Below are 57,040 nucleotides of genomic sequence, written 5' to 3' on the forward strand. Positions count from 1 at the left end.
CTGTCGTATAAATTGACATCATCAGGATGCAATTCTATTCCCGCTTGAAGAATTGTTAACCCGGCCTCCGGCCCACTTGTTCCTTTTAGCTCGTAGGCAGCGTCATTGAGGCCCGCTGCACTCGCTTTCCCTTGAGGATTCAGATTGAGAGCGGTTTTTAGCGAGTTGATTCCTTTGCTTTTATTTCCTGTAAAAATTTCCAATACACCTGCAAGTGCGAGCGCAGCGTCGGATTTGGGATAAAGCTCTTTCGCCAACACCCCGATTTGCAGTGCATGGCTGGCATTGCCATTGCGAATCAGATCTTGCGTCAGCATCTTCAAATCGTCAAGGTAATCTGGCGCTACTGCCGCGCCCTGCAGCGCAGGTTCCATAGTTTGACCAAGTATCGCCAGTGCTTTTGACAATTCCTTATCACTGACAGTTGTAGGTGTACCTGGCTTTAGATATTTTTGTATATCAAAATCGTGCTTCGTCAATTTGATATGGCTTGTTTTTATCCAGTCTGCATACAATTGCGCGACTTGACGCTCAAACAGGGCATCAAAACGAAATGACGCAGAGATTGTGCTGTCTTTTTTGTAGAGGGCGATATAGTCATGGAAGAAAGCAATTGCCGTGCTATTTGAATATGCCGGTAATTTATGGTGGGCGTCATGTAACTTCTTCGCCATATACGAGCCAAGCTTGCGCAATTGCAATCCCCCTGCCGGGTGTTGTGCTTCACTGATGAACAGCTGTCTCTGCTTTGTATCGCTCTTCAAGGCCACGATCTTCAGATGGTGATTGAACATGCTGAATGCCGCACCCAGCATTTCGCGTTCATTGACTTCATCAAGGTAAGCTCGTTGCTTACGCTCAAAATAAGCATTGCCTTCGTTAAACACTGCTTTCATGGCATCGTAATAAACCCGGTCTTGAGCGTCATGGAAATACAGTGGCTTGTCCCAAGCCTCACCTGTGATAGCCTCAAATAACTGCTCGGCAAAAAGACTGGTATTAACTCTTTGCAGATTGGCGGCAACAGCTATCGTCAGATGGTGCGAAGGGAAGCAGAATAAATAGGTGGAAGTTTCTGGTTGCACACCATCGTGGGAAATGGAGAATCTACCATTGACTGGATTGGTGAGCCAGCCAGCACTGTAATTGGTAAATTTTCTTTTATCGGTCACCATGGATTCAAACATCAAATCCTGTGCGCCTTGGGATGCAATGTGGCCACGGATAATCCCCTCGCCAAACTTGAGCATGTCGACGATATTGGAACGCGTCCCGCCAGCAGAGAAGCGGCTGCTGATATCAATGAACTCAGCATGTTTTATCTGCTGGTTCTGCAACTGATAACCGCGCACCCTTTCAGGAATGATGTCGTAAGGATCATCCAGCCTGGTGGTGGTCATACCCAAAGGTTCCCATACATTTTTTGTCATGTAATCACTGTACGACATACCTGACGCGCCTTCGATCACAGCGCCCAGCAGGTTATAGCCATAGCTGGTGTAGCGAAACCGCGTACCGGGTTCAGCGATGAGGTCAAAATTTTCAAATACGGCGATAGACTCGCGGGTATTTTTATGCTCTTTAAAATGCTGTTCCAGTTGTGGATTCACATAGGCATTGACACCTGCCAGATGCCCCAATAACTGGCGTACTGTGACGGGATATGGTTTTTTAGGGAAGTAAGGAACATAGCTTTGCACCTCGGCATCAAGCGCGACCTTGCCGCTATCTACCAGTTGCAATATAGCAGCCGCTGTCATGGGTTTGGTGACCGAGGCCAGGCGGTAACTGGAAGTTGCTGTAGCAGGCACTTTGTTTTCCAGGTCAGCATAACCATAGCCACCTGCCCACATCACCTGGCCTTGCAAATAGCCTATGGATAAGCCGGGGATTTTTTCTCTGGCCATTTGGCTGGCGACGAATTGCTCAAATTTTTTCAGTCTGACTTGCGTATCGGCGTCGGGTTGCAAAGTTGCTCCCGATGTATTCGCATAAAAAAGCAATATGGACAAGGAGAACAGCAGGATTATGTTTCGCATGATGATGGTTATGATGATGCAGATAGTCGCAAAGAGAACTCGGGCCAGACATCTTAGCCATGCAGCAGCAATTAAAAAGCAAAAACCACATGAACTGCACTTGCGCTGCGTAATTTGCACTTGGCAGAAGAAAAACATGGATACAATCCATCCATGACCTCAACCTTTACCAAATACCTGATGTTTGCCCTTTTATTCTTTGTGCTCAGGCCCTGCCTCGCCCAAGTGGATTTAATGGGGCTGCGCTTCCAGCATCTACCAGGTGACTTTTCTCTTTGTGGTAAAACGGGGTTGATATCCCTGCCAGATCAGTTTTCCCAGACAGGTTTTTCTTTGCATGATGTCAAAGCAAAACAGCATCACTGTCTGACTGCGCACTTCTTGATGCCAGCGACACCACAGCAAAACCAGGTTTTGTCTATATCACTGCTCGCAACTACCGAGTTATTTCTTGATGGTGTCAAAGTCGGTCGCAATGGCAAGCCCGCCATCACCGCAGATGAAGAAGTACCAGGGTATATTGATTACAGCGTCAGCCTGAGGCCAGAACAATTACAGCAAGGCATGCACTTGCTGGTGTTAAAAATTTCCAGCTATCATGGCAGTGAGAGTGTGATGAATCCCTTCTACCGCTTATCCATCACTGCGCAACAAAACCTGCATCTAGAAAATAACAAGGGGATTATTCTTCCGCTGATATTGACGGGCGCATTGTTGCTGGTGGCGGTGCTGTTCTCCGGCCTGACTTTGTTTTATCAGCGACATGCGCACTGGATAATTTTTTTAATTCTGTGTCTGGTAGCGAGCTGCCTGCTCATTGTCGAAAGCTGGCGTGATCTGGTCGGCTACCTGTATCCACTCCACCTGAGCAGGTTGTATCTGGTGGCAGGGTTGACCTGGGTGTTCTCTGTATTATTGCCTTTGTATTTCCTTTTTCTATTCAGGTATGGACGCCTGTGGTTGGTCGGCTGTTTGCTGGGCTTGCTGACCGTTGCGGTGACTTTCATCAGTCCTTATTTTGACAACAAAAGTGTGATGATGTTTGGCGTCGCGCTTTTTTCCAGCCTGGCGATTAACTTCATCGCTTATAAGAAACAGAAAACCGCCAGCCAAATATGCCTGGTCGTTGTACTATGTTCTATCGTGCTGTTTTTGACCCCAGCTTTTCATTTTGAAGAAACTGGTTTTGCCCTGAGTGTCTGTTTTTTATTATTCACTCTTTTACTACAGCTACTACAGCAGCTCGCCCGGGACAGGAAAAAAGCAGCGTTAGCTACACAGTTGGAAAATCAATTGCTGCGGCGCAGTTTGCAACCGCATTTCCTCATGAATTCTTTAAGCCTGGTGACAGAATTACTGCATCAATCGCCACAGCAGGCAGAAGAATTTATCCAGGCACTGGGGCGAGAATTCAGGATGTTGAATGAATATGCCAATCACACCAGTATCGCTTTGTCGCAGGAACTGGAGCTGTGTCAGAATTATCTGGAGATTATGAGTACCCGCCTGCAAAAGAAATGCTCCTTGCTGATGCAGGGCAATCCATCTGCCATTAATATCCCGCCAGCCATTTTATTGACAGTATTGGAAAATGCATTTTCACATAATAAATACAGGCAGGAAATTCAGTTTGAACTGCATATACGTCGCGATCAGAAATCAGTAGAAATCCTCATAAAAATACCGTTAATCGGTCCTAGATTACATGCTGGAACAGGTACTGGAAATCAATATATTACCCAAAGCCTGCAAGAATTTTTTAATGGTCGTGCCAGCTATGCGGGGGAACGACTGGGTGACGTCTGGCATGCACGATTTCAATTGCCGCTCATTCATGTCTGAACGAATGATCAATACAGCGCAAAGAAAGTATCATGAAATTATTGATCGTTGAGGATGAGCCTTTGATCGCCCAGCGTCTATTGCGCGAGGCACGACTTTATTTTGGAGCAAAGCTGACTCAAGTAAGTCATTGTGATGATATTGATGATGCCCGGGCCTTGTTGGAAGCAACAAAGTTTGATTTGCTGTTGCTGGATTTGAATTTGTCCGGTGACGATGGCTTTAAAATTTTACAGTTGAGCCATATGGCAAGTAAAGATAGTGCCACCAGCTTCCAGGCAATAATAATATCTGCACATATTGAGCGGGCAGTGACTGCCTTTGGTTTTGGTGTCATCGATTTTGTCCCCAAACCTTTTAGCCAGGAACGTTTATTTCTGGCCTTTAAACGATATGAGCAACGTCAGCCAACGGACAATAAAAGTGACAGCCTGATAGTAAAGAAAATGGGGAATATAGAATTACTGGCGATTGCCGATATAGATTTCTTGCAGGCTGACGGGCATTACAGCAAGATCATCTGTTGTGATGGCCAACAACATTTCCATGAAAAATCTTTAGAGAATATGCTGCAAATTCTACCTGGGAATTTTGTACGTATACATCGCTCTTACGCAGTGAATATGCAGCACTTCCAGCGTTTGGCGATCAATGCAGGCGGAAGATATTCGATAGATACAAAATTTTCAAGAGAAATCCCGGTTTCACGCTCCATGTATCCAAAAATCAAAGAACTACTAGGTGCTTCCTGATTTTTCTTCTGGGATACAAAGCTTTTGCACCCCAGATTTTTGTACTTAATTCATGAATTCGCGACGATAGCAAGCCTTGCATTTTGCGGATACATTGCCGCCAAGGTTTCTGCATCTATCGCTGTCTTGAAAGCATGCGCATCCTTTACATTCTCTGCACGCCCAGCTGCTGGCCTGGCATTGATTTCATCAAACAGCCTTTTAACATTCGGTAACTTGTCCCAGGCATCATCACCAAGGATAAACGGTATGGCACGCGCCCAGCCCCAAAAAGCTATATCGACAATACTGTAGTCCTTGCCGACCAGATATTGGCGCCGCGCCAGGCGAGCATCGAGTATGCGCCAATGACGCCAGGCTTCAAAATCATAGCGGTTCAGTGCGTAGGTTTTTGGTTCCGGCGCAAAGTGCCTGAAGTGTACCGCCTGTCCAGAAAATGGCCCTATGCCGGTGGCGATAAACATCAGCCATGACAGCACTTCTGCACGAAGCAGTGAATCAGGTGCAGGCAAGAATTGCCCGGCTTTTTCTGCGAGATAAAGCAGGATGGCATTGCTGTCAAACACCACCGCACCAGTATCTTCATCAACGATAGCGGGTGTCTTGCCATTGGGATTAATGGCAAGATAAGCTGCGCTATGCTGCTCACCCTTTTGGGTATCGATGGGCACCAGCTCATAGGGCAAGCCTGATTCTTCAAGAAACAAGGCGATCTTGGCTGGATTGGGTGAAGGGTGATAATAGAATTTAATCATTTTATTCCCTTTGAGAGTATGGCGAGCATGAACTGACGCAGGCCCGCAATTGCTTAAGGCATCAAGGTGAAATTGACTGGCACCCATTGATAGCCATTACCCGTTTTTTTCAGCCGTCCCATGCCCGGGAACTGTATATGTGAGGCGGCAACGATGACACCATCTTTTGCTGCCTGGGCAAATACTTTTTGGCGCATGGCAGAAGCTGTTTTGGCGTAGCTATCAAAAGTCACCGTCACTTCAGGCTTGTCGAATTGTACGGAGGCGACGTGGATCAGGTCACCGACTACCAGCAGTTTTTCACCATTGCTTTCTAGCAGATAAGAGGTGTGGCCAACGGTGTGGCCATGCGTGGAATACGCAGTAAGGCCAGGTAATAACTCACCGTCAGCGCTAAAGGTTTGCAGCTTGTTAGCTGTTTTATAGGGATGAAGCGAAGCCATCGCGCCTTCAAAAAAAGACTTGGCATCTGCCGGTGCCTGCTCCATGTTTTTTGGGCTCAGCCAGTAATCTGCCTCGGCCTGACGTACATGAATAATCGCATTGCCAAAAGCCATGGCACCATTGACCATCAAACCACCGACATGGTCAGGGTGTAAATGAGTGAGGTAGATGTCATCTATCTGTGATGGCTCATAGCCTGAGGCCTTGAGGTTGGCAATCAGCTTGCCGAGGCTGGGGCCAAACAAGTTGCTGGTACCGGCATCAATCAAGATCAGCTTGCTGCCGGTATTAATCAAGTAGGCATTGACTGAGGTTTCCAGCGGTGCCTGCAAAAATGATTTTGCCATTGCATCCTTGGTTTTTTGCTCTGGTTCCATCAATATCTTTTCTACTGGCAGTTTGACGGTGCCGTCGCTGAGCGCTGTCACTTCAAATGCGCCCAGCATGGTGCGGTAGTATGCCGGGGCAGATGTTTTGACCATCGGTGCAGCAGAATAAGCAGCGCTACTGCTCATGCCAAAAGCACCAGCGATGGACAGATATAATGCTGCACGGGCCAGTGTGTGTAAAGTGTTCTTGATCATGCTCTCTTCCTCCAGGCTATTCGCCATTTGTTGTTAATACCTTGTTGGTGGAAGAGATTCTATTTCTTTGCATAAATCGATACAATCACCATAATCGCAAACCGTCTTTGCGATTTACGCAAATATTCCATGACATACAGAACAGTAAGCAATCATTTGCAGAGCAAGGAGGGGGCAGGACCGGGCATGATAATATTCCTGCTACTTGTTCTTCACGGAGTTGGCATGCGTCTCATCAAACGGTATATTTTTCCTGCGCTACTGTTGGCTGGTATCGGCACCCTGATGACAGGGTGCATGCATGTCGATATCACCGACAAGCAGTACATACGGCCCGATAGTTCAACGGGTTACAAGTTCAAACAAAAATTGACGCAGGACGATATACAGAAAATCAATCCGGCGGCACAGCTCAGGGATGAAACCGTGATTGCTGCTGACCAGACCAGGCTGGAAGGTGCTGCGTTCCGGCAAGATGGCAGTAAAGTCACGGTGCTGTATTTTGGTGGCAATCTCTCGCATGTAGAGGACTCGTTGCCTTTCATGTTGAAAACCGTGGGAGCCTGCAATGTCAATCTGGTGAGCTTTGATTATCGCGGTTATGGCCGTACGTCAGGTGTGCCCGACATAAAAAACCTGCAGGAAGATGCCTTGAAAATCTACGATGCCATGCGTGCCAAAACCACAGGCAAGCTGGTGGTGCATGGGCATTCGATGGGGAGTTTTGCGACTGGTTTTATTGCTGAACAACGTCAACCCGATGGCATCATCCTGGAAACCACGGCCAGTAACGTCAAGGATATGGTGTCATTGTCCACGCCCTGGTATGCCAAGCCTTTTGTCAGCATCAATATCCAGGACAGTTTGCAGCAGGTGGATAACATTCGTGCGATGTCGCACTACCAGGGGCCAACGCTGGTGCTGACGGCAGAAAAAGACAAGCAGACCCCGGCGGAGCTTGGGCAAAAGGTGTATGAATCAATTCCATCCAAAGCCAAGCGCCAGTTGTACATCAAGGATGCGGGACATACTGGTTTGTTACGCCGCACCGAGGTACAAAAAGCGTATTGCGAATATATACAGCAAGTCAGCTTGTAAAATGTAAGGGTCATGGTTTTACGCGTGCAGCATTCATGTGCTGCGCTTTTGTTTTGTTCGTCACCAAGTTTTTAAATCCAGGCTTGATAAGCTACTATAATTGGCATTAGCTTATGAACAGGATTCATGAATGCACCGCGAAAATTTTAATGACTTGCTGGCGTTTATCATCGTCGCGCGCGAGGGTAGTTTTACCAAGGCAGCAGCGCAACTGGGTGTCTCGCAGTCGGCACTCAGCCACACCATACGTGGGCTGGAAACCAGACTGGGTATACGGCTGCTGACCCGCACCACGCGCAGTGTGTCGCCTACGGATGCCGGGCAACGCCTGCTGGAAACCATAGGCCCGCGCTTTGAAGAGATAGAGGCCGAACTCAGCGCCCTGAGTGAATTCAAGGATAAACTCGCTGGCAATATACGCATCACGACAGCAGAACATGCGGCCAATTACGTACTCTGGCCCAAGCTGGAAAAATTCTTGCCAGACTACCCCGACATCAGGGTGGAGATCAATGTTGACTATGGCATGACCAATATTGTCGCGCAACGCTATGATGCTGGTGTGCGCCTGGGTGACCAGATAGAAAAGGACATGATTGCCGTGCGCATCAGCCCCGACATGCCGATCGCCGTGGTCGCTTCACCCGCTTATTTCAAGAAAAATCCCAAGCCACAAACACCACACGATTTGCAGGAACATAATTGCATCAATTTGCGCCTGCCTACCTATGGCAGCATGCTGGTCTGGGAATTTGAAAAAGCAGGTGAAAAACTCCATGTCCGGGTTGACGGCCAGATCATTTTCAACAGTACCAGCCCCCGCTTGCGCTCAGTGCTGGCTGGCATAGGCATGACATATCTGCCGCTGGATATGGTGGAGCAGCATGTTGCTGAAGGCCGCCTGATACAAGTGCTGCAGGACTGGTGCCCGGTTTTCCCTGGTTATCATTTGTACTACCCCAGCCGCAGACATTCTTCGCCTGCCTTTAACCTTGTAGTGGAAGCATTGCGGCATCGCTGATTGCAGTGTCTATGATGAAAGCGGACGGTACAACTGCTACTAAGCCAGTATAAATGAGAGCATGATTGCCCAGATCAGGCAGGAGCCATTCAAATATCTTATCTGTCAGTGTGTGTTGAAATTACAAACACATGTGAAATTGATTTGCATCAATGACAGGGAAATGTGGTTTACGGAGCAATTTGCCAACAAAAAGACCGGCTTTTCTCAATTTCACTCGCGATTTATCGACAAATCACTGGGGAAGCAGGGTATTCAGGGTATAATCCTGTGGCAAGAAAAGTATTATCTGCTGATAAATCACTGTTCTTTTGAAGTTGTAATTTTTGACGCATTACTTTTGAAACAAGCGCTGAAACGCGCCTTCCAGTAACAAGCTGCTGCAGACTTGGTCCTGGTATGAGCTTACTGGCCTTTAGCGCATTCTTCTGGTTGGTATTCAAGCACTGTGTTGATGTGATGGCAAAGCCATCGGTGCACAGCCTCTTTTCAACACTCACACTCTTTTCGCCTTACAGCATCAGGCGATCAACCGTGAGTTCACCGTAATCCCTTGCAGATGATATTTTGATCGTCTGCCGTATGTGATGCTGTCTGTGTACAGGCGTCGCGCTCCCTACTATAAAGATGATAAAACCATGGCAAAAGAAGAACTGTTGGAAATGAATGGTCAAGTTGAAGAAGTGCTGCCCGATTCACGTTTCCGTGTGAACCTGGAAAACGGCCACAAACTGATCGCTTACACGTCCGGCAAAATGCGTCAGCATCACATACGCATATTGGCCGGTGACAAGGTGACGCTGGAATTGTCCCCTTATGATTTGAGCAAGGGCAGGATCACGTTCCGCCATATTGAAACACGCGGACCATCAGGTGGTGGTCAGCAGCGTCGTCGTTATTGATCTCGGCTATAGTAGCTGCAGCAAATATATTGATGTAAAAAAATGGGGCATTGGCCCCATTTTTTCGTCCTTTTACATGGCATTCAAGCGCTTTTGATTTACTCAGGAAAGCGCACCAGCTTCTTGCCATCCTTGGGCACCTGATATTGCGCCACATTCATCTGCATGGCCAGCAAAGTGTAATAAGCATTGATGCCTGTCAGATCCACGATCCCCTTCTTACCAAACCGCTTTTCTGCACGTTCATACGTGCGGTCGGAAACGCGCTTGTTCTTGTGTAATTCCATCGAAAAGTCATAGACGATTTCTTCATCATCTGTCATACCAGCAGGGCGTCTGCCGTCAGCGATTGCGGCTGTCACTTCTGTTTTGATACCGGCCTTGAGAGCGATGGGATGATGTACATACCATTCATAATCCTGCGACCATTCACGCGCGGTGATGAGTATCACCAGTTCACTGAGTGTCGTGCCTAGCGCAGACTGGTAACGCAGATAATCACCCATGGCACGCGCCTGGCTCATGACTTGTGGGCTGTGCATCAAGGGCTCGAACGGGCCGAACACCGGAACCTTGCGCGTAGCCAGGAATTCTTCAGCCGCTTTCTTCTGCTCTTCTGTGTATTGAGATGGAGGTATCGTAGGAAGGCGTTCGGCAGCCTGGGCCAGGGTGTTGATGGTCATGGTGAGTATGAAAGGAATGAGAATATTGCTCAGTGTAATACGTTTCATGATGCCTCCTGTATGTGTTACTTTGTGCTAGTGAAAATCAATTCTCGTTCTGGCGATGCACCCAATGGACTACACCTTCCAGGCTGCGGAAATCTGCGATGGAGCGGCAAGCTATTTGTGGATGACGGGTCTGCAGCATTTTGGATAAGGCCGAGCCTGGGCCCAGTTCCAGCGCATGGCTGATGCCATTTTCAGCCAGTGCATCCATACAGGTGTGCCAATGTATGGTCTGGGTCAGTTGTGCCAGGAGGCTGCTGCGTATGGTCGCTGGTTCCGTGACTTTTTCGGCGTTGATACCTGCCAGTACAGGAATCTCAGTTTCATGCACGGGAGTACCATTCAACGCTTGCGCAAAGCCAGGTACCGCACCCAGCATCAGTGGCGTATGCGAAGCGATCTGCACAGCTATTTCTGTGTATGTAATATCGTGTCCAGGCAGCTTGGCAATTTCTGGAATTACCGCGCTGATCTGGTCTGCCAGACCAGCAATGATAGCCTTGTTGTCAGCCGTGATGATGGCGACGTGCAGCTCATGGCTGGTAGCGAATTGCTGTATATCGGTGATGGCGGCGCCAGATATTGCCAACATGCGTTGCGGTGCATGCACGCAAGCCTGCATCAAAGCAGCGCGGGTGGTGGCGAGATGCAGTACAGCTTGCATATCCATGCTGCCACTAACGGCATGTGCAGTCATTTCGCCGATGCTGTATCCGGCGATCAAATCCGGTGCGGGTAAATGATCCCGCAAAGCCTGCCAGTGAGCCAATGAGGTTGCGACGATCAAAGGCTGGGCATAGCGATTATTGAACAGAAGCCTGGACGAAGATAGTGCATCTGCGAGTGTATGTTGATCTATCTGATGACTCAAGACCGTTTGCACAAAACTGGCAGCCTGCTTGTGTTGCCGAACCAGCGCAAACATATCCGCAGACTGCGCACCCTGCCCGGGACATAGCAGGGCGAACTTATTCATGTACCCTCATCGCAGAAAATTCTTCCAGGCAGTAATGTATAAAACAGGTTGCGGCCAGCATGTCTGCTGCGCCACCCGGTGACAATCTGCGCGAGATAAATTCTTGATGATATTTTTCTGCCATGATCAACCATTCAGGATGAGCTGTACCGCCTTGCTCCAGAAAATTTTGTGCTGCATCTCTCGCGTGCGCTATGCCTGCTGTGCCACCGCGATGATAAAGATTTGTGTCGCTAATATGCGCCATCAGAGTAAAGAAGCAATCTACTTGTGCCAGATACAGACTGCGGCCCTCATGCAGGCTTTGTTGCAGGCGTGGCAGGGATAGTTCAAAGATGGAGGGAAACCCCAAGGCTGCCTCTTCCCTGGCACCGCTGGCGGCATATCGCTTTGCGGCCTGCAAGCCATGGCTCAAATCCTGTGCGTCTTCAGGAACGCTGTGGTCAGCCAAGGCCTGCCCCCATTGCAGGATAAGGGCTTGTCGTAAAATGACAGGCGTCAATACATCATGATGCGACAAGCAATATCCTGCCGTTGCGCTAAGCATGCCCAAGGCAAAAATGGCCCCTCGATGCGTATTGATGCCTTTGGTCGCCTTGAACATGCACTGTTCTGCTGCTATCCCCAGTTGCTTTAGTACCTTGAAGTCAGCACCATCTGCACCCGCGAGCGCAATGTCTCTGAAATAATGACGTAGTGAAAACAGGCTACGCATGAAGCAGGTAGCATCCATGTCTGCATGACTGCCATTGTCACGCAGGGATACCAGGCCGGGTTTGGGATATAAAACCAGCTCGGCATGCAGGCTGCGTACCGCGATTCTGGCAACCTGCTGCACCGCAAATTTTTTTTTGCTCTCGCAGTTTGTTGTGAAGGCCATTGGTATGTAGCGACAGTCATGAGCAAGTTTTAGCATGGCAATTCGCCCTCACCTAAAAGCGCGCATAAGCTTTGCCGCGTACGCAGACTGACACCATGCATGTCTTTGACCATGACCCGCTGTTGATTAAAATCCTGACCTGGATGGGCGGGTTGTATCCACTCTTTCCACGCCACTGCGGCTTCGCCGGGAAAAATAATCTCACCATCAATGGGCAATGTTTGTAGCTCTTGCAGCAAAGCCAGGCCGGCACGTAGTTGGGCCTGATGATAAGGACGAAAAAGGAGATCGATATCTGAAGTCGCACTCAGATAATCTTGACCGGTCAAAAATTGCATAGCGACAGAACCATAGACGCGCAGTTTGATACCCGCCATCAAAGCCTGCTGGTGCAGGTGTTGCACACCAGCCTGCCATGTGGAAGGTGCGATGGCAACGACTGTATGCAAGGACAAGGCCGATTGATGGATGGCGATATGCTCAGCCTTTACCCTGGCGGCAAAACGCGGCTTGTTACCATTGACAGGTGGCAGCGGGAAACCTATGCAGACTTCATCTTCTGCGGCATCAGGATGACGGCGTGTGACTACTGCTGGCCATTCTTCTTGCTGCCATTGCCTGAGCAAATCTGGCGCGCCAAAAGACTGCAAGACAGCCAGCCAGGCTTCGTCAGCAAGCCAGACCAGATCATGTCTTTGATATTGCGCGATACTATCCATACCTTATTTTACTAGTGCCGCTTGAGATAGAACAGCTTCTACCACCTGCTGCGACTTGCGACGGCCACCACGTTGCTGTCCAAGTTCACTGCGCCTGTCACTGGTATCTGCCTGCAACAGGGCGTCACGCAAGCACTGAACCAGATCACCCTGCCATATCGCTTGCACACCTCCCATGCGTTCATAATTTTTAGGTCCGGGTGCAAATACGGGATTGTGCAATGCCAGTGCGGTCAGCTTTTCTTCTGCCACCTTGGTAATGCGCGCCATCGCTGGCAAGCCCATGACGCGTATGGTGGCTTCTGGCAAGGCATAGCAGGCATCGGCCATCATGCCGCTGGTGATAAAGCCGCCTGACAAGGCCTGGTCATAGACCAAGGCAATGATCTTGTGGCCAGATTGTCTTGCCAGTTCCAGACATTTACCCAGATGTGCCATATAGCTGTTGATGCCCAGCATTTCATCCCTGTGGCGCAAGCGCTGGCCCTGGGTATCCACCAGCAGCAAGATTGGCCTGTGCGGATAATCTCGCACTGTTGCCAGCACCGCCCTGGCTTGTGCCAAGGCGATCTCCACGCCTATCGGTGTGTGCCCACTGGTACCAATGACGCTGATACTCTGTCCATCAATAGTCGCTGTGCCAGAAATGAAATCATCAACGATAGCGACCTCATGGCCTTGCGGGAATAATTGCACAAGCAATTGCATGCTATCCATGTTGGCGCTCCGTCTGCCTGATGCTGGCGCTCAGTTGCAGGAAAGCCTGGGTATCAAGCATCGCAATACCCTCAGGATGTTCTACACCCATAGCCCCCCAGATATCCATGGGTTCAGTCTTGCCACCAAAATCTTGCAGGCGAACTGTCAGCATTTGCTGTTCTTCTTCCAGTGCTGCCAGGCTGAGAGCGACTTCATTTTGTGAGCTATCCTGCATGGCTCGCCCTATTGCCCTCTGGAACGCGGCATCATCGTCTGCCACCAGCATCTGGCAATCACCGAGCAAGTAACGGTGCTTGCCGCCGGTGGTGCGCCACACCAGCGCGCGATCGCGTGAATCAAATTCTTCTACGCCGTTCGCAGTTTCTATGACTTCAGGGCCAGACATGGCCAACCTCGCTTCTTCCGACATGATGATGACATTCGCACAGCGCGAGACTATGCCCATGCCACCAAAGCAGCCATTGCTTCCACCGATGACGACAATGACGGGGATGCCCGCCGCACGCACGGCCAGCAAGGCGCGCATGACTTCTGACACTGCTATCAGACCCGCATTGGCTTCATGCAGGCGCACGCCACCTGACTCTGCCAGCAGGACAAGTGCCTGCGGTTTGTGGATGACAGCAGCACGCATGAGGCCCACCAACTTGGCACCATGTACTTCGCCAACTGCACCGCCCATGAAGCCGCCTTCCTGTGCAGCCACATAAATCTGCTTGCCATCGATATTGCCTCGACCGATGACGACGCCATCATCGAATGACACAGGTGCATTCAGTTGTGGCAGATGCGGGCTGGTCCATTCTTTTGCGGGTGGCAGAAATTCTTTGAAATCGCTGATCAATGCGGCCACTCTTTGCCTGGCCGTTGCTTCTAGGTAGCTACTCATTTGATTTGCTCCAGGCAGGCTTCTATCGCCTGGTCCATACGCAGGCTGACAACAGCAGGAGTGGCGCCCATGTCATTGATGGCAATGCGGCAATCGGCCAATTGCCAGCGCTGATTAAAGTCATTCATGACTGCCTGCCAGATCGCACCAAAACCAGTGGCAGCCGTGCTGATTTCTATCTCGCAGGCTGACTGCAAATCCAGCGACTGTACCAGCACTTCGAGATTGCCTGAACTGACCACGCCGACCAGTTGCGCCGTTGCCCCCAGCCTACGACGCCCTTGTTCAAAGCGGTATACCAAAGTTTCCATGACGAAGATCCTTACCAGTTCCTGAAGCGCTTGGGTGGTTGATACAAACCGCCAGATGCGCGTACCAGGTCTTTCATATTTTTTGCGGCCAGCAAATCACGCGTAGCCATGCGTTTGTCTATGCCCATGTCTTCTGCGCGTTTGATAATGCCGCGGTCACGCAGGTTTTCTACCATGCGTTTATCGCGTGCCAGCCCGACTGGTGTATAACCTGCGACACCCCGTATAGCTTGTTCGCGTTCTTCTTCACTGCGGCACAAGAGCAGGTTGGCGATGCCTTCTTCAGTCAGGATATGGGTCACGTCATCACCATAAATCATCACTGGTGGTATAGCCATATTGGCTTGCTCTGCCAGTTGCCATGCATCGAGTTTTTCTACAAAGGCGGGTTGCATGTGCTCGCGGAAAGTCTCTACCATTTGCACCACCAGCTTTTGTCCGCGTGGTATTTGATTACTGCCTGCGCGTGCTTCGCGGCCAGCTTTTAGCCATGCGGGGCTGGCGTGGCGGCGGCCACGGGCATCTGCCCCCATGTTAGGCGCGCCGCCAAAACCGGCGATGCGACCCAGGGTAGCTGTTGATGAGTTGCCCTGCAAATCGATTTGCAAAGTAGAACCGATGAACATGTCGCAAGCATAATGGCCTGCAGCCTGCGACAAAGCACGGTTGCTGCGCATGGAGCCGTCAGCACCAACAAAGAAGACATCGGGGCGCGCGCGGATATAGTCTTCCATGCCCAACTCAGAACCAAAGGAATGTACCGATTCAACAAAGCCCGCTTCTATCGCAGGTATCAATGCCGGGTGTGGGTTTAACGCCCAGTGGCTGGCGATCTTGCCTTTCAAACCCAGCGAATCTGCATAGGTGGGCAAGAGCAATTCTATCGCGGCGGTATCAAAGCCTATGCCATGGTTGAGGCGCTTGACTTCATATTCGGCATAGATACCTTTGATGGCCATCATCGCCATCAAGACCTGTATCTCGGAGATCAAGGCCGGATCACGGGTGAACAAGGGCTCTATGTAATGCGGTGTTGGTGCCTGCACCACGAAATCTACCCAGCTTGCGGGGATATCGACACGCGGCAAGACATCAACGATCTCATTGACCTGGGCGATCACGATGCCGGATTTGAAAGCAGTGGCTTCGACTATCGTCGGTGTGTCTTCAGTATTGGGGCCAGTATATAAATTGCCTGCGCGGTCAGCCGATTGTGCAGCCACCAGGGCCACGCGTGGTGTCAGGTCAACGAAATAACGTGCATACAATTCCAGATAGGTGTGGATGGCGCCGATATTCAATTTACCTGCCGAGGCCAACTTGGCCAGGCGCGCAGCCTGCGGGCCGGAAAAAGAAAAATCCAGCTTGCTGGCGATACCTTTATCAAATACATCCAGATGTTCAGGCAAGGCCAGAACGGACAGCAGCATGTGCAAATCATGAACCCGTGTCGCGTCCAATTTAGTCAGTGCCTTGGCCAGAAAATCTGCCTGCTTCTGGTTATTCCCTTCCAGGCAAACCCGGTCGCCTGTTTCCAGTACCGCATACAGGCAGTCGCCTATGCGTTGCTGCGGAAATAGTTTGCCCTGCAAATCATTACCCAGCACGTCAGCAGCCCTTTGCAGGCGCTGCTGCCGGTTGATTTGCAGGGTGTTCCAGCGACCGGTTGCGGTCATTATTTTGCTCCCATCAAGGCATCAGGAAATGCGGTCGCGATATGTGGAAATACGCATAATAAAATCACGGCCACCAGCATTAACAATAGAAAAGGCAAGACACCCCAGACGATATCCTTCAAAGGTATATCTGGCGCGATATTCTTGATGACAAAAATATTCAAGCCCACGGGCGGATGTATGAGCCCCATCTCCATGACGATGGTCATGACCACGCCAAACCAGATCAGATCAAAGCCTGCTACCTTCAATGGCGGCAGAATGATGGGGCACATCATCAGGATAATCGATACCGGTGGCAAGAAGAAACCAAACACCACTACCATCAGCAATATCACCGTCAGCAACATCCATTTACTGAGATGCAAATCCACCACCCATTGTGCTGCTGACTGACTGATGTGCAGATAACTCATGACATAAGAATAGAGCAGCGACATGCCTATGATAAACAGCAGCATCGTCGATTCTTTGATGGTCGAGGTGATGAAGGGTGAAATGTCTTTTGGCCGCCATACACCATATACGATGGCAATCAATACCATCGCCAGCAAGGCACCCAGGCCTGCAGTTTCTGAAGGCGTGGCATAGCCGCCATACAAGGCTACCATGACACCGATAAGGAGGATAACGAAAGGCAGAACACGAGGCAACATCTCGACTTTTTGAGAGAGAGTGAAGTGTTTTTCTTCCAGATAAGCGGATTTGATACCACCCTGCTCATACGCCTTGTACGCAACCGCATATTCACGACGCGCCCTATACACAGCATAGCCAGAAAACAAAATCACCAGCAAGACACCCGGACCTATGCCAGCCAAAAACAAGCGCCCAAGTGATTGTTCAGCAGCAACTGCATACAGGATCATGGTAATCGATGGCGGCAACAAAATACCCAGCGTACCACCGGCAGCGATGATGCCTGCGGCAAAGCCTGGAGAATAACCACGCCTGCGCATTTCTGGTATGCCAGCAGAGCCGATGGCGGAACAGGTCGCAGGTGAGGAACCAGCCATGGCTGCAAACATGGCACAGGCAAAGACGTTGGCGATACCCAAGCCACCCGGTACTTTGTGCAACCACGCGTGGATGGCAGAATACAAGTCACGGCCGGCGGGTGATTTGCCAATGGCCGCACCTTTTAAAATGAACAGCGGTATCGACAACAAGGTGATCGATGCCATTTCTTCATAGACGTTCTGGGTAATCGTATCGAGTGATGCAGCAGGCATGAAAAAATACATGAAGCCGGTTGCCACCACGCCCAAAGCAAAGGCAATCGGCATGCCGGAGAACATCACGACCAGGGTGACGATGCCGTATAGAACACCTAGGGTGAGCGGACTCATGCCGGCCTCCTTTTATTGGTGGCGGCTGCCAGTATCTGTACCAGGATTTGCAACGACAACAAAGTCATGCCAGTTGCCATCATGGCATAGGGTATCCATAAGGGTGGTGCAAATGTCGATGAAGTCGTTTGGCCATCCACCCAGGCTTCATGAAACAGCGTCCAGGATTTCCAGGAAAAAAACAGGCAAAACGTCGCACTGATCATATCCACCAGCAACAGACGAAAGCGGTTGACTGCTGGCGGCAGGATGGATGACAAGACTTCTATACCTATATGACCGCGATAAGACTGCACGTACGCCGCAGAAAAGAAAGTCACGCCTATCAGCATGAAGACAGAGGCTTCATCTTGCCAGTCTGTCGGTATCTTGAACAGATAACGCGTGACGACAGAATAAGTGAGAATGAAAGCCGTCAGCAACATAGCAAACATGGAAATGCGCACGATGGCTGAGTTGACCCACTCCAGCACTTTCGCTATTTTTGCCACAAAGGGATCGTCAGGGACTGGGGGTCCGGAAGGCCCTCCCTTGCTCTCCATTTCAAAGCCATGACTCATAGCAATTTCTCCGCCAGTTTAAGCAATTTGGCGCAGTTTTCATTTTTATCAGCATAGTCTTTCCATGCCGTGGTGCGGGCGATTGCCTGCCATTTCTTGACTGTCGCAGCATTCAGATCAACGACCTTGGCACCTTTCTTTTCATAGACAGTAGCGACGGCGATATCATCCTGTTTCGCTGCCTTGATGGCAAAGGCTTCCAGTTCTGCACCTACCGTCATGATGGTGTTTTGCTGGTCTTTGCTCAGCTTGTCAAAAATCACTTTCGACATCATCAGCGGTTCAAACATATACCAGTAACTTTGGCCGCGGCCACTGGTCAGGAATTTGGATACTTCTTCCAGACGGAAAGAAATCAGTGAAGTCGATGAAGTCATCGCTGCTTCCATCGCACCTGTCTGCATGGCGGCATAAATTTCATTCGATGGCAGCGAGACCACGGCAGCTCCAGCGGCTTTCAATACCAGATCGACCTCGCGTGAACCGCCGCGTATTTTCATGCCCTTGACATCATCCGGGTCAACTACTGCCTTGGTGCGTGATGCCACGCCGCCAGCCTGCCAGATCCAGCTGACGACCACGATGCCCTTGTCGAGCAAGAGTTTGTTAAGTTCCTTGCCGACTTCCGCATTCTTCCATGCCGCGCCAACTTCATACGATGGCACCAGGCCCGGCATGAGACCAATATTCACTTCTGGCACTTCACCACCGGCGTACGACAAAGGCACCAGCGACAAATCCAGCGCACCTTTGCGCATGGATGAGAATTGCGCATTGGTCTTCATCAGAGAAGAGCCGGGATAAATTTCAAACTTCAGGCTGCCATTGCTGCGTTTTTGTACTTCTGCGGCAAACATGCGACAGAGGCGGTCACGAAAGTCGCCTTCTTCCAGCGTGCCACCAGGGAATTGGTGGGAAATTTTCAGCGCCGTGCTTTGCGCCCATGCCGTAAGTGGCGACCATGCAGCCGCCAATGGGGCAAGGCTTAGCGCTTGCAAGACGGTTCTTCTCTTCAGTTGCGACATGATTGCTCCTAAGGTTTTATCGATGAGACATCTCTTTTTGACAAGGTTTTGCCTGGTCATTGATTATTTGCATATCCCGCTAACAATGATGCTTTGTATGCTTTATTAAAATTCTTGTATACAAGATCGACTATTTTGCATTCAAAGTCAACTTGAATATATACTAGGCTGATAAATTAATTCGATATACAAAAAAATGAAAAACCGTTCAACCAGCTTGCGAGAAGAAATAGAAGAATTGATCGCAACAGGGCAACTACAGCCTGGCCATCATCTCGATGAAACCGAGCTTGCCGAGCGCTTTGGTGTATCCCGCACACCTATTCGTGAGGCATTAATACAACTGGCATCGATGGGCATCATAGAAATGCGGCCACGGCGCGGCGCCCAAGTCGCTACGGTCAGCCCACAGCAATTGGTGGAAATGTTTGAAGTCATGGCAGAGTTTGAAGCCATGTGTGGACGCATGGCTGCGCGCCGCATGTCCAAGCAGGAACAGGCAGATTTAAAAACGGCCCATGAAGCCTGTAAAGAAGCGCGTGATGCCGAAGACCCGGACGAGTATTTTTACAAGAATGAAGTGTTTCACTACCTGATTTATCGCGGCAGCCATAATGATTTTCTGGAAACTCAAGCAATGAATTTACACCGCCGCCTGCGCCCTTACCGCCGCCTGCAACTGCGTGTGCGTGACCGTGTTGCGAATTCTTATAATGAGCACGACCAGGTAGTACAAGCGATCTTGCAGGGTGAGGCAGAACTGACCGCCAATTTATTGCGCGGCCATATCATGATACAAGGGCAGCGTTTTGCCGATTTGATTGCATCGCTGCCTAGACAAGTTGCCTGAGTAACAGATGCAGGCACAGAAGTATACATAGAAGCAACTATGGCCGCTTCTGGTTCTCTGCTTTTTGTGTATCAAAGAAATAAGTCATTCGCTTGCGCGGGCTCAGGTAATCATACACGTCTGGTGCCAACTGGCCAGGCTTGAGACTGGCGGTGATGTCGAGTATGGGTTCGTGTATCAGGTCGAGGATGATGGCCTCGGACTTGGGAACGCTAGGGTCGTAGATCAACACGCTGGGGCGTAGCGGCTTGCTGGAATTGACTGCCACCACCATACCCAGGGTGCCGTCACTGAGTTTGACGATCGTGCCTGGTGGATAAACGCCCATGCAGCGTATGAACAGATTCAGGGCGGGTGCATCAAATTGCTTGCGCTGGTTGGCAAACATATAGGACATGGCTTCATAAGGGCTCAGGGAATCCGCCGGATTCGGTTTATTGCACAGGTTGTCATAGGTATTGGTGATGGCAACGATACGTGCCAGCGGCGAAATGCGTTCTGCCTTCAGTTGTTGCGGATAACCGCTGCCATCGGCCATCTCATGATGCTGCGCGATGATGTCGATGACGCCTTTTGGCAAGTTCAGTTTCTCGCCTATCTGCTGGCCATAATGGCTGTGCATCTGCAAGAGGTTTTGCTCAGCCTTGGTCAGCGCAAAACTCTTGTTGACAATACGGTCAGGAATTTCTACCTTGCCTATGTCATGGAACATGCACCCCATGCCGAGTTGCCGGATATCGTCTGCTGGAAAAGCCAGTTCCTTTGCCAGCATCATGGTCAGCACGGCGACATTCAGAGAATGATAATAAGCTTCTTCGCCAACTATCTTGTCGTTCATGAGATGAATGGCAATGTCTTTATCGACCAGCAAAGAGTCCAGCATTTGTTGCACCAGTTGCTCAGCTTCGCGCACCGATTCCTGCGGGCGTGAAAACAGATTACGGGTAATATTCTTGAGGGTGTTGGCTGCTTTGAGCAATTGCTTTTCGCATTGGGCAATGGCATTGCGTTCCCTGATCAGTCTTTCTATGCGGGATTTTTTCTCCGCTATCATAGCCAGCTCTTCAGGGCTCAGTGTCATGACTGGCTCAGGCTCGACAGATTCCGCTGTTTTTACTGGCGGCGGCAAGGGACGGTTATCTGATTTGGCCGGGCTGACCCGGATGGTTTTCAAACCCAGGTGCCTGATCGCCGTGATTTCGTCCTGGCTCTTGATCTTGAAACTATTGAGCGCAAACGAGTGCTCCAGCCAGGACATATCAAGATGTACATATAAACCTATGCATAACTGTTCTACGGGGACATCAACGGTAATTGGGGCTGCGCACATGGAAACACTTTAAAACTGAGATAGATGCATTGTAGCAAATGCCGATTTGCAAAACGCAGCAAAAGCGCTGAACATTGTTGCAGATCTTTTCATGCACGAGTCTGTGCAAATCAAAGTTTTTTTCACCAAAAATCTGATTCAAGGTTGACAAGCTTGCCCCGGATGTCGAATATGCCTGATGCCCATGCCATGCTTGCGGGCAGAAAACTCTAGCGATATTCCAGGATCAATCACATGACACGACCACTTGGCAGTTATAAATATTACGATTTTGTGATGGCAGCCTTTGTCACGGTTTTATTATGTTCCAACCTGATAGGCGCGGCTAAGGCTGCACAGGTGACCTTGCCTGTCCTGGGGACGGTGACGTTCGGCGCTGGCGTCTTGTTTTTCCCTATCTCGTATATTTTTGGCGATGTGCTCACCGAAGTATATGGTTATGGACGCGACCGCCGCGTGATCTGGGCAGGCTTTGGTGCCGTACTGTTTGCGGCCATCATGTCAGTAGTTGTGCTGGCGCTGACACCGGCAGCGGACCCATTCAATACCGAATACCAGACCCATCTGGCGGCGGTATTTGGGAATACTCCAAGAATTATCCTGGGCTCGGTCACGGCATTCTGGTGTGGCAGCTTTGTGAACAGCTATGTACTGGCCAAGATGAAAGTCGCGATGGAAGGACGGCATTTGTGGATGCGCACGATAGGTTCGACGATATGCGGCGAGTTTGTTGATTCCAGCCTGTTTTATGTGATTGCCTTTTACGGCATCTGGTCAGACAGCCAGTTGATCACCGTCATGGTCGCCCAATATATATTGAAAACCAGTTGGGAAGTCGTCATGACACCTGTGACTTATAAGGTAGTCGCCTTCCTGAAGCGCAAGGAAAATGAAGATTACTATGACAAGGATACTAATTTCACGCCTTTCCAGTTAAAGGTGTGAACCAAGTGCGGGCAGCAACAAACATTTCCCATCTAAAATTATCTTCCAGTTTGGCAAGCCTGCAAAAACAGGCTTGCTAAAGTTTTAGGCAATTTTACCGTTCTAAGTGCGAACAGCCTTACTTTCAGCACTCATGACATGTTCCCCTTAAAAGTATTCCGCATCTTTGAGCAAGCCGCAGAAATGCCGCATGCCAGCAGCCAGCACCGCAGCCTCGGTGCTCAGGGGCAACCACCTAATGGTAAAGCCAGCGGTGAAGAAACCACCTGGCCAGAAATTGAACGCCGTCAGACCGACAACAGGCGAAATGCCGATCGCCGCGAAAAACAGCAGGCCATTTTACTGAATACCCGCAAATTGCAAGGCAGACGCAAAGATCCGGGAAGACGCTTAAGCGACAAGCTGGCAGCCCCCAATTCGCGTATTCATTTCTCTATCAAGGGTTGAGTGCTGGTTTTCAGTGACCTGCACTGATACCCAGATTACGCAATATGCGCTCAATCAGGCACCTCTTGGCAAGGCAGCCCTGCATACCTGCTGCGAATTAAGGGAAAACAGGTTCCAGGTAGTTATGGAAAGGTATATTTTTTATATGTTTTAGCAGGGTTTTTGCAGAAGTTTTTTGGTATGCAACGAAAAAGCAATATCCTTATTTGCGCAATTACGCAAATAGTAAATTGAGTGTGCGCAACTTTCGAGACTCAGGGTATGATAGGGATATTCCCACTACCACATTGACTTTCATGGACGGATTATCTGATCAGGCTTTGATACAGATTGCCCATTATTTTTCGGCGCTGGCTGAGCCTACCCGCTTGCGCATCTTGAATTGCCTGCGCGAAAAAGAACACAATGTAGGTGACCTGGCCGAGCGTTGCCGCTGCTCGCAGGCGAACATCTCACGCCACCTGTCCACGCTGGCCAAGCACGGCCTGGTGGCACGCGAAGGGCGTGGGACTTCGGTGTATTACCATATTGCTGATGAATCGATTTATGCGCTGTGTGACTTGGTGTGTGGCAATGTCGCACGACAACTGGAATCACAGGCTGCAGTCCTGAACAGTGTCAGCAATCGTAGCAGCATCAATTAAGCCATCGCACGATAGACCAGGCTGGCTGCAACACACAAGAGCAAACCCACAAAAATCATCTGCACTTTTTTTGCCGGCAATTGCAAGGCGATGCGTCTTGCCAGCAACATGCCACCTACCGTAGTGGCAACAAACAGGCCTGATAGCAAAGCGGGCAGTTGCGCGCCACTCAGCAAGGCAGAGCCAACGCCCATCGTACCCACGATGCTGACGACCAGCAATGAAGTCGCCACCGCCACATGCATGCTGGCATTGGTGTAATGCCTGAGCATGGGAACAATGACAAAGCCACCGCCTACACCCAGCAAGCCCGTCATGAAACCGGACACGGCGCCTATGCCGGCAATCACCGCTCCCGTCTTGATTGACCATTCAAAGCGGCCAGTAGTGGCATTGATACGTGCCATGGCAGCACGCTGGCCATCATCACAGACAAGCGAGCGCAATTGCACTATCAGCCTTACCGCCACCACACCCAGTATCAGGGCGAATACCAGCATCAGCCACTGCTGAGACATGCGATGAGCGACTTGCACGCCCAACAGGGTCGGCAAGCTGCCAGCGACAGCCATCAGAATGGCGGCACGATAACGCACCAGCTTGCGCATGAGGCCTTCTATTGCACCTATCAAGGCTGCGCTGCTGACGGCCAGCAAGGCTACCGGCATGGCTTGCTGCATGCTGAAGCCCTGGGTGTACACCAGCGCTGGCACTGCCAGTATGCCACCACCGGCCCCGGTCAGGCCCATGACGAGACCGACCATGGCACCGATGAGTGCCACCACAAGTTCTGCTACAGAGATGAACATATCAGGTGTCTGGATTAAAAAATATGCGAGTAGACTATTGTAGTTAACACAGAAGTGAAAGACGCTTACCCGGCGATTAGGGCAGGATGCAAAGCACAGCGATAGTGGTGCTATCGTGAGCATTTGCAACGCAGCGATCATCGTCGCGCAAGCGGAAGGCACGCTGTATTAACTACAAAAGTTCACTATAGTATTCCTGTCATGTTCCTGCGTCGAGTCTTGAACCTGGTTTGATCCCGCACAAGCATGCTAAATGTCAAAATCAGCAACATTTTTGTTATTATTCGAGAACTCATTTCATCGCCATGCGCGAGTTCATCATGAATCCAGACACCAAGCCACACGTACACAGTTTTTTCGATACGCAAACCTGCACCGCCACCCATATCGTATTTGATGCGCCTGGCGGCCATGCGGCGGTGATAGACCCGGTACTGAATTACGAACCCAAATCAGGGCATACCACCAACAAATCTGCCGACCAGGTGCTGGAATTTCTTGCGACAAACAAACTGAGCTTGCAATGGCTGCTGGAAACCCATGCCCATGCCGATCATTTATCAGGGGCGCAATACCTCAAAAAAAAAGCCGGTGGCAAAATTGCCATAGGCAAGAATATCAGCGCGGTGCAAAAAGTATTCAAGGTCATGTTTAATCTGGGGTCGGACTTCCCGGTAAATGGAGAACAGTTTGACGTGCTGTTTGTGGATCAGGAAGAATTCTCCATTGGTCAATTGCGGGCCAAGGCGATCAATGTTCCTGGGCATACACCGGCGGACCTGGCATATATCATTGGTGACTGTATTTTTGTCGGCGACACCTTGTTCATGCCTGATGTTGGTACTGCGCGTTGCGACTTTCCTGGCGGGGATGCGGCTCAGTTATACCACTCGATACAAAAACTCTTGTCCTTCCCGCCCGATACACGGCTATTTCTGTGCCACGACTATCCGCCTGCGGGGCGTGAAGTCTGCACACATACCAGCGTAGCCAGACAAAAGGCAGACAATATCCATGTGCGTGATGGTGTCAGTGAAACTGAATTTGTCGCCTTGCGCCAGAAGCGTGACAGCGGGCTGGAAATGCCTTATCTGTTGATACCGGCAATACAAATCAACATCCGCGCAGGCGCCTTGCCGAATGCTGAAAACAACGGCATACGCTATTTGAAAATACCATTGAACAGTCTTTAAAACAGCAGCCAGCCGAGATAAGCAAATACTTACCAACCCAATAATAATAATAATAATAATAATAATGGAATGCTAAAATTTTTCACTTGAGGACTTTTTTCTATCCCGGTATTTCAATTTGAGCTTCACCTCCACTTCCAGAGAAATTCATGGCGAGCATCAAAATCAACGGCAAGGGTCTGTTCTTTCGTGCCCAGAATGCGGCTGTTACCTCCAGCGCACAAACTCTGACATCGGTCTTTTTCATGACCAATCAGATGCAAGCCAGCTAGGCGGGTAGAGGACTGAGTTACACAACAGGAGTGAGCATGCCAACGGCAGGCAACATTACTTCCGTCACTGTTTTGGCGCTTTATGCAGACTGATGCTGACTGGTGCTGACTGGTGCTGACTGGAGCGGTTAGCACCAGTCAGCACTAATTCAAACTATCCCTGAAAAATTCTGCAAACTGGTCTGGCGGCAAAGGCCGTGAATAATGATAGCCCTGCACTTCATCACATTGCTGCTGCCGCAAAAATTCCAGTTGCTCTGCGGTTTCCACACCTTCGGCTATGGTCATCAAGCCCAGGCTCTTGGCCATGCTGATAACGGCACTGACGATGGCACGGTCTTCCGGGTCGCTGGTGATATCGCGCACAAAGCTTTGGTCTATCTTCAACTTATAGACTTTGAATTTCTTCAGGTAACTGAGTGAAGAATAACCGGTGCCAAAATCATCGATGGACATGCGTATGCCACGTTCATGCAGATTGTTCATGACAGCGATGGCGCCTTGCGGATCATGCATGGCCACGCCTTCTGTCAACTCCAGTTCCAGACATGCTGCCGGCATATCCGCCTCTTGCAATATGCGTGTGACCAGCGCAGGCAGATCATGATGGCGAAACTGGACGGCGGACAGGTTCACCGCAATCAATAAATCTGGCAAGCCACTGGCCTGCCATTGCTTCCATTGTTTTGCTGCCGCGCGCAAGACCCATTCACCTATGGGTAAAATCAAACCGCTGTCTTCTGCTACGGGGATGAATTCTGCGGGTGAGACATTTCCCAGCACGGGATGGTGCCAGCGCAAAAGTGCTTCTGCGCCGAGTACATGGCCAGTTTGCATGGACAGTTGCGGCTGGAAATGCAACCGGAATTGCTGCTTCTCCAGCGCCTGGCGCAAAGCATTCACCAGCTCCAGGTGACGGGTGGAGCGTTCCTGCATTTCCTGGGTGAAGAAGCGGTAAGAATTACGTCCTTCACGCTTGGCCCTGTACATGGCGGCGTCAGCATTGCGCGACAATGTTTCGAGGTCTTTGCCATCATTCGGGTAAATCGCAATACCCATGGAGGCAGTCACGTTCAAATCATATTCACCGAGGTGGAATGAAGTGTTCACAACCTGCATGAGCTTTTGCACAACTTGTTCGACCTTGTGTTCATCGACACCGGTTAACAACAAAATGAATTCATCGCCACCGAGGCGCGAAATCGTATCGTTCTCGCGCATGGCAGCAACCAAGCGTTTGGCCAGCTCTACCAGCAGGATGTCACCTAGGCTGTGACCAAGGGTGTCGTTGATGTCCTTGAAATGGTCGAGATCAAAAAAGATGACCGCCAGCGCATCCTGATTACGTTCTGCTAGGCTCAGTGCATAACGCGCCAGTTCATCCAGCAGGGTGCGGTTCGGTAAACCTGTCAGCGCATCATAATGCGCGAGATATTTGATACGCTCTTCGGTACGTTTTTTATCGCTGATATCTTCCTGTATCGACAGGAAATGCGTGACCACACCCTCGCTGTTCCTGATAGGCGAGATATGGGCAAGATCAGTATGATCAAGTCCATCGGCATAACGGTTGATCAACTCGCCCTTCCAGTTTTCGCCCTGGCCCAGTTGTTGCCACATGTCGGCATATACTTCTGGCGAGGTCTTGCGCGAACGCATGATACTGGGTTTGCGGCCGATGACTTGCCGGAGTTCCTTGCCTGCATTCTTCAGGTAAGCCGCATTCGCATATTCTATGTTGACCGCCATATCAGTAATCACAATGGCATTCGAACTTTGTTCGACAGCCTGCGACAGCTTGTGCAAACTTTCTTCAGACTGTTTGCGCTCCATGCCTATGGCAATGAGGTTGGCGGCCATCTCCAGCAAGTTCAGCGAGAAGGTATCTGGCACTGAAGGCCGGTGGTGATAGATGGCAAATGCGCCTATCACCTTGCGCTCGGCAGAGCGTATCGGTTCTGACCAGCAGGAACGCAAATCACATTGCTCTGCCAACTCCCGGTAATCGCGCCAATAGGCATGGGTAGAAATATCCGTGACTATCGTGCGCTCACCGGTGAACAGCGCGTTACCACATGAACCTACACCCAGACCTATGGGCTCGCCTTCTATGGCGCGGGTAAAAACCTCAGGCAGGCTCGGGGCTGCACCGGTACGCAAATGTATGCCATCCTTGTCCAGCAACATGATGGTGCACAGACAATCGGGCAACAAGGATTCAACCTTGAGGACGACATCATGGAACAATTCTTTCTGGGTGGTATTGGCAGTGATCCGCTCCAGCATGTAGCTGCGCAATTCTTCCATCTGCAAGGCGTGCAGACGTTCATCTTCAAGCTCAAAGCGGTTCAGGACATGACTGATATCGGTGGCAAACTCCATCAACAAATCCCGCACTGCCTCGTCAAAGGCATTTTCGTTTTCTGCATACAGATTGAAAGTGCCCACCACTTTGCCACTCTTAAGCAAAGGCAAGGCAGCAAAAGCGCGCCAACCTTGTGCCGCACCACGCTCATGCCATGCCGCCATCAATTCATCACGCAGGAAATCCTGGCACCAATATGGCCGGTTATGCAGATAGGCCACGGCACTAGGGCCATGCTTGTCTGCCTGCTCAGGGTGTACAGTAAGCTGCAGGCCTTCAAGATATCCAGCTCCGGCGCCATAGAAGGCAACCGGGTTAAGTACTTGCCGGGCTTCATCCACCAGACCTATCCAGGCCATTTTCAAACCGCCTATGGTCACGGCATTTTCACAGATGCGCGGCAGTAGATCTTCCTTGTCGTCCAGACGGAGAATGGACTGATTACACTGGTTAAGTGCATTGTACAGCCGGCTAAGCCGCTCGCTTTTGCGTGCTGCCAGTTTGCGCGCCTCATCTGTCTCGGCCAGTCTGGCCTGGGTCAGCGCCAGCCAACCCATGATGCTTTCTTCCATGCCCGGTTTGACGACAACAGGTGTCGTGAAGTTGCCCTTTCCCAGGTTGATGAGGCTGGCAGATACTTCATGTATGGTGCCACCCAGGCTCCTGTTAAGAGAGCGGTAGGAGCGCCACAACAGGCCCACCAGCAGGATGCCAAGAAAAATAAACAGCATGCGCAGCCGCAGTGCAAACTGTGCTGCCTCTTCGACCAGGTCCACGCCGCGCTTTTCCATCAAGTCACTGGCCTCGGCAATAGGACGTAGTATCGCCAGTTTGGCCAGACGGTATCGTTCATCATAGAGTAAGCCGCTGGCCTGATCCCTGGTTTCATTCACATTCAGACCAGGGTGCTCGATCAGATACATGGCCCGGTACTCTATTGCTGTCAGGGCATCAGAATTTTGCTTGGCCTGTTCCAGCAGTGCGAATTCTTTTTGCGTGATACCTGTTTTGCGAATCAGGTCCATCAGCGGGATGCGTAAATTCGCTTGGGCAGTTTTTTCAGGGGCGGCAGGATAACTGGCTGGCACCAGATCCCAAAACAAGTTTTGTCCTAGCGAAGCTGGCCGGTCAGCCTTGCCATTGCGCACGTCGAGAATGTGCTGGTAATAACGTTTGTAGTCAGGGTTGCCAGTGACCACATAGCTGCGCACCATGCGCGTCAGGTCTTCTGAACTTTGCTGTAATTCCTGCGACAGTGCATGGGACTCAAAGCGCAAGTCATTGAGACGATCGACAGTTTTTTCTGAATACACATACCAGCCAAACACTGCAGTGAACACAGCAAATACCATCAGTGTCAGCCAAAAGCTGCGCGCATAGGTGGATAAGCTGTTTTGAATGGCCATTGCTTCAGTGCTTTCATGAACCGGGCAACAAAAGTCAGCAGGACATGCTGACCACGGTAAGCGACTATTCTAAAACAAGTTTCTTTTGAGGCAAGCTCTAATTACCCAGGTGTCTCGCCTAAGCCTCGGATTTGGGATGTATCCTGACCAGAATGATACGCGGGCCATTCATTTTCTTGACGACGGCATCAAAGCGTTCAAATTCGACTTTCTGGCCTTCCACCGGCAAATCACCTAGTTTGTGCATGATCAATCCACCTATGGATTCGACTTCATCACTATCGACATCAAAGCCAAGCGCACTGCCCAGCGTGAACAACGGCAGGCTGCCTTTGCCTATCAGGGTACCATCGTCCAGTGTCGTCCAGTCATTTTCATTCTGGCGAAATTCATCACGTATCTGGCCCACCAGGGCACTCAGCAAATTATCCAGCGTCAAAAACCCGACAGGCTTGCTACCGCGAACTCCAACAATGGCGAAATGTGGCGCGCCCTTGCGAAAGCGACGGAACAACTCCAGCGCAGGCATGGTCGGTGGCACAAATTCAACCTGGCGCAAATGCTTGCTCAAGTCATCCAGCGGCTTGCCAGCCTGTTGCGCGAGGAACAGGTCTTTCAGATGCAACATGCCGAGCACGGTTTCTTCATCTTCATCAAAGTAAGGGTAACGGCTGAAGCGGTTACGCGTTGCGGTCTGCATGTTTTCTTCAAGGCTGGCGCCTTTGTGCATGGCCACGACTTCATTGATGGGGCGCATCAGGTCAGAAATTTCGAGGCCACCAAAGTCCAGCACCTGGGCCATGATGCTCCATTCATCACGGGTTTCTTTCTTGCCACCATGGCTGCCGCGCAGGATGAGCTTGAGTTCTTCAGGCGAATAATGGGCGTCACCACCATGTTCTGCACTCAGGCCTATCCATTTCAAGACCTTGTTGGAACTGAAGTTCAATGTCCAGATGGCTGGATACATGCTCCAGTAAAACGCATACAGAGCAGGCGCGGTCCACAAAGAGACGCGTTCAGGCATACGTATCGCCATCGATTTGGGCGCCAACTCACCGACCACGATATGCAGAAAGGAAATAACAAAGAAAGCGAAAAAGAATGAAATGCCGTGTATCAACTCTTCAGAGTCTATCCCGACCAGGGAAAATACTGGATGCAACAGGCGGGCAAAGGCGGGCTCACCTATCCAGCCCAAGCCCAGGGAGGCCAGGGTGATGCCCAGTTGACAGGCGGATAAATAGGTATCCAGGTGTTGATGCACCGTGAATAAAAGGCGGCCTCGCAAACCGGAAGTCTTCGCAATACTGCGCACCCTGGTCTGACGCAATTTCACCAGACCGAATTCTGCCGCCACGAAAAAGCCATTCAACAAGACCAGTAACAGGGCAGCCAGCACCAACAATAAATTATCCAACGCTCAACCTTTTTTATGAACACCCCGATACTTTAGACTAAATTGCCTCTTTTTGCATGCAAATGCAATGGCTTACCTCGCGCTGCTCTTGAAAAAACAGCAATTCGCCACATCTGTTTAAGTTCTATGCATGCTACTGGAAGGCACACTATATTCCTACTAGTAGCATGACAAAACCCATGAATTGCGTTAAAAGCTTATGTTCATGGCATTTTGAGGAGAAAGGTTTGAGCTTGGACAGTGTTTTAGCGGAAATTGAAATCCGCCTTGGCGAATATCCTGCACTCAATGATATCCAGCACTTGCGTGATCTGATTGCAGAAATTCGCCCCCCCCGCCCGCAAGATACAACCAGGGCCACCGATAACCTGCGTGCCCTGTGCTTTGTACTGCAAAGCAATCCGGCGTGGCGCAAGGCCTTGCGCTGTTACCTGATACAGGTATTGACCACGCGCAAGCTGGTGCATTTGTTCACCGATGTAGGTATCACCCAGAATACCGGCTTCTGGTCGGTGGCCAGGCAAAGATTGATGAATAAGTTCTTGCCGCCATTGGTCAATGACGCCTATATCAAAGACGTGTTTGGTCAGTTGTTTTATAAAAAAACCGACCATATCTGGATCAATGCAGTCGCAGACCAGGCCTGGATGGATTTGCTCAGGGCCATAGGTTTTCGCGCCCGCGCTCCTCGCAACACCTATGCCACACTGACCAGTGAAATCCTGAGTGCCGTCCAGGTGCTGTCTTACCGCATCACGAATATAGGCCTGGAAGCCGAACTGGTGCGTAATTACCCTGACATAGAAAAATTCGAGTCGCCTTTCCTGCGCCAGAATGACGCCATCAATGACTATGTGATTTGCTATACCAAATGGCTGGCAGACAAATCGCATGAACGGGAAGACGGCAAACATATCGAAGTCTTGCTGACGCAGTGCGAAGACATCGCCAACCGCATACGCCGCACCGCCGCCTTGCAAGGTGTCTCAATCAGCCTGACACGCCTGCTGCTACAGTTAATGCAAAGCATAGCACGCTTGCGCCAGTTGCTTGATATGCTGGACAGCCGCAGCACAGACCATGCCGCCGCCATAGGCACGAGCCTGTTCAAGGAATTGTCTATCGCAGAAAACCACAGCCATAGCCTGCGCAATCTGATGCAAAGCAATACTGAACTCTTGTCGCTGCAAGTGACCGAAAGAGCCGGGAAAAGCGGTGAGCACTATGTGACCAATAATCGCGCAGAATGGCTGGAGATGTTGCGCTCTGCCTTGGGAGCTGGCTTCATCGTCGGCTTCATGGCGCTGATCAAGATTTTGTTTGGCACCCTGGCGATGGCCCCCTTTGGTTACGCAGTGCTATACAGCCTGAATTATTCAGGTGGTTTCATGCTGGTGCACGTACTGCATTTCACCATCGCCACCAAACAACCTGCCATGACCGCTGCCCTGCTGGCACGCGCCATTGATGGCGGCAAACAAAAGCTCGATGAACTCGCTGAACTCATCGTGCGCGTGTTGCGCTCACAATTCATTGCCATTATCGGCAATATTGGTCTGGCCATGCCTACTGCGTATGCCATTGCCTGGGCGTGGGTGTCCATCACTGGCAAGCATCTGGTGTCACCAGAAAAAGCCCAGCATTTGCTGCATGACATAGACCCCTTTGGTAGCATGGCCTTGCCACATGCGGCCATCGCCGGGGTCTGCCTGTTTTTGTCTGGCTTGATTTCAGGCTATTACGACAACAAGGCCAGCTATGGCAACATCCCCGAGCGTTTGCGCCAGTTGGGTTGGCTAAAGCGTCTTTTGGGTGAAGCACGATTGCTGCGTGTCACCACTTACATAGGCAACAATCTTGGCGCGTTGGCAGGAAATTTTTTCTTTGGCATCATGCTTGGCACCATAGGTCAATTAGGTAGTTTCTTTGGCTTGCCGATAGATATACGCCACATCACTTTTGCCAGCGCGAACTTTGCCTTTGCGCTGGTCGGTCTTGACAATATCATGAGCTGGCAAGTGGCGGCCTACTCCCTGTTTGGCATCATGTGCATAGGCATGGTGAACCTGGGTGTCAGCTTCAGCCTGGCGATGCTGGTGGCCTTGCGTTCACGTCGTATCAGTTTTGGGCGGGGTGGCTTGCTGACGGTTTTGCTGTGGGCACGCTTCAAGGAAAATCCCCGTGCTTATTTCTTCCCCTCCAAAGAGGGTGCAACAGAAAATGGCGAGCAAAAAGAAACTGAAGTGGAAAAGGAAAAGAAAGAGTGAGCTAAAAGGCTGGATCATTTTTCATCCTGAGCTCTGACACATCGCTGCGCCCGTCAACCAAATGACCGGCGCAGCGTTAACATGAGGTCAACTCTTTTCCAAGGTATCCCATGAAAATATTGCCTGTCCTGCTTGCCAGCTCTATCGCCCTGCTCATGACACAACCTGCCAGCGCTCATGAATATGACGGACTGATCAAGGCCAAGAAATATGCTGAAGCAGAAAAAGCAGCGAATGCAAAATTGACTACTGATGCCAATAATGCTGACGCCTTATTGGTGAAAGCAGAATTGATACTGGCAGAAGGCAAGCTCGATAAACTCGATGAGGCGGCGAAATATGCAGAACAATGTGTCAGCGCACACCCGCAACTGTCTGAATGTCATGAAATGCTGGGCAATGTATTAGGCACCAAAGCAACTTCGGGCAGCATGTTTGCTGCCATGTCTTACGCTGGCAAGATACGTGATGCCTTTATCAAGGCGATAGAACTTGACCCAAAAAATTACAGCGCACGCGGATCATTGCTGCAATATTATTTGCAAGCACCAGCAATTGCCGGTGGTGGTAAAAGCAAGGCACAGAATCTGGTCATAGAAACTGCCAAGGTAAACAGCGCTGCGGGTAATTTATTGCAGGCCAATATGGATCTGGCAGACGACAAATTTGCCAGTGCAGAAACAGCGGCGCTGACAGCCATCCCTGGCAACGTCGAATCCCTGAGTAAAATGCAGCGCAGCGCCTTATATAATCTGGGTGCTTATTATGTTCAGCAAAAGAAATTCAGTGATGCCGAGCGTATTTTTAGCGATATTCAACAGCGCTACCCTGACAAATACCAGGGTGCTTTTGGCATGGGCCGCTCCATGCAGGAACAGGGCAAGTACAAGGAAGCGATAAGCTGGTTTGAAAAAGCCCAGACACTCGACACCAATGCAGGCGTCTATTACCGCCTGGGACAATGTCTGCAGGCCACGAATGACAAACCCAAGGCGATTTCCTATTTTGAAAAAGCATTGGCGTACAAACCTGGTCTAAGCAAAAAATTTCGCGCAGATGCAGAAGATCAGTTAAAGGTCTTGAAAGCCTGAACGGATAGTAAGCACTCCATCAGCCATCTTCGCAATGAAAAACGGCCATGACTTACTAATGGTAGTAAGTCATGCTTTTTTAACCTCCTCCAACTCGTCAAACACGATGATTGTGAAACCGGATCATCATGTTTGACGCAGGTCAATGAATACAAGAATGCTGGCCCTCTCATGATTTAAGCTCAGGAGAAGCAGCTTACAATTCTGCTTCATCCCCCTTCCCGGCTCCATCATGAAAACCGCCACTGCATCTAAACGATTCATTCCGCATAGTTTGCTGGAAGATGTGCTGGCGATTATCACAGGCACTTTGCTGGTTTCTCTCGGTATCGCTTTATTCAATCAGGCAGGTTTGCTAACAGGTGGTACAGCCGGTCTAGCCTTCTTGCTGCATTACACTACCGGCTGGTCATTTGGCACGTTGTTCTTTTTGATCAACCTGCCATTTTACTGGCTGGCGTGGCGGCGCATGGGCTGGCATTTTACGCTCAAGACTTTTTGCGCAGTGGCGCTGGTCTCGGTATTTTCCAGTCTGCATCCCAAGCTTTTTCACCTGACTGCGATGACTGCTCTGACACCCTTCTATGTGGCCTTGACAGGTGGCCTGATGATGGGGGTCGGGTTCATCGTTTTATTCCGCCACCAGGCCAGTCTGGGTGGGATCAATATCCTGGCACTGTATCTGCAAGAGAAACGTGGCATACGTGCGGGAAAATTGCAAATGGGTCTCGATTTCATCATCGTTCTGGCATCACTGGCAGTGGTCACACCGATGGCTTTGCTGGCATCTTTACTGGGTGCTTTCGCCTTGAACCTGGCGGTCAGCCTGAACCACAGGCCAGGGCGCTATATGGCAATGTGAAGTTTGGCGATGTAATGCATAGAAAATCAGTCCAGCGCAGCACGGTATTGCGTCGGCGACATCTGCAAGCGTTTTTGAAATACCCTGCGCAACTGGTCATCACTACCAAAACCACAGCGTGCCGCGATCGTCTTCACCGGCAAGGTCTGTTCAGACATATCTGCCAGCAATTGCCGGGCAAATTCAATGCGTGCAGTCTCAATAAACTCTGTCGTGCTGACACCTACTTCATGCTGGAACAAGCGGGTAAAATTGCGCAAGCTCATGCCTGCCATTTTTGCCAGTTGCGATACTGGCAGGCGCTGGTGCAAGTTGGACAATATCCATTGCTGCAGTTCACGGATATTGGTTTGCGCCGTTTTCTGGCTCATCAGGTGCGTGCTGAATTGTGATTGTCCACCAGGACGTTTTAGGTAGACCACCATGTCACTGGCAACTTCCAGCGCCAGTTCATGACCGCAATCATCTTCCACAAAGGCCAGTGCCAGGTCAATGCCGGCAGTGACGCCAGCAGAAGTCCACAGGTTGCCGCTGCGGATAAATATCGCATCGGCATCGACCTGCACGGCAGCAAAGTCATCTTGCAGTTGTTGGGCCACACTCCAGTGGGTGGCCGCATGTTTGCCATCCAGCAAACCCGTGCGGGCCAGAAAAAAAGCGCCTGAACATAGTGCCGCCAGGCGTTTGATCCTAGTCGCAACTTCAGCGACCCAATCGATGATGGCCTGATTGTCTGCCAGCGCCTGCTGTATATGCCTTGAACCGACGATGATGACATCATCTGGCAACACCAGGGTATTGATGAGCTTGCTGGCTTCGAGGCACATCAGGGTATCTGAACGCACAGAGCCCAGATGCGCCGCCGCAATCTTTACATCATAGGCAGCAGGCTTGCCCTGGCGCTGTAAATGGATATTGGCATATTCAAATACCGACATGGGGCCTATCGCTTCCAGTGCCTTGAAGCCGGGGTAGATCACAATATCGACAGTGCGCGCTAAAGTGGATCGCTTGACCACGCCTGACTTGGTTGCTTTAATCGACTTCATTATCAGCTCTGGCTCAATAAACTTAAATAAAGCGTTCATCATAATCGAAACAATGTAACCCGTCTTTTTAAGCCATTCTTAACGCAAAATCGGCCAGACATGCAAAAAGATGACAGAGTCACTGCGCTTTAAAGCACAATCAGCAAACTCATTTTAGCGTCAGATCAAGACCCTCATTTAAAGGACAGCCATGAAAACCAAAGCCGCCATCGCCTGGAAAGCCGGAGCACCACTGACGATAGAAGAAGTTGACTTGCAAGGACCGCAAGCTGGCGAGGTGCTGATCGAAGTCAAAGCCACTGGCATTTGCCATACTGACTATTACACTCTGTCCGGTGCCGACCCTGAAGGCCTGTTCCCGGCCATACTCGGTCATGAAGGCGCAGGCGTCATCGTCGATACCGGCCCGGGCGTCACCAGTGTGCGCAAGGGTGATCATGTAATCCCCTTGTACACGCCAGAATGCCGCCAGTGCAAATTCTGCCTGTCACGCAAAACCAATCTGTGCCAGGCCATACGCTCTACCCAGGGTCGTGGCCTGATGCCGGATGCTACATCACGCTTCTCACTCGATGGCAAGCCGCTGTTCCATTACATGGGTACATCGACTTTTTCCAACTACATCGTGGTACCTGAAATCGCCGTCGCCAAGGTGCGCGAAGATGCGCCCTTCGACAAGATTTGCTATATCGGTTGCGGCGTTACTACTGGCGTTGGTGCGGTGGTTTTCACAGCCAAGGTTGAAGCCGGTGCGAATGTCGTGGTGTTTGGCCTCGGTGGTATAGGCCTCAATGTCATCCAGGCCGCCAAGATGGTCGGTGCTGACAAGATCATCGGTGTGGACCTGAACCCAGCGCGTGAAAGCATGGCGCGCCAGTTTGGCGTGACCCATTTCATCAACCCGAACGAAGTAGAAAACGTGGTTGACCACATCATCCAGCTGACAGATGGTGGAGCAGATTATTCCTTTGAGTGCATAGGCAATACCAAAGTCATGCGCCAGGCGCTGGAATGCTGCCACAAGGGCTGGGGTAAATCCATCATCATTGGCGTGGCAGAGGCAGGTGCAGAAATCTCCACCCGCCCCTTCCAGCTCGTCACTGGCCGCGAATGGAAAGGCTCAGCTTTTGGTGGCGCCCGTGGCCGCACAGACGTACCAAAAATCGTTGACTGGTATATGGAAGGCAAACTGAATATCGATGATCTTATCACCCACCGCCTCCCGCTGGAACGCATCAATGAAGGCTTTGACCTTATGAAGAGTGGCGAGTCAATACGTTCTGTGGTGTTGTTCTGATGATGCAGCGCGAATCCAGCAATAATGCAACAAACGGCGCAGCAGATGATGCAGAAGAAGTGACTTTGCTGAGCCAGCACGCCTGCCATGGCGGCGTGCAGCGCTTTTATCAGCATGAATCTGCCGAAATAGGCTTGCCCATGCGGTTTTCCGTCTACCTGCCACCACAGGCCATGGCGGGTGCAACCTGCCCTGCAGTCTTTTATCTGGCTGGCCTGACTTGTACAGAAGAAACCTTCATGATCAAGGCGGGTGCGCAAGCCATTGCTGCACGCGAAGGCATCATCCTCATCACGCCGGATACCAGCCCGCGCAATGCCAACATCCCTGGCGACAGCGATGCCTGGGATTTTGGTGTGGCTGCCGGTTTTTACCTGGATGCAACGCAAGCGCCCTGGAACAAGCACTACCGCATGCACAGCTACATCGTCGCCGAACTGCTGCCCATGCTGCTGGCCAGCCTGCCCATGGACACATCGCGCGTCGGCATCATGGGACACTCCATGGGTGGCCATGGGGCCCTGGTACTGGCCTTGCGCCATCCAGACTTGTTCAGCAGCGTATCTGCCTTCGCCCCTATCGCCGCACCCAGCCAATGCCCGTGGGGACAAAAAGCCTTCACCGGCTACCTGGGAACTGATGAAAGTGCCTGGGCCGATTATGACGCCACAGCGCTGATGCAAAAGCAAAACCAGCCACCCTTCCCCAAAGGCATTTTGATCGACCAGGGATTTGCCGATAAATTTTTAGCAGAGCAACTGCATCCTGAAAAATTTGCCACGGCCTGCACCGCAGTCGGCCAAGCACTGACGCTGCGCTACCAGCCTGAGTACGATCATGGTTACTATTTCATCAATACCTTCATTGAAGACCATTTGCTGCACCACAAACAGCAATTGACTGCCTGATACTTCTCATTAGCGAGTTAACAATAGCTTGTTCCAGATGCACCAAACTGGAACAAGCACTCTATTTCTGTGCGTTTCTCGTTTAACCGTCATCTTTATTGTGTAAAATCGAGCGACTTCGTCGCGCATTTTTGCGCATACTTCAGAACGACATAACCAGAAAGCAAGAGATGAGTAAAGTAGTCATCAGCGGCACCGGCCTGTACACGCCTTCCCAGTCCATTTCCAATGAAGAACTGATCGCCAGTTTCAATGCTTATGTCCAGCAACACAATGCGCAAAACGCCGCCGCCATCGCCAGTGGTGAAGTAGCCGCACTGGAAGAATCCAGCGTCGCCTTCATCGAAAAAGCCTCAGGCATCAAATCCCGCTTTGTCATGAACAAAGAAGGCGTGCTCGACATCAATCGCATGGTGCCGCATATCCCGGAACGCAGCGATGAAGAGCCATCCATCATGTGTGAAATGGCCGTAGCAGCTGCCAACCAGGCGCTGGAACGTGCAGGCCGTAGCGCTGCCGATATCGACGCTGTCATTTGCGCCGCCAGCAATATGCAACGTGGCTACCCTGCCATGGCTGTGGAAATCCAGAATGCCCTGGGCATAGATGGCTATGGCTATGACATCAATGTCGCCTGCTCATCTGCTACTTTTGGCATACAGGCTGCTGTCACCGCCATACAAAGCGGCCAGGCACGCGCAGTATTGGTCGTCGATCCAGAGATCACCAGCGGCCACCTGAACTGGCGCGACCGTGACAGCCACTTTATTTTTGGTGATGCCTGCACTGCCATCATCGTAGAACGTGCTGACCTGGCGACATCCAGACACCAGTTTGAAATCGTCGGTCTGAAACTCAAGACCCAATTTTCCAACAATATCCGCAACAACTTCGGTTTCTTGAACCGCGCTGATGAAAGCGGCATAGGCAAGCCAGACAAACTGTTCCGCCAGCAAGGCCGCAAGGTATTCAAGGATGTCTGCCCCATGGCCGCAGCCGTGATCACCTCGACGGTGCAGGCAGCCGACATCGCCATCCCGGACGTCAAACGCTATTGGCTGCACCAGGCCAACCTGAATATGAATTTGCTCATCGCCCGCATGATTTTGGGCCGTGATGCCTCCCCAGAAGAATCACCAACTATTCTGGACACTTATGCCAATACCTCTTCGGCCGGCTCCATCATTGCCTTCCACAAGTACCAGGATGACCTGGAAGCGGGCAATGTCGGTGTCATCTGCTCATTTGGCGCTGGTTATTCGATAGGTTGCGTGGTCGTCAAAAAACTGGCTTAATCCCAATTTGCAAACAAGCATCACAAGCAAAATAAAAGGCCGCAGATGCGGCCTTTTATTTTGCTTTTTTGTTTAGCTGATAAATCCTTGTTTATTTACATACCCAAAGACTTCAGCAGTTCAGAGTTTTCGTCATCATCAGGCGCTGCTGGCGCAGACGATTTTTGTTCAGAAGCCTGCTCAAAATCCAGCAAGGCATCTGCGTCAGTCACTTCATGCGCATCAAAGTCATGCAGCTTGATAAATTCGGTCCTGTCTATCGCCAGCTCCAGATAGAAAATATTGTTTTTCTCAGTGAAGAAAGACACACGGCGCAACTCCGGCCTGTCCAGCGGTGTATCCACACTCAGCATGACCTGTTTGGTTAGTACCAGCATCTTGGGCTGGTTTTGCGTGATATTGGTTTGCAACTCACGGCGCACCTTGCCAGTAAAGTCACCGACGATCTGGTTCATCAACTCACCCAGGATATTCGCGACTTCATCCGAGGTAAAAGAAGATGCCAGCTCAGACTTGGGCATGCCCATGTTAAGCATGTATTTCTCGTAGATCTCCAGTGCCGTATCACCATCAAAATTCAATACGACCAGACCAGAAAAGCCACCGTCAAACAACACAAAGCAACCGATATCCGGTTTCAAACCAATCTTCGTGATGCGCTGCACCATAGCAGAATAATGGACCTTGCTGTTCGTGGCGACATTTAACACCCGTATCACCGAGTTGCACAAACTGGTCAACAAGTCCTCAGTACCATACACAACACTAGTTTCTTCCGTGGCCATGACCAACTCCTGAATTTGTTACATGAAAAATCAATCCACCCCACCCAATGAACATTAAGCGCCGCAAGCCCGCGGTCACACTCAACATCCTGGCAAAATAGAGACACAGCATTCCCGCCCCGGCTTCATCGGTAACGGCAACACGAAACTTATCTGGAATAGCAATTAACAGCATACTCCCACTATGGATTACAAGACATCCCCAAAACCAGCCAAGCACATCCCCTATTGAACAGGCACAAAGTTTGTTGGAATAATGAAAGAATACTGAAGCGATAGCGCCCCGTCTACATGTTTCATGCAATGGGGGGTGATTTGAGGATGTTCGGCTTTAAGTGCGCTTGACGGGATGTTGCTAATTTGCAAGCCTTAGCTATGTAATTCCCAGCTAAGCAATCAACACTGTGCTTATCTGTTCGTTTGCTAGCTGAATTGACCATGTCAGTTTGATCCACCTTCCACTTCCTGGCGAAGACGGCCACCCGGTCATACGACCCCTCAAATCCCAGTTCTTTCAGATCCAAGTGAAGCTGTTTTAAGCTGCGTCTCTGCTTGCGATTTTTACCCGCTTCGGTTTTAAGCCAGCTTGAAAGCTGCAATGCATATTTGTCGATCGCACTGCTTGTTTGTCGCTCCGCAGAGGCTGGCTCTGTGACTTCAGAGCGCAGATAGCGCCGGACAGTGTTGTGAGAGATGCCCAGTCGTTTGGCAATCTCCCGTAATGGAATCTGGTCACAAATGTGCCAGCGTCGAATAATACCGAGTAATGCCACGTCAATCACTCCTGTCCCCCTACTCATCAAGATAAGTAGGATTGTGTGCTAAACGTGGGTCACAATAGATGCAATTTATCCATTGGGTCAATTTTCAGTGCAAATCAACATTCAGACCATTCAATGAAGCAATAAGTCGCGCCATGGATGTATTGATTGTTTATGAAATTAGCTTTTCATTTTTTGCGACATTGAATATATTATTAGCGAACGTTCATCTTGGCAAATCATTAAATTTAAACGACTCAGTTTAAGATGTATATCTAAATTTTTCTATGCGGCAATATTTTATTGCAAAAGATACTGTCTTTTTACACCCGCCCACATGTCATTTTGATTTGTAGGCAAGTGGAACATATCCTCAATATGCAAATAAAAATTCACGCAAACTAAGAATTTCAATTTATTACTGTCAGTTCACAAAATGTTTTGAATACGTCACATCCCGAACTGCTTCAAAATGTTTTGCGCAGTCTCAATGCGTGTCTGATTAGGATAATTCTTGTTGGCCAGGATGACGATGCCCATGTTCTTTTCGGGCACGAAGGCGATGTAGGCACCAAAGCCAGCAGTGGCTCCTGTTTTGTGGATATAGACGTTTTTACCCGGTGTGAACGGTGGCGTAATTTTGGTAACGGGCGTGGCGTCAAAGGCCATGTGCTGGGATGAGCCTGTGATCACGGCAGCAATATCTGTAGGATAGGGGTAAAGTTCCCACACCAGACTCTGGGTCATGCCACCCGCTTTAAAGTAGCCGGTGTGGGTGTTTTTCAGGGCGGCTGCAAATTCGGAGGAGAGTTCCATCTTGCCCAGATTCGCGCGGATGAATTGCACCAGGTCGCTGGCGCTCGTTCTGACGCCGTAGGCTTCTGTCGAGAGCACATCTTCGCTCATGCGTACCGGGGTGTCGTCTTTTTTATAGCCTTGCGCATAGTTTGCGCGTTTGCTTTCTGGTACGACAATATAACTATTATTCATGCCCAGAGTGGGGAATATCTGTTCCTGCATAATGGTGGCAAAGGGCTGTTGCAGACTCTGTGCAGCGATCACGCCGAGCAGCCCTATGCTGATATTGCTGTAAGTGCGGTATGTGCCCTGGCGGTGCTCTGGCTTCCAGTTCTTGAGATAGGTGATCAGTTGTTCGTCACTGGTCACTTCATCCGGCACCTGCTGGGGCAAACCGCCCGTCGTATGCGTTGCCAGGCTCAGCAGGCTAGTCTCGCCAAACTGCGAGCCTTTGAGGCTGACAATGTGGTCAGCGACCTTGTCGTTCAAGGCCAGTTTTCCACTGCCCTGTGCCAGCGTGGTCATGGCGGCGATGAAGGTTTTGCTGATGGAGCCTATCTCAAACAGGGTGGTATCGGTGACAGGAACATTCCCGGCTTTGGATGCGAGGCCGTAGTTGAACACATATTGTTTGCCATTGACGAAAATACCAACGGCCATGCCGGGGATGGCATTTTTTTCCTTTACCGGGAGTATGACTTCATCAACGACGCGTTTGAGTTGGTCAGTTTCTGCACTCGTGGCTGTCAGGCTGAACATGGCTGCGATGAATAAGATACTGATTTGATAGAAATGCAAGGCGACTGATTTCATTTTATTTTCCTAAAAATTTTTTAGCTGTTGTTTTAACAGCGGATGTTTTAAAAATGGATAGATGCTGCCGGGCAGGATTACAACTTCACTTCCCATACCAGCCGCCATGTTCGCGCTGATTGCTGTAGATTGATATCTGTCCAGCGTGAAACGGCATTGGTATAGATGCCGCTGTCGAGCTTGTTTTGCTGCAGCACATTACTGACTGAAAAACGCAACTGACTTCGTTTGTTTTGCTTCCAGGCCAGGTAAATATCGAGATGACGTCTGGGGCTGTTGTGCCCTGTCAGGTAAGCTGATTCACGTATATCATTCGCGGCCTGATAGCTGTAATCTGCCCCCACACGCAAGGCGGGATCGATCTGGTAGTCGGCACCGGCACTGACCAGCAAACCCGCCTGTTGTGCCAGATGGTTATCAGGGCCGGACACTTGTTCTACACGCGACCAGTTGCGGTTGAAATTGGCGCGCAACTCCAGCGCTGGCATGCTGGTAGCCAGTTGCTGCAGGTTCAGTTTGGCCTCAATTTCCAGACCAAGGATACGGGCACGGCCACTGTTGGCAAGGCTACTGACCCAGGTGCTGCCAATCTGTGTAGTCTGCTCAAGCATCACATCATCTATCCGTCGCCAGTAGGTGTTGGCGCTGATGACGCTACTCTCGGTCAGGTAGTGTTCATAAGCCAGCTCCATGCCCCAGGCGCGTTCTGGCCGCAAGTTGGGATTGCCCTGAAAATCTGAATTGAGCGGGGTATTATTGTTATCGATGCGGAACAAGCGTGGTACGAGATTACCCACGGTAGGCAATTTAAAACTGCGGTTGAGCGCCATGCGCCATTGCCTTTGCGCATCGAGCTTCCAGACACTTTGCAATATCGGGCTCAGCATGCTGGCTTTGTTTTGGATATCAAAGTTACCTGCCTCTGCGCTATTGCTGCTGATACGCTCCATGCGCAAACCCATATAGGCTGACCAGGCAGTATTGATGGTCCATTCATCCTGCAAATAGAGGGCCAGTTTTTGCAGGCTTGCCTGGTAATCGTGTGCGCTGTCAGGCAGTATAGTGAATTCCTGTTCATGACGGTTTTCATGGCGTAGTGCCCGGCTGGCTTCCCAGCCCAGACTCAGCACATGAGATTCTGAATACGGTGCCAGGTATTTGCCATTGAAGCGGTATTCATTTTCATCAGCATCACCAGTGACATAACGATGTATTTTTAATGTACCTGCGTTGTCCTTGCCCCAGAAATGGAATTTGGTGGATCTGTCCAGACTGTTCCAGCCAATGTTGATGCTCAGCCTGGCGCTGTCGGCGAGACGACGGTCCCAACTGAGGTCATTGCGTGAGGTGAATACGTGGGCGGTCCAGATGGAGTGATTATCAGGGAACTCTGTACTGTCACCGACATAGGTATTCTCTTTTTCCTGCTTGGTCTGTTCCAGCCTGGAGAGGTTGAAACTGCCTTGCCAGCTCAGGCTGTTTTGTGCATCAAGTTTCCAGTTCAGACGTGGCGATAGGCTGGCCACATCACGGCGGTTTTGCTGGCTTTGCTGGAGTTGTCTGTCTGCTGTCGTCTCCCATACACCGCTCATGCCCGCGCGTTCAGACTGGCTTTCTGTCGCCAAGGTATTGAGCTGATTGACATTGCTCTCGAACGTGCCGGCCAGCACGTAAGAAATTTCAGGATGATCACTCACTTGATCTCCTAAACTCCACGACAGATTGCCCGACAAACGTCCGGTCTGCAGGCTGGTATTGGCTTTGATTTCTGTCGCCTGATTACTGCTTTTTTTCTTGAGAATGATATTGATGGTACCTGCGATACTCTGGGCACTGACATCAGCACGGGCCACGCGCATGACTTCTATTTTTTCTATCAAGTCAGGAGCAATGCTGTCTATAGTGAAACCTACCGGCGTGGTCTGGCCATTCAGCAATATCTGGGTGTAACCATTACCGAGGCCACGCATGCGTATCTCTGCTCCCTTGCCCTTGCTCTCGGTGACACTGATGCCGGGCAGGCGTTTCAAGACTTCGCTGAGATTGGTATCACCGTATTTTTCTATATCTTCACGGCCATAGACGCTGCGCATGCCTACGTCGTCTTGCCGGTCGCGATTAGGCTGTGACTTCGCATTGATTTCTACCTGTTGCGGTGTTTGCTGTGCCTGTTGTTGTGCTGACGCCTGCTTACCGGCAAACAGTGCCAGAACACTGAGGGCTATGGTAGATAGGCGTGTTGATGCCTGCTGAAAAAGCATGATGTTTTCTTTCATCGACAGATTAAGGATGGTAAGGGATGTGACTGGTCCTTGCGCCGTTCAGGGTTCCGGGCGCAGGACAGTCAGTGTGTAAATGGGCGGTGTGGTTTAACCTGGTTTGGCAGCTTCCAGCGCGGTGCGTATATGCATGACATCATCGGTACGCACATCGCTGTTTTTTGCATTTAGCAAAACCATGATGACGGGCTTGCCAGCGATGGTGGTACGCATGGTCAGGCAGCGACCTGCGATTTTGGAGTAGCCGGTTTTTGACAGGCTGATGTCCCAGTCCTTGCTGGCCGTCAGGCTGTTGGTGCTCTGGTAGTCATAGGTTTGTCCGGCAACTGTATAGCTGCCTTCACTACGGCTGGCGAGGTTGCGCAATTCCGGGTAACTGGCGGCAGCTTTGACCAGGCGGGCAATATCTCTGGCATTCGAGCGGTTATTGGGTGAAATACCCGCCGCTTCTTCCAGATGGGTAGCTTGCAAACCCAGGCTGGCCGTCTTGCTTTGCAAGGCTGCGACAAAGGCAGGCTTGCCACCAGGATAAGTCCTAGCCAGTGCCTTGGCAGCCGCATTGCTGGAAGGAATCAGCGCCAGCTCCAGCAGGGTCTGGCGCGACAGGACAGTTCCCGGCTGCAGCTTGACCTGGTTGGTATGCCAGCCTGCGACATCTTCTTTGCTGATGGTGATGGCCTCATCTTTATCCAGCTTTGCATCCAGCGTCACCATGGCTGTCATCAATTTGCTGATGGATGCGATAGGTACGATGGTATCGGCATTTTTTTCCAGCAAGACTTTGCCGCTTTGCTCATCCATCACCAGTACATGTTCTGAACTGGTTTTGACATAAGCGTTGATGTGGGTGGCGGGTTCAGGTGTCGTTGCAGCGGCAGGCACTGATGGCTCTGGCGCAGCATTCACCTGGGTTTGCAATACCAGCAGCAGGGCTGCGGCAATACCCAGCACGGGTGCGGCCATCTTCCAGTGCCAGGGTTGTGAATCAGGGCGCACCAGGCGTTTGATACGTGACAGCAAATCGCCACCGTTGGCCGCCATGGCGGCTTGTGGCATGGCGGCTATCTGCCATTTATCCAGCACTTGCAGGGCACGCGCCAGTGGGCGGGTTTGACCCAGCATGGCGGCTGCCATGTCGTCAGCAATCAGTTCTCTTTCAGCATCGATGCGTGTCGAAATCCACCACACTGCGGGGTGATAAAACAACAGCGACAAGACCAGGTTTTGCATGAGGTTGACGACATAATCCCAGCGCTTGATGTGGGCCAGTTCATGCGCCAGCAAGGCTTCTATCATGTCGGGTGTCATGCCGGTCAACAAGGACGCGGGCAAGACCACGACCGGCTTGATACAGCCGTAAGTAACCGGGCTTAACAAGTCCTGCTGGAATTTCACCTGTACCTGGCGGCGTATCGAAAACTGATAGGCCAGTTGATTGGTACGTGCCTGCCATTGCTGCGTCAGCACTGCAATATCATTGCCATGCTGGCCGAGGCGATAGACCCACATCAAACCCAATGCCAGGCGCATGAGCATCAACAGCACACCCATGCTCCACAGGCTGACCACCAGCGGCAACCAGGCTTCTATCTGTGCGGCCAGCAGGCTTTGCCTGACCCAGACGAGGTCTAGCGAAATGCTGGCCTTGCTGGCCAGTTGTATGGCTGTGTCGAGGTTAATGGTTTGCGGGTCCTGCCATTGCTGCACTATGCCCAGTGCAGGCCATAGAAAACAGGCCAGCATCGCGGTACAGGCAAGCACATATCGTAATTGCGGTCGGGCATTGCGGGTCAGCGCCAGCAGGATGGCGCAGACGCTAGCGATCAGAGCACCCTGCCAGACAAAATGCAGCAGGGGCCAGCCCAGCAATTCAGCGAGTGGGTATTCTGTGTATGTGGAAATTGACATCATGATTTTTTCTCATCCTGCAGGATTTGCTCGATTTCATCACGTTCTTTATCGGTGACATGGCCGCGCAAGGCAGCCAGCACCAGCGCCTTGCCAGAACCGGCAAAGACTTTTTGTATCATGTCCTTGAGCAAATTGGTTTGCAGCGAATCCTGCTCTTGCGAGGGAGCATATACATGTGAGCGCTGGCTTTCATCACGCGTCAATATGCCCTTGCCATACATGATTTGCAGATGGCGCAAAACCGTGGCATAGGCCAGGTCCGGGCGCTCGTCCTGTATGGTTTCATGCAATTGCTTGGCACTCATGGGGCCATACTGCCACAGCACTTTGAGCAAATTAAGCTCAGAAGCCGTGGGCTTGGGAATAGATGATTTTGCAACAGGAAAAGACATATTCTGCATCCGGATTACACAATGGATGCAGAATAAATGTTCTAGAAACTTTTGTCTAGAACTTTTTTTCTAGATTTTTCTAGCGATGCACATGTTTGCTCAAGCTTGAGAAAGCACGCGGTCTTCATGCTTGGGCGCAGGCCACAGACCTGCCGGGCGCTTGAGCATGACGATGACCATCGTCAGGCCCAGCAATAATTGCCGCAAGACTTCGGGCTCTATCAGCATGTGGCCAAACAACTGTTGCTGCAGCGGTGGCACCAGATAACGCAGTAATTCGGGCAATAACACCAGCAGCACTGCACCCAGGATCACGCCAGGTATATGGCCTATGCCCCCCAGTATCACCATGGACAGGATGGACACCGATTCACCCAGGGAAAACGATTCTGGTGACACATAGCCTTGGAAGGCGGCAAACATGGCACCTGCCACGCCGCCAAAGGATGCCCCCATGGCAAACGCCAGTAATTTGATATTGCGGGTATTGATACCCATGGCAATGGCTGCAGTTTCATCTTCACGGATGGCGACAAAGGCCCGGCCCAGGCGTGAATCATGCAGGCGCACGGTGACGAATATGATGCTGGCACAAAGACTGAGAAAGAGAAAATAATAGGCATTCACCGATGGCATGGAAAACCCGGCTACATAGACGGTCGCCTGCGACCCAGGCTCGCCACCCAATGACACGCCAAAGATGCGGATATGATCCACCATGTTGATGCCCTTGGGGCCATTGGTGATATTGATGGGCGAGTTCAGGTTGATGATGAAAATGCGAACAATTTCACCAAAGCCCAGGGTCACGACGGCCAGGTAATCGCCGCGCAATTTGAGGGTAGGGGCACCGAGCAATGCCCCCAGTGCTGCGGCCAGTGCCGCCCCCAGCGGAACGATGACCCATACTGACAAGTGTATGCCGTGCGCGGCAATCTCCGGCCCGTATAACCACAACAGGGCCTGGCCCAGCATGGGAAAATTATTGATGACGGATTCCAGCAGGGTGGCAAAGTGCGGTGACGCCAGCAGGGCAGTCATGTAGGCACCCATGGCATAGAAGGCGACATAGCCAAGATCAAGCAAACCGGCAAAACCGACGACGATATTCAGGCCCAGCGCCAGCATGATATACAGCAAGGCAAAATCCACGATACGCACCCAGGCATTGCCAAATTGCATGGCAACGAAAGGAAAAACCAGCATCAGCGTGATAAGCAATGCCAGTATGGGGTATGCCTGGCGGGGGTTGGTCCTGATATCAAAGTAATGGGACATCTGCGCTTACCGGAAGTTAACGATCCAGGATAGCTTAAATGCCTGCCATACCTGGCGCTATCAATATCTTGCTCAAATCATGCTGCGTTGCCGCGACTGGCTGGGCGTCATGCCGAAAACAGAACGGAAGCTGGACGTGAAATGGCTATGGCTGGCAAAGCCGCATGCATGGGCGATCTGTGTCAGGTCATGGCAGCTTGCCTGCATGGCGCGCAGGGCTGTTGCCAGGCGGGTACGTACCAGGTAACGGTGGACAGGCAAACCGACTTCTTCCCTGAATACCCGGGACAGGTGAAACGGAGAGGTATGTACCTGACGGGCAAGTTCATCGAGCGCCCAATCCTGCTGGGGATACAGCGAGATCAGTTCCTTGACAGCTTCAACCAGCTGTCGTCTGCGGCGCTGCGTCTGGACATGCCTGGCACGGTCCAGTTGCTGGCGCTCAAAACAGGCAGCTTGCACTGAGGCAGTCAATACTGAGACACTGATTTCCTGTACAGCCAGAGTGTCAATAACTGGCTCATGCAAATGTCTCCACAAAAGTTCGCGGCTCAGGACACTGGCTGGTGGCAGCAGGCTATGTGGCCGCAATACCGGGGCATACAATTGCTGTACGCCTGCGGCATCGACCAGCAATTGCATGAGTGCTTCCCTGGAGAAATCCAGCACCAGCGCCTCGTCGCCTATATCACCGGGGAAGGTGATACGGTAAGGCTGGCCTGTTCCCAAAAAAATCGCATGGTTGGCATTCGCAATGACATGCTGCCTGGGGCCATCATGCTTGGCCAGCACGCCAGCAATGGGCAGCAATACCAGATCGGCAGCCTCGCACTCAAGCTCCTTGCTATCCTCAGGCGCAGGTCTTGCAATACCGTGCCGGATAGACAGCAGTTCGCTTTGGAACAGGGTACGTAGCGCCAGTGCCATGGTAGTCTCGGTGGTAGCCCAGGTTAATCGACTCTGACACGATAAGCTGATTCTTCACAAATTTTAATTTGTTAATACGGCATTCTGACAGACAGGATTGCGGCAACAGGCTTACCTGTTCTACTTGGGAAGCAACTTGCGCCTCTCATATTCAAGCTGGTTGATATGGCGCTGTATGGATACATCCATGTCATGCGGCAGGTTCTGGAAACTGATCCCTATGCGGTACTTACCCTGCCTGCTTTTTTCTATCTGGGTAACGTGGCGCACGATGCCTTCGCAACGCACCACATTGCGGATACCCAGTACGATATGCAGTTTGGCAATACGGTCCTGTACCTTGACTTCTGGTGGGCCGGACACTTGTACGCTCAAGCCACCCACGCACAAATCAAAGATGGGCCAATATGCCAGGGTCTCGCCTTTTTCATCATACAGCCGGACCTTGAGCGGATCGACGATAGGCAGCTCATTACGATAGTATTCGCGGCGCTGCATACGCACGACACGAGAAGGTATCGGCACCCAAAAGGCATCCTGGTCGCCCCAGGTGAAAATCTGCGGGTTCAAGCCGGTAAACTGTACGCGTATGCCATCTGGCCTGGCCAGGAAAACGCAGGAACTGGCTTTTTCCAGCAGTTTGTTGGCACGGGAATCGCCACCTATATCGAATACCAGACCATCGTCCCTGGCTGAGAGTATCAGGGTGACGATGAATTCGCGACCCTCATTAAAATAGACCGTAACAGGTTCGCGCCTGTGCGAAAGATCATTCAAAATACCCAGAATCTCTCTCTGCCCCAGCAGGAAAAATTTGTCTTCTATTTCGTCATTGCTAAACGATGCTGACATCCATTTACCTTTTTATTTATTTTTCTTGAAAAATAGACTGCTTATTACGGCTGGTCAATCAAATAATATCTTTTCCATCATGATTTGACACTTCAGTTGCTTTTTTAGGGGTCGGCACGCCTCACCTGCTCTTGCCGCATAATGTCTGTAATACTATCAATATTCATAATCATTAATCAATGGACATACTCGCCATTTGTGGCAGCCTGCGTGCTGCCTCGCTCAATGCCATGCTGATACGCGTGCTGATACGTCTGGCACCGCCGGATATCAACATCCAGGCCTATGAGGGTATGGCAACATTGCCCCTGTTCAACCCCGACCTGGATTTAACTCCACCAGCCAATGTGCTGAGCTTGAAAGAACAGATAGCTGCCGCCGACATCGTACTGATTGCCAGCCCGGAATACGCCCATGGCATGACGGGTGTCATCAAGAATGCCCTGGATTGGACAGTCAGCAGCGATGTATTTGTCTATAAGCCGGTGGTGGTCTTGAATGCTTCGCCACGGGCCAGGCATGCAGATGCAGCTTTGCGTGAAGTATTGAGTGTGATGTCAGCCAGGATACTGGAAACAGCCTCGGTAACCATACCGGTCATAGGCGCGAAACTGGACGAGGATGGCATGCTCAGCCATCCTGAAATTGCAGAAATTCTAAAGAGAGCGCTCGCGGCTGCCAAAGCTGAATGGCACACATTACGAGGTTGAGCTGGCAATCAGACGGCCAGAGCCTGCTCCAGCAAGGTATGCAATTCGCTGAAGGAGGGTTCACCGACATAGCGTTTAAGGATATTGCCCTGTTTGTCGATGACATAGGTAGTAGGCGTCAGTTTCACATCGCCGAATGATTGCGCCAGCTTGCCTTGTGGATCGAGCGAGACATGGAAAGGCAGCTTGCGGCTTTCGGCGTAATTGATGACATAATTCGGCGCATCATAGCTCATGGCCACTGCCACAAATTCCAGGCCTTGCTTATTGTATTTATTGTAAGTCTCTATCATCTTGGGCATCTCTGCCACGCAAGTCGCACATGAAGTTGCCCAGAAATTCACCATGACGACCTTGCCGCGCAGACTTTGCGTAGATATTTTTTCACCTTTGAGATTAGTGAAACTGACATCAGGCATAGGTGTTTTCGCCTTGTAAGTCGCAAAAAAAGCGACAGCCAGGGCAATCAGCGCCGTTGCAGCAATGACTGAAAAGATGGCAAATTTACGCGGTGAAGAAGGCGCCAGCATGGTTTTCCCAAAGCAAGAAACAAATCAATAAATACGACAAGAACGCATTATACGGCCTAAGTCACAAACAGGTTTTGCGCTATCACAGCAGCTACGGTTACAGCGGTTTTACCAAAGCCTCGCTACTGGCACGACGACACCGGCAAACCAGGAGCGGTCCTGGGAATTGCTGGTCAGGCCCTTGGTCATGCCGGCATCAAAGGTAAGTCGCTTGTTGGGACTATAGGTCAGGGCTATCAGCACCTGTCCCTGGTTTTTGGTGCCAGAGCGGTGCCAGCCGGCCCATTCGGCAGTCAAGCCCATTTTTTCATTGATTTCGGTCGAGAAAGAAGCTGACAAACCGCTTTGCCAGTGTGACGTAGCATCCTCGGCAAAACCCAGGTGTGTCATGTTCAGGTTCAGGTCAGCGTGTACTTTGCCAAGATCCTGACTGACGATGCCATTCAATGTCCAGTCGGACTTGCCTGAACCCAATGCATCTTTGGCCGTGGGAAATTTATTACCGAACTCCAGGCCAAAAGCGGTATCGTCACTGATGACAAATGCCCGCTTGATGGTCAGTGAGGTATCACCAAAACCACGGACACGCTGGCCTGCACCATCATCGTTGATGATATGCGCTTCGCCACCGAGCAAGACTCCCCATTCCTTGGAAAATGCCAGTTTGAACAGATAAGGCAGGCTCTGGCGCTGGGCCTGGCCGGTCTTGATAGTGTTGATACCCATTTCCAGTTCCAGTTGTCCGGCGACAGGCAGTTGCGCGGAATTGGATACCGAAGGACGGTAAGGAGTGATGGCATCACCCTCGTCATCGGCAGCATAGGCGAACTGGCCGCTCATACATATGATGCATGTGACGGAGGTCCGTATAGCCAGTGCAGCTAAATTCAGGCGGGATATTCTGGACATGGTTTTCCTTTCATTCTGTGATCAGCGCAGCAGGTGCGCTAATGGCTTTGCCAGCCACATGGGTAGTTAGCACGATTGCCGTCGAGGTCGAGCCAAAAGCATTCAATTCGTTAATGATACGCTGTAAATGTTCTACATCGGTCGCCAGCACACGCATGACGGCACCATCTTCACCCGTCACTGTATAACAATCGATGATTTCAGGGCAAGTAGCCACGTATTGGGCATACGGTCGCCCCTGTTGAGTCGAGAGGCGAATCATGGCAGTGATTTGATAACCCAGCGCCTTGGGATTAATATCAGCACGGTAAGCGCGGATCACCTGGGCAGCTTCGAGACGCTTGATGCGCTCAGAAACAGCGGGTTGGCTCAGATGCACCTGACGGCCAACTTCAGCATGCGACATACGCGCATCCTGTTGCAATAATCGCAGAATTTTTTGATCAAACTGGTCGAGTTTATGATTCATAAGCATTTTGCGTAGATTTCCAATCAAACCCTTGGCGGGATGGATAATTCCCTATGGAATCCCATTCAAACCAAGGATTGTACTTGTTAAAGTAGAGCTTACACCAAACCTCAGGATGCCCTGGAAAAATTGTCCCAATAACGACTATGACGACTATAACTGCACAACAGCTTGCCCAAATTGCCAACGAGTTCGACACACCGTGCTGGGCATATGACGCTTCCATTATAAGAGCGCAGATTGCCCGTCTGCGCCAATTTGATGTGATCCGCTTTGCCCAGAAGGCCTCCAGCAATATCCATTTGCTGCGCCTGATGCGCGAAGAAGGCGTGATGGTGGATTCTGTCTCACTCGGTGAAGTGGAGCGTGCACTGGTAGCGGGCTATGCCAGCCAGGCAGAGCACGGCGGCCACGCGCCGATCGTGTTCACGGCGGATTTGCTGGACCGTGCAACCCTGAAGCGCGTGGTGGAATTGAATATCCCGGTGAATTGCGGTTCACCGCAAATGCTGGAGCAGTTGGGGCAGGCACATCCCGGCCATGCCGTGTGGCTGCGCATCAACCCTGGTTTTGGTCACGGTCATAGCCGCAAAACCAATACTGGTGGTGAGCAAAGCAAGCACGGCATCTGGTTTGAAGAGTTGCAAAACGCACTCGCCATCATTGATCAATATGGTTTGACGCTGGTGGGCCTGCATATGCATATAGGCTCTGGTGTTGATTATGACCATTTGCAAAGCGTCTGCGATGCCATGATAGAGCAGGTCAAAATCTGCAAGCGTGACTTGCAGGCGATTTCCATAGGGGGGGGGTTGTCCATCCCTTATCGTGGTGATGAGCCTGCGGTCGATACTGCACATTATTTTGACATCTGGGACAAGGCCAGGAAAGAAATCGAAACCCTGCTGGGCCACAAGATCAGCATGGAGATAGAACCTGGCCGTTTTCTGGTGGCGCAATCCGGCATCTTGATTTCTGAATTGCGTGCGCAAAAACAGGTAGGCAGCAATTTCTTTGCGCTGGTTGACGCTGGCTTTAATGACTTGGTGCGCCCTTCCATGTATGGCAGTTTCCACCGCATTACTTGTCATGCTCCAGATGGCACAGCGCGCACTACAGCCTTACGGCCTACCGTGGTGGCAGGGCCTTTGTGTGAGTCTGGTGATGTGTTCACGCAAGAAGATGGCGGTGTAGTCACCACGCAGGATTTGCCAGCTTGCGAAATTGGTGACTTGTTCGTCTTCCATGATGCCGGTGCTTATGGTGCCAGCATGTCGTCGAACTATAATTCCCGCCCGCTGATACCGGAGATATTGGTCGATACTGAGCAGATCAAACAAATCCGCCGTCGTCAGACTGTGCAGGAATTGATTGCGCTGGAAAATATCTAAGCTTTTATTGACGCAGGTCTTCGAGTAGCCCTGCTTTTCTTGCCTTGAGGATGGCAACATTGAGTTTGTCGATGATACCGTCATCCTTGTCTGCCCTAACCGCAAAATGGATAGTGTCTATCAGTAGCGGTTTGGGCAAGACGGTCAGGCGCACGTCAGCAAATGGTGAACTGCTGCCTTCGTTCTCATCGCGCAAAACCTGCAAGCGGTTTTCGAGAAAATGCGGGTCTTTATTCGCCGCGCCAAACAGGCCCGCATCCATGCGCCGGAACAAGAGTTTATAAATACGCGACAAGGGCGCGTAATTATCGACCTCGACCTTGAAGAGATTGTCCTTCATCGCATCAAAGCGGTCGCCATAACTAAAGCCGCGCGGTATGCCTATGGTCTTGCCCTTGAGGTCAGCCATGGTGTTGAAGCGGAACTGGGCATCGCTCCTGGTCACCAGGAACATATATTTTGATTGTATGGGCAGAGAGAAGTGGAAGATTTTTTCACGCTCTTTGGTCTTGCTGACGCCGTATATAACGCCCTCGCCATTTTCTGCGGCCTGCAATGCGCGTGGCCAGGGGCTGCGTTGCTGCTGTATCTGCAAGCCGCCTTCCCGCTCAATAAACTCAAATAGTTTATCTGCCAGTTTCAAGGGGAAAGGCTGGCCGCGCTGGTCTATGGGGTCGGCTGTCAACATCACCACCTCTTTGGCGTATGCCGCATGCATGCTGATGCCAAATGCCAGTGCAAATAAAGTCAGCCGCGTAATGAGCCGCATAGCCGGAACTGGATTGCACAAGCGCATTTGACTTACCAAGACCTTTCAGACAAAACCCTCAAAAAACAACAGACCATACCAATGCTCAGCGATGGGTCTGGATCAGAAATTGTTTGGGAGGATAAAACAGACGAGCGATACAACTAATTTGCTTCCATTCCTGGAAACTTATCAGATAGTAACGTCAATATGGCAATGCAGCAAGTTTGACAACAAATTATTACAATAATAAAAGCCTGCCGTGCAGATGCACATGCAGCATCTGCTCTCTCAACTCTTGCTAGAGCTGGCACGTTTTTGAATAATAGCCTTAATATGCGCCCATTGTGCGGGCTTGATACCACCCTTGAAAGACTCGATGACCTTGCCATCACGGCCAATCAGAAAAACCGTGGGTGTTGCAAATACCTTGCCAAAATTGTCTTGATAATCAGCGGCATTGCGCCAGAGGGAGGGAAAACCTTGATTATCTTTGCTCAACCATTTTGCCTGTTTGGCATAGTCATCAATATCTGTCATCGCATCATCAATGCTGACGGTGACCAGTTCAAAGCCTGACTTTTTATTCGCTTCATAAAACTTGCGAAAAGTGGGCATCTCGGCCTGACAGGTTGGGCACCAGGTCGCCCAGAAGGTCACCAGTATGACCTCGCTTTTACCAGTATCCATCTTGTATGGCTTACCATTCAGCATAGTGCCAGCCAGGGCGGGCTGTGCAGGAAACACTTCCTTGCTGGCTGCCTGGGCAAATTGGGCACTGAGGCTGCACGCGACAATCGCAGTTACAGCCAACAACTTTGACATACTGAGCATGGTGATACTCCACTTCTGTCTGGACGATAGCTTACAGCATAGTGCAGATTGAGATTGCCGTCTGCGCTTATAAAGCAATTTCAGGATAAGTCGCAGAACGCGTACCTGGCCGTGGTGGATTATCTGCAGACCTGTAGGTAAATACCATGGAAAACTTGGTTGCCGCAGTCTGGTTTTTGCCCGCAGCATGAAAGAGATTGCTATGAAATAACAAGACATCGCCCTGCTGTAAAGGCACGGGCTGGGCTTGTGCAAGCAAAGCCTGATTTTGTTCGAGGTCAGTACGCAAAAACTGGGCATCATCAAGTTGCGCAACATCAATATCGGTTTTATGGGAACCGGGTATCACCAGCAGGCAGCCATTTTCCAGGGTTTCATTGCGCAGGGCAAGCCACGACGATATGAGGTCTGCGCGCTGGAAATTCCAGTAACGGCTATCCCTGTGCCAGCCTGTCGCGGTGGAATACTGCGGTTGCTTGGTCATGATGCAATTATGATGTGACTGCGACAGCAAGGCTCCCTCACCCAGCAATTGCAATAAAGGCACTGCCAATGCTGGCCCGGTTGCCCATTGCGCCAGGCGCAGGTCGCGCGCGTACGCCTGTAATAAGCGCCGGGCTGTCAGCCCGCCTTCAGCATCGCGTGACGCGGGTGCGCCAGGGTAGCGGGTATCAGCCTCGTATTCTATCGGTTGTATCTGCCCCGCCAGTTGCTGTTCGCAATAGGCGATCACATCTTCGCAATAGGCGGCGCTGGCCTGTTGCCGCAATACCAGAAAACCCTGGCTGGCAAATTCTTGTTGTTGCGCAGTACTTAACATGGTCATTATCGTTAATAAGCAAAATACCAATATCGTGCATCATTGATGACACAACAAATGGCTCACTCTTGATTTTAGGGGAATTCTATTCAGTTGATCAGAACAGATAGAGG

At 50.8% G+C, this 57,040-nt stretch carries 54 protein-coding genes (1 of these 54 running past the window's edge); 20 read left to right on the forward strand and 34 right to left on the reverse strand.

Going from position 1 to position 57,040, the window contains the following annotated elements; genetic code table 11:
• Positions 1 to 2,039, reverse strand: the 5' portion of a protein-coding gene (locus ACO0LG_RS26095; protein WP_423030953.1) for a serine hydrolase. Its footprint begins 142 nt before the window's first position; only the first 2,039 of its 2,181 coding nucleotides appear in the window; its start codon is at positions 2,037 to 2,039; the stop codon falls past the left edge of the window.
• Between the two features lie 153 nt (positions 2,040 to 2,192).
• Between ACO0LG_RS26095 and ACO0LG_RS26100 the strand changes: the two genes are divergently transcribed.
• Complete coding sequence (locus tag ACO0LG_RS26100) at positions 2,193 to 3,881, forward strand: histidine kinase (protein ID WP_423030955.1); 1,689 nt, start codon at positions 2,193 to 2,195, stop codon at positions 3,879 to 3,881.
• 32 nt (positions 3,882 to 3,913) lie between these two features.
• Complete coding sequence (locus tag ACO0LG_RS26105; RefSeq protein ID WP_423030957.1) at positions 3,914 to 4,633, forward strand: LytR/AlgR family response regulator transcription factor; 720 nt, start codon at positions 3,914 to 3,916, stop codon at positions 4,631 to 4,633.
• 50 nt (positions 4,634 to 4,683) lie between these two features.
• Here the strand turns inward: ACO0LG_RS26105 and ACO0LG_RS26110 are convergent, their stop codons facing one another.
• Positions 4,684 to 5,388 carry a glutathione S-transferase family protein gene (locus tag ACO0LG_RS26110; protein WP_423030958.1) on the reverse strand — a complete coding sequence of 235 codons (705 nt, stop codon included), beginning with the start codon at positions 5,386 to 5,388 and terminating at the stop codon, positions 4,684 to 4,686.
• Positions 5,389 to 5,441: 53 nt separating this feature from the next.
• On the reverse strand, positions 5,442 to 6,416 hold the full coding sequence (locus ACO0LG_RS26115; protein WP_423030960.1) for an MBL fold metallo-hydrolase: 975 nt from the start codon (positions 6,414 to 6,416) through the stop codon (positions 5,442 to 5,444).
• 225 nt (positions 6,417 to 6,641) lie between these two features.
• Here ACO0LG_RS26115 and ACO0LG_RS26120 point away from each other — a divergent pair, with 225 nt between their 5' ends.
• From ACO0LG_RS26120 to infA, 4 genes are all read left to right on the forward strand, one after another.
• On the forward strand, positions 6,642 to 7,514 hold the full coding sequence (locus ACO0LG_RS26120) for an alpha/beta hydrolase (RefSeq protein ID WP_423030962.1): 873 nt from the start codon (positions 6,642 to 6,644) through the stop codon (positions 7,512 to 7,514).
• Positions 7,515 to 7,644: 130 nt separating this feature from the next.
• Positions 7,645 to 8,535 carry a LysR family transcriptional regulator gene (locus ACO0LG_RS26125; RefSeq protein ID WP_423030964.1) on the forward strand — a complete coding sequence of 297 codons (891 nt, stop codon included), beginning with the start codon at positions 7,645 to 7,647 and terminating at the stop codon, positions 8,533 to 8,535.
• A 61-nt stretch (positions 8,536 to 8,596) separates the two neighbouring features.
• Positions 8,597 to 8,908, forward strand: coding sequence for a hypothetical protein (locus ACO0LG_RS26130; protein ID WP_423030966.1), 312 nt, complete (start codon positions 8,597 to 8,599; stop codon positions 8,906 to 8,908).
• A gap of 265 nt (positions 8,909 to 9,173) precedes the next feature.
• The gene (gene infA, locus ACO0LG_RS26135; RefSeq protein WP_162039515.1) at positions 9,174 to 9,437 is read left to right on the forward strand and encodes a translation initiation factor IF-1; all 264 of its coding nucleotides are present in this window, start codon (positions 9,174 to 9,176) and stop codon (positions 9,435 to 9,437) included.
• A gap of 98 nt (positions 9,438 to 9,535) precedes the next feature.
• Here the strand turns inward: infA and ACO0LG_RS26140 are convergent, their stop codons facing one another.
• The 11 genes from ACO0LG_RS26140 to dctP are packed head-to-tail and all read right to left on the reverse strand — an operon-like array spanning position 9,536 to position 19,270.
• Complete coding sequence (locus tag ACO0LG_RS26140) at positions 9,536 to 10,168, reverse strand: carboxymuconolactone decarboxylase family protein (RefSeq protein WP_423030968.1); 633 nt, start codon at positions 10,166 to 10,168, stop codon at positions 9,536 to 9,538.
• Between the two features lie 37 nt (positions 10,169 to 10,205).
• Positions 10,206 to 11,141 carry an ACP S-malonyltransferase gene (locus ACO0LG_RS26145; protein ID WP_423030970.1) on the reverse strand — a complete coding sequence of 312 codons (936 nt, stop codon included), beginning with the start codon at positions 11,139 to 11,141 and terminating at the stop codon, positions 10,206 to 10,208.
• A complete protein-coding gene (gene mdcB / locus ACO0LG_RS26150; protein ID WP_423030972.1) occupies positions 11,134 to 12,057 on the reverse strand; it encodes a triphosphoribosyl-dephospho-CoA synthase MdcB in 924 nt (307 codons plus the stop codon). Before mdcB ends, ACO0LG_RS26145 begins: the two co-directional genes overlap by 8 nt.
• A complete protein-coding gene (gene mdcG, locus ACO0LG_RS26155; protein ID WP_423030974.1) occupies positions 12,051 to 12,740 on the reverse strand; it encodes a malonate decarboxylase holo-[acyl-carrier-protein] synthase in 690 nt (229 codons plus the stop codon). Before mdcG ends, mdcB begins: the two co-directional genes overlap by 7 nt.
• A 3-nt stretch (positions 12,741 to 12,743) precedes the next feature.
• Positions 12,744 to 13,457, reverse strand: coding sequence for a biotin-independent malonate decarboxylase subunit gamma (mdcE, locus tag ACO0LG_RS26160; protein WP_423030976.1), 714 nt, complete (start codon positions 13,455 to 13,457; stop codon positions 12,744 to 12,746).
• Entirely contained in the window at positions 13,450 to 14,349 is a 900-nt protein-coding gene (locus ACO0LG_RS26165) for a biotin-independent malonate decarboxylase subunit beta (RefSeq protein WP_423030978.1), read from the reverse strand. Before ACO0LG_RS26165 ends, mdcE begins: the two co-directional genes overlap by 8 nt.
• On the reverse strand, positions 14,346 to 14,660 hold the full coding sequence (gene mdcC / locus ACO0LG_RS26170; RefSeq protein ID WP_423030980.1) for a malonate decarboxylase acyl carrier protein: 315 nt from the start codon (positions 14,658 to 14,660) through the stop codon (positions 14,346 to 14,348). Before mdcC ends, ACO0LG_RS26165 begins: the two co-directional genes overlap by 4 nt.
• Before the next feature lie 11 nt (positions 14,661 to 14,671).
• The gene (gene mdcA / locus ACO0LG_RS26175; protein WP_423030982.1) at positions 14,672 to 16,336 is read right to left on the reverse strand and encodes a malonate decarboxylase subunit alpha; all 1,665 of its coding nucleotides are present in this window, start codon (positions 16,334 to 16,336) and stop codon (positions 14,672 to 14,674) included.
• On the reverse strand, positions 16,336 to 17,685 hold the full coding sequence (locus tag ACO0LG_RS26180; RefSeq protein ID WP_423030984.1) for a TRAP transporter large permease: 1,350 nt from the start codon (positions 17,683 to 17,685) through the stop codon (positions 16,336 to 16,338). Before ACO0LG_RS26180 ends, mdcA begins: the two co-directional genes overlap by 1 nt.
• Positions 17,682 to 18,245 carry a TRAP transporter small permease gene (locus ACO0LG_RS26185; protein ID WP_423030986.1) on the reverse strand — a complete coding sequence of 188 codons (564 nt, stop codon included), beginning with the start codon at positions 18,243 to 18,245 and terminating at the stop codon, positions 17,682 to 17,684. Before ACO0LG_RS26185 ends, ACO0LG_RS26180 begins: the two co-directional genes overlap by 4 nt.
• Positions 18,242 to 19,270: a TRAP transporter substrate-binding protein DctP gene (gene dctP / locus ACO0LG_RS26190; RefSeq protein WP_423030988.1), complete on the reverse strand. Its 1,029-nt coding sequence runs from the start codon at positions 19,268 to 19,270 to the stop codon at positions 18,242 to 18,244. The genes ACO0LG_RS26185 and dctP overlap by 4 nt, the downstream gene beginning before the upstream one ends.
• A 196-nt stretch (positions 19,271 to 19,466) precedes the next feature.
• Between dctP and ACO0LG_RS26195 the strand changes: the two genes are divergently transcribed.
• The gene (locus ACO0LG_RS26195) at positions 19,467 to 20,120 is read left to right on the forward strand and encodes a GntR family transcriptional regulator (protein WP_423030990.1); all 654 of its coding nucleotides are present in this window, start codon (positions 19,467 to 19,469) and stop codon (positions 20,118 to 20,120) included.
• Between the two features lie 37 nt (positions 20,121 to 20,157).
• On the opposite strand, the gene ACO0LG_RS26200 is transcribed toward ACO0LG_RS26195, so the two are convergent.
• On the reverse strand, positions 20,158 to 21,450 hold the full coding sequence (locus ACO0LG_RS26200; RefSeq protein WP_423030992.1) for an HD-GYP domain-containing protein: 1,293 nt from the start codon (positions 21,448 to 21,450) through the stop codon (positions 20,158 to 20,160).
• A 234-nt stretch (positions 21,451 to 21,684) separates the two neighbouring features.
• Here ACO0LG_RS26200 and ACO0LG_RS26205 point away from each other — a divergent pair, with 234 nt between their 5' ends.
• The 3 genes from ACO0LG_RS26205 (at position 21,685) to ACO0LG_RS26215 (ending at position 23,486) form a co-directional block, all read left to right on the forward strand.
• Positions 21,685 to 22,395: a queuosine precursor transporter gene (locus ACO0LG_RS26205; protein WP_423030994.1), complete on the forward strand. Its 711-nt coding sequence runs from the start codon at positions 21,685 to 21,687 to the stop codon at positions 22,393 to 22,395.
• Between the two features lie 138 nt (positions 22,396 to 22,533).
• Positions 22,534 to 22,842 (forward strand): hypothetical protein, encoded by a 309-nt coding sequence (locus tag ACO0LG_RS26210; protein WP_423030996.1) that lies wholly within the window; start codon positions 22,534 to 22,536, stop codon positions 22,840 to 22,842.
• A gap of 296 nt (positions 22,843 to 23,138) precedes the next feature.
• Complete coding sequence (locus ACO0LG_RS26215) at positions 23,139 to 23,486, forward strand: ArsR/SmtB family transcription factor (RefSeq protein ID WP_423030998.1); 348 nt, start codon at positions 23,139 to 23,141, stop codon at positions 23,484 to 23,486.
• Here ACO0LG_RS26215 and ACO0LG_RS26220 read toward each other — a convergent pair.
• The gene (locus tag ACO0LG_RS26220; protein WP_423031000.1) at positions 23,483 to 24,295 is read right to left on the reverse strand and encodes a sulfite exporter TauE/SafE family protein; all 813 of its coding nucleotides are present in this window, start codon (positions 24,293 to 24,295) and stop codon (positions 23,483 to 23,485) included. The two genes, ACO0LG_RS26215 and ACO0LG_RS26220, sit on opposite strands and share 4 nt — an antisense overlap.
• Positions 24,296 to 24,615: 320 nt before the next feature.
• Between ACO0LG_RS26220 and ACO0LG_RS26225 the strand changes: the two genes are divergently transcribed.
• The gene (locus ACO0LG_RS26225) at positions 24,616 to 25,488 is read left to right on the forward strand and encodes an MBL fold metallo-hydrolase (protein WP_423031002.1); all 873 of its coding nucleotides are present in this window, start codon (positions 24,616 to 24,618) and stop codon (positions 25,486 to 25,488) included.
• Positions 25,489 to 25,637: 149 nt separating this feature from the next.
• Complete coding sequence (locus ACO0LG_RS26230) at positions 25,638 to 25,760, forward strand: hypothetical protein (protein WP_423031004.1); 123 nt, start codon at positions 25,638 to 25,640, stop codon at positions 25,758 to 25,760.
• Positions 25,761 to 25,904: 144 nt separating this feature from the next.
• Here the strand turns inward: ACO0LG_RS26230 and ACO0LG_RS26235 are convergent, their stop codons facing one another.
• Entirely contained in the window at positions 25,905 to 29,531 is a 3,627-nt protein-coding gene (locus ACO0LG_RS26235) for a bifunctional diguanylate cyclase/phosphodiesterase (protein ID WP_423031006.1), read from the reverse strand.
• A 118-nt stretch (positions 29,532 to 29,649) separates the two neighbouring features.
• On the reverse strand, positions 29,650 to 30,951 hold the full coding sequence (locus ACO0LG_RS26240) for a hemolysin family protein (protein WP_423031008.1): 1,302 nt from the start codon (positions 30,949 to 30,951) through the stop codon (positions 29,650 to 29,652).
• Between the two features lie 227 nt (positions 30,952 to 31,178).
• Between ACO0LG_RS26240 and ACO0LG_RS26245 the strand changes: the two genes are divergently transcribed.
• From ACO0LG_RS26245 to ACO0LG_RS26255, 3 genes are all read left to right on the forward strand, one after another.
• Positions 31,179 to 33,218, forward strand: coding sequence for a site-specific recombinase (locus tag ACO0LG_RS26245; RefSeq protein WP_423031010.1), 2,040 nt, complete (start codon positions 31,179 to 31,181; stop codon positions 33,216 to 33,218).
• Between the two features lie 110 nt (positions 33,219 to 33,328).
• Positions 33,329 to 34,309: a tetratricopeptide repeat protein gene (locus tag ACO0LG_RS26250; RefSeq protein WP_423031012.1), complete on the forward strand. Its 981-nt coding sequence runs from the start codon at positions 33,329 to 33,331 to the stop codon at positions 34,307 to 34,309.
• A gap of 232 nt (positions 34,310 to 34,541) precedes the next feature.
• Entirely contained in the window at positions 34,542 to 35,171 is a 630-nt protein-coding gene (locus ACO0LG_RS26255) for a YitT family protein (protein ID WP_423031014.1), read from the forward strand.
• Positions 35,172 to 35,197: 26 nt separating this feature from the next.
• Here the strand turns inward: ACO0LG_RS26255 and ACO0LG_RS26260 are convergent, their stop codons facing one another.
• The gene (locus tag ACO0LG_RS26260) at positions 35,198 to 36,220 is read right to left on the reverse strand and encodes a GlxA family transcriptional regulator (protein WP_423031016.1); all 1,023 of its coding nucleotides are present in this window, start codon (positions 36,218 to 36,220) and stop codon (positions 35,198 to 35,200) included.
• A 190-nt stretch (positions 36,221 to 36,410) separates the two neighbouring features.
• Here ACO0LG_RS26260 and ACO0LG_RS26265 point away from each other — a divergent pair, with 190 nt between their 5' ends.
• From ACO0LG_RS26265 to ACO0LG_RS26275, 3 genes are all read left to right on the forward strand, one after another.
• A complete protein-coding gene (locus ACO0LG_RS26265; protein WP_423031018.1) occupies positions 36,411 to 37,517 on the forward strand; it encodes an S-(hydroxymethyl)glutathione dehydrogenase/class III alcohol dehydrogenase in 1,107 nt (368 codons plus the stop codon).
• Positions 37,517 to 38,425 (forward strand): S-formylglutathione hydrolase, encoded by a 909-nt coding sequence (fghA, locus tag ACO0LG_RS26270; RefSeq protein WP_423031020.1) that lies wholly within the window; start codon positions 37,517 to 37,519, stop codon positions 38,423 to 38,425. Before ACO0LG_RS26265 ends, fghA begins: the two co-directional genes overlap by 1 nt.
• Positions 38,426 to 38,595: 170 nt before the next feature.
• Positions 38,596 to 39,720 carry a beta-ketoacyl-ACP synthase III gene (locus ACO0LG_RS26275; protein WP_423031022.1) on the forward strand — a complete coding sequence of 375 codons (1,125 nt, stop codon included), beginning with the start codon at positions 38,596 to 38,598 and terminating at the stop codon, positions 39,718 to 39,720.
• 95 nt (positions 39,721 to 39,815) lie between these two features.
• Here ACO0LG_RS26275 and ACO0LG_RS26280 read toward each other — a convergent pair whose 3' ends face one another.
• From ACO0LG_RS26280 to ACO0LG_RS26320, 9 genes are all read right to left on the reverse strand, one after another.
• Positions 39,816 to 40,505 (reverse strand): DUF3334 family protein, encoded by a 690-nt coding sequence (locus tag ACO0LG_RS26280; RefSeq protein WP_423031024.1) that lies wholly within the window; start codon positions 40,503 to 40,505, stop codon positions 39,816 to 39,818.
• A 296-nt stretch (positions 40,506 to 40,801) separates the two neighbouring features.
• Positions 40,802 to 41,278 carry a hypothetical protein gene (locus ACO0LG_RS26285; protein WP_423031025.1) on the reverse strand — a complete coding sequence of 159 codons (477 nt, stop codon included), beginning with the start codon at positions 41,276 to 41,278 and terminating at the stop codon, positions 40,802 to 40,804.
• 438 nt (positions 41,279 to 41,716) lie between these two features.
• Complete coding sequence (ampC, locus tag ACO0LG_RS26290) at positions 41,717 to 42,877, reverse strand: class C beta-lactamase (RefSeq protein WP_423031027.1); 1,161 nt, start codon at positions 42,875 to 42,877, stop codon at positions 41,717 to 41,719.
• Positions 42,878 to 42,954: 77 nt separating this feature from the next.
• Positions 42,955 to 45,138, reverse strand: coding sequence for a TonB-dependent receptor plug domain-containing protein (locus tag ACO0LG_RS26295; RefSeq protein ID WP_423031029.1), 2,184 nt, complete (start codon positions 45,136 to 45,138; stop codon positions 42,955 to 42,957).
• Between the two features lie 108 nt (positions 45,139 to 45,246).
• Positions 45,247 to 47,067 (reverse strand): M56 family metallopeptidase, encoded by a 1,821-nt coding sequence (locus ACO0LG_RS26300; RefSeq protein WP_423031031.1) that lies wholly within the window; start codon positions 47,065 to 47,067, stop codon positions 45,247 to 45,249.
• Positions 47,064 to 47,459, reverse strand: coding sequence for a BlaI/MecI/CopY family transcriptional regulator (locus ACO0LG_RS26305; RefSeq protein ID WP_423031033.1), 396 nt, complete (start codon positions 47,457 to 47,459; stop codon positions 47,064 to 47,066). Before ACO0LG_RS26305 ends, ACO0LG_RS26300 begins: the two co-directional genes overlap by 4 nt.
• A 99-nt stretch (positions 47,460 to 47,558) precedes the next feature.
• Positions 47,559 to 48,737 carry an ABC transporter permease subunit gene (locus tag ACO0LG_RS26310; protein WP_423031035.1) on the reverse strand — a complete coding sequence of 393 codons (1,179 nt, stop codon included), beginning with the start codon at positions 48,735 to 48,737 and terminating at the stop codon, positions 47,559 to 47,561.
• Positions 48,738 to 48,809: 72 nt separating this feature from the next.
• Positions 48,810 to 49,664, reverse strand: a complete 855-nt coding sequence (locus ACO0LG_RS26315) for a helix-turn-helix transcriptional regulator (protein WP_423031037.1) — start codon at positions 49,662 to 49,664, stop codon at positions 48,810 to 48,812.
• 120 nt (positions 49,665 to 49,784) lie between these two features.
• Complete coding sequence (locus ACO0LG_RS26320) at positions 49,785 to 50,516, reverse strand: flagellar brake protein (protein WP_423031039.1); 732 nt, start codon at positions 50,514 to 50,516, stop codon at positions 49,785 to 49,787.
• 179 nt (positions 50,517 to 50,695) lie between these two features.
• On the opposite strand from ACO0LG_RS26320, the gene ACO0LG_RS26325 reads away from it, so the two are divergent.
• Positions 50,696 to 51,226, forward strand: coding sequence for an NADPH-dependent FMN reductase (locus ACO0LG_RS26325; RefSeq protein WP_423031041.1), 531 nt, complete (start codon positions 50,696 to 50,698; stop codon positions 51,224 to 51,226).
• 8 nt (positions 51,227 to 51,234) lie between these two features.
• Here ACO0LG_RS26325 and ACO0LG_RS26330 read toward each other — a convergent pair whose 3' ends face one another.
• The 3 genes from ACO0LG_RS26330 to ACO0LG_RS26340 all read right to left on the reverse strand — a co-directional run bounded on the left by ACO0LG_RS26330 (position 51,235) and on the right by ACO0LG_RS26340 (position 53,134).
• On the reverse strand, positions 51,235 to 51,756 hold the full coding sequence (locus ACO0LG_RS26330; protein WP_423031043.1) for a TlpA family protein disulfide reductase: 522 nt from the start codon (positions 51,754 to 51,756) through the stop codon (positions 51,235 to 51,237).
• 108 nt (positions 51,757 to 51,864) lie between these two features.
• Complete coding sequence (locus tag ACO0LG_RS26335) at positions 51,865 to 52,665, reverse strand: transporter (protein ID WP_423031045.1); 801 nt, start codon at positions 52,663 to 52,665, stop codon at positions 51,865 to 51,867.
• Positions 52,666 to 52,675: 10 nt separating this feature from the next.
• Positions 52,676 to 53,134: an Lrp/AsnC family transcriptional regulator gene (locus ACO0LG_RS26340; RefSeq protein WP_423031047.1), complete on the reverse strand. Its 459-nt coding sequence runs from the start codon at positions 53,132 to 53,134 to the stop codon at positions 52,676 to 52,678.
• A 146-nt stretch (positions 53,135 to 53,280) separates the two neighbouring features.
• Between ACO0LG_RS26340 and lysA the strand changes: the two genes are divergently transcribed.
• Positions 53,281 to 54,525, forward strand: coding sequence for a diaminopimelate decarboxylase (lysA, locus tag ACO0LG_RS26345; protein ID WP_423031049.1), 1,245 nt, complete (start codon positions 53,281 to 53,283; stop codon positions 54,523 to 54,525).
• A gap of 4 nt (positions 54,526 to 54,529) precedes the next feature.
• Here the strand turns inward: lysA and ACO0LG_RS26350 are convergent, their stop codons facing one another.
• From ACO0LG_RS26350 to ACO0LG_RS26360, 3 genes are all read right to left on the reverse strand, one after another.
• On the reverse strand, positions 54,530 to 55,294 hold the full coding sequence (locus ACO0LG_RS26350) for a substrate-binding periplasmic protein (RefSeq protein ID WP_423031051.1): 765 nt from the start codon (positions 55,292 to 55,294) through the stop codon (positions 54,530 to 54,532).
• Between the two features lie 270 nt (positions 55,295 to 55,564).
• The gene (locus ACO0LG_RS26355; RefSeq protein ID WP_423031053.1) at positions 55,565 to 56,107 is read right to left on the reverse strand and encodes a TlpA family protein disulfide reductase; all 543 of its coding nucleotides are present in this window, start codon (positions 56,105 to 56,107) and stop codon (positions 55,565 to 55,567) included.
• Positions 56,108 to 56,174: 67 nt separating this feature from the next.
• Positions 56,175 to 56,933, reverse strand: a complete 759-nt coding sequence (locus tag ACO0LG_RS26360; protein ID WP_423031055.1) for a phytanoyl-CoA dioxygenase family protein — start codon at positions 56,931 to 56,933, stop codon at positions 56,175 to 56,177.
• Positions 56,934 to 57,040: the final 107 nt, after the last annotated feature.

The organism is Undibacterium sp. Ji42W, assembly GCF_049340405.1.
Lineage (GTDB): Bacteria > Pseudomonadota > Gammaproteobacteria > Burkholderiales > Burkholderiaceae_D > Undibacterium.

What these genes read in the sequence shown, in the direction of transcription:
- ACO0LG_RS26315 (WP_423031037.1), bottom strand. Translation starts at nt 49,664, where the DNA reads ATGGCACTGGCGCTACGTACCCTGTTCCAAAGCGAACTGCTGTCTATC.
- ACO0LG_RS26165 (WP_423030978.1), bottom strand. Translation starts at nt 14,349, where the DNA reads ATGAGTAGCTACCTAGAAGCAACGGCCAGGCAAAGAGTGGCCGCATTG.
- mdcA (WP_423030982.1), bottom strand. Translation starts at nt 16,336, where the DNA reads ATGACCGCAACCGGTCGCTGGAACACCCTGCAAATCAACCGGCAGCAG.
- mdcE (WP_423030976.1), bottom strand. Translation starts at nt 13,457, where the DNA reads ATGGATAGCATGCAATTGCTTGTGCAATTATTCCCGCAAGGCCATGAG.
- ACO0LG_RS26125 (WP_423030964.1), top strand. Translation starts at nt 7,645, where the DNA reads ATGCACCGCGAAAATTTTAATGACTTGCTGGCGTTTATCATCGTCGCG.
- ACO0LG_RS26225 (WP_423031002.1), top strand. Translation starts at nt 24,616, where the DNA reads ATGAATCCAGACACCAAGCCACACGTACACAGTTTTTTCGATACGCAA.
- lysA (WP_423031049.1), top strand. Translation starts at nt 53,281, where the DNA reads ATGACGACTATAACTGCACAACAGCTTGCCCAAATTGCCAACGAGTTC.
- ACO0LG_RS26210 (WP_423030996.1), top strand. Translation starts at nt 22,534, where the DNA reads ATGTTCCCCTTAAAAGTATTCCGCATCTTTGAGCAAGCCGCAGAAATG.
- mdcB (WP_423030972.1), bottom strand. Translation starts at nt 12,057, where the DNA reads ATGCTAAAACTTGCTCATGACTGTCGCTACATACCAATGGCCTTCACA.
- ampC (WP_423031027.1), bottom strand. Translation starts at nt 42,877, where the DNA reads ATGAAATCAGTCGCCTTGCATTTCTATCAAATCAGTATCTTATTCATC.
- mdcG (WP_423030974.1), bottom strand. Translation starts at nt 12,740, where the DNA reads ATGGATAGTATCGCGCAATATCAAAGACATGATCTGGTCTGGCTTGCT.
- ACO0LG_RS26355 (WP_423031053.1), bottom strand. Translation starts at nt 56,107, where the DNA reads ATGCTCAGTATGTCAAAGTTGTTGGCTGTAACTGCGATTGTCGCGTGC.
- ACO0LG_RS26180 (WP_423030984.1), bottom strand. Translation starts at nt 17,685, where the DNA reads ATGAGTCCGCTCACCCTAGGTGTTCTATACGGCATCGTCACCCTGGTC.
- ACO0LG_RS26215 (WP_423030998.1), top strand. Translation starts at nt 23,139, where the DNA reads ATGGACGGATTATCTGATCAGGCTTTGATACAGATTGCCCATTATTTT.
- ACO0LG_RS26320 (WP_423031039.1), bottom strand. Translation starts at nt 50,516, where the DNA reads ATGTCAGCATCGTTTAGCAATGACGAAATAGAAGACAAATTTTTCCTG.
- ACO0LG_RS26310 (WP_423031035.1), bottom strand. Translation starts at nt 48,737, where the DNA reads ATGTCCCATTACTTTGATATCAGGACCAACCCCCGCCAGGCATACCCC.
- ACO0LG_RS26105 (WP_423030957.1), top strand. Translation starts at nt 3,914, where the DNA reads ATGAAATTATTGATCGTTGAGGATGAGCCTTTGATCGCCCAGCGTCTA.
- ACO0LG_RS26220 (WP_423031000.1), bottom strand. Translation starts at nt 24,295, where the DNA reads ATGTTCATCTCTGTAGCAGAACTTGTGGTGGCACTCATCGGTGCCATG.
- ACO0LG_RS26205 (WP_423030994.1), top strand. Translation starts at nt 21,685, where the DNA reads ATGACACGACCACTTGGCAGTTATAAATATTACGATTTTGTGATGGCA.
- ACO0LG_RS26235 (WP_423031006.1), bottom strand. Translation starts at nt 29,531, where the DNA reads ATGGCCATTCAAAACAGCTTATCCACCTATGCGCGCAGCTTTTGGCTG.
- dctP (WP_423030988.1), bottom strand. Translation starts at nt 19,270, where the DNA reads ATGTCGCAACTGAAGAGAAGAACCGTCTTGCAAGCGCTAAGCCTTGCC.
- ACO0LG_RS26250 (WP_423031012.1), top strand. Translation starts at nt 33,329, where the DNA reads ATGAAAATATTGCCTGTCCTGCTTGCCAGCTCTATCGCCCTGCTCATG.
- ACO0LG_RS26275 (WP_423031022.1), top strand. Translation starts at nt 38,596, where the DNA reads ATGAGTAAAGTAGTCATCAGCGGCACCGGCCTGTACACGCCTTCCCAG.
- ACO0LG_RS26280 (WP_423031024.1), bottom strand. Translation starts at nt 40,505, where the DNA reads ATGGCCACGGAAGAAACTAGTGTTGTGTATGGTACTGAGGACTTGTTG.
- fghA (WP_423031020.1), top strand. Translation starts at nt 37,517, where the DNA reads ATGATGCAGCGCGAATCCAGCAATAATGCAACAAACGGCGCAGCAGAT.
- ACO0LG_RS26100 (WP_423030955.1), top strand. Translation starts at nt 2,193, where the DNA reads ATGACCTCAACCTTTACCAAATACCTGATGTTTGCCCTTTTATTCTTT.
- ACO0LG_RS26340 (WP_423031047.1), bottom strand. Translation starts at nt 53,134, where the DNA reads ATGAATCATAAACTCGACCAGTTTGATCAAAAAATTCTGCGATTATTG.
- ACO0LG_RS26145 (WP_423030970.1), bottom strand. Translation starts at nt 11,141, where the DNA reads ATGAATAAGTTCGCCCTGCTATGTCCCGGGCAGGGTGCGCAGTCTGCG.
- infA (WP_162039515.1), top strand. Translation starts at nt 9,174, where the DNA reads ATGGCAAAAGAAGAACTGTTGGAAATGAATGGTCAAGTTGAAGAAGTG.
- ACO0LG_RS26295 (WP_423031029.1), bottom strand. Translation starts at nt 45,138, where the DNA reads ATGCTTTTTCAGCAGGCATCAACACGCCTATCTACCATAGCCCTCAGT.
- mdcC (WP_423030980.1), bottom strand. Translation starts at nt 14,660, where the DNA reads ATGGAAACTTTGGTATACCGCTTTGAACAAGGGCGTCGTAGGCTGGGG.
- ACO0LG_RS26185 (WP_423030986.1), bottom strand. Translation starts at nt 18,245, where the DNA reads ATGAGTCATGGCTTTGAAATGGAGAGCAAGGGAGGGCCTTCCGGACCC.
- ACO0LG_RS26230 (WP_423031004.1), top strand. Translation starts at nt 25,638, where the DNA reads ATGGCGAGCATCAAAATCAACGGCAAGGGTCTGTTCTTTCGTGCCCAG.
- ACO0LG_RS26110 (WP_423030958.1), bottom strand. Translation starts at nt 5,388, where the DNA reads ATGATTAAATTCTATTATCACCCTTCACCCAATCCAGCCAAGATCGCC.
- ACO0LG_RS26360 (WP_423031055.1), bottom strand. Translation starts at nt 56,933, where the DNA reads ATGACCATGTTAAGTACTGCGCAACAACAAGAATTTGCCAGCCAGGGT.
- ACO0LG_RS26260 (WP_423031016.1), bottom strand. Translation starts at nt 36,220, where the DNA reads ATGAAGTCGATTAAAGCAACCAAGTCAGGCGTGGTCAAGCGATCCACT.
- ACO0LG_RS26350 (WP_423031051.1), bottom strand. Translation starts at nt 55,294, where the DNA reads ATGCGGCTCATTACGCGGCTGACTTTATTTGCACTGGCATTTGGCATC.
- ACO0LG_RS26255 (WP_423031014.1), top strand. Translation starts at nt 34,542, where the DNA reads ATGAAAACCGCCACTGCATCTAAACGATTCATTCCGCATAGTTTGCTG.
- ACO0LG_RS26115 (WP_423030960.1), bottom strand. Translation starts at nt 6,416, where the DNA reads ATGATCAAGAACACTTTACACACACTGGCCCGTGCAGCATTATATCTG.
- ACO0LG_RS26265 (WP_423031018.1), top strand. Translation starts at nt 36,411, where the DNA reads ATGAAAACCAAAGCCGCCATCGCCTGGAAAGCCGGAGCACCACTGACG.
- ACO0LG_RS26325 (WP_423031041.1), top strand. Translation starts at nt 50,696, where the DNA reads ATGGACATACTCGCCATTTGTGGCAGCCTGCGTGCTGCCTCGCTCAAT.
- ACO0LG_RS26335 (WP_423031045.1), bottom strand. Translation starts at nt 52,665, where the DNA reads ATGTCCAGAATATCCCGCCTGAATTTAGCTGCACTGGCTATACGGACC.
- ACO0LG_RS26200 (WP_423030992.1), bottom strand. Translation starts at nt 21,450, where the DNA reads ATGTGCGCAGCCCCAATTACCGTTGATGTCCCCGTAGAACAGTTATGC.
- ACO0LG_RS26140 (WP_423030968.1), bottom strand. Translation starts at nt 10,168, where the DNA reads ATGAAACGTATTACACTGAGCAATATTCTCATTCCTTTCATACTCACC.
- ACO0LG_RS26120 (WP_423030962.1), top strand. Translation starts at nt 6,642, where the DNA reads ATGCGTCTCATCAAACGGTATATTTTTCCTGCGCTACTGTTGGCTGGT.
- ACO0LG_RS26130 (WP_423030966.1), top strand. Translation starts at nt 8,597, where the DNA reads ATGATTGCCCAGATCAGGCAGGAGCCATTCAAATATCTTATCTGTCAG.
- ACO0LG_RS26195 (WP_423030990.1), top strand. Translation starts at nt 19,467, where the DNA reads ATGAAAAACCGTTCAACCAGCTTGCGAGAAGAAATAGAAGAATTGATC.
- ACO0LG_RS26305 (WP_423031033.1), bottom strand. Translation starts at nt 47,459, where the DNA reads ATGTCTTTTCCTGTTGCAAAATCATCTATTCCCAAGCCCACGGCTTCT.
- ACO0LG_RS26330 (WP_423031043.1), bottom strand. Translation starts at nt 51,756, where the DNA reads ATGCTGGCGCCTTCTTCACCGCGTAAATTTGCCATCTTTTCAGTCATT.
- ACO0LG_RS26300 (WP_423031031.1), bottom strand. Translation starts at nt 47,067, where the DNA reads ATGATGTCAATTTCCACATACACAGAATACCCACTCGCTGAATTGCTG.